Consider the following 57,671-nt stretch of genomic DNA (forward strand, 5'->3'; position numbering starts at 1 on the left):
AGATCAAACCGACGATTTAAGGTGGTTATAGCAACGAGGCTCACCTCTTCCCATTCCGAACAGAGAAGTTAAGCTCGTTAGCGCAGATGGTACTGCTAACTGTGGGAGAGTATGTCGCCGCCTTCTTTATAAAAGCCCTTTATCATAAGATAAAGGGCTTTTTTTATAACCAAAAATCAAGAAACTGACCCCAACGTTAGGGATAGCGCTTTTCGACTACGCTCAAAACAAGCTATCTGTTTAAGCCCTTTTATTTTTAATCAAAACATAAAAAGTGAGTTGCGATAGCACGACCCAAAGAGTAACGCTATAGAAATAAATTATCTTATAATTTTGGAATCTTCATAAAATAAATATTTATTTATTCTTAAATATAAACTGGCTAAGCTATTACTTCGAAAATTCTTATAGTTTTCTTAAAATTCTTATTTCAATTTTTCATTCTGAGAATTTAACTAACTTTAAAATCTTTTAAAATTCATTTATTAGGTTGTATTTAAAGTTTTTTAAACCCCTTTTTGATTTTTTTGTAGCGTTAGTAATGTTACTTCTAATTTCACCATTATTATTGATATTGGGTATAATTCTATCTATACATTTAACTGAGCATCCTATTTTTTTACAAGAACGTATTGGTAAAAATGGAAAATCTTTTATCATTTTTAAGTTCAAAACGATCTCTCACTTGGGATATAAAACTAAGCTTACCGAAATATTTAGAAAATTTAAATTAGATGAACTTCCGCAATTGTTCAATATATTGAGAGGAGAAATGTCTGTAGTTGGTCCGAGACCAGATATTCCCGGTTACTATGATTGTTTAGAAGGAGATAGTAGAAAGATATTAAAATTAAAACCTGGCCTCACCGGATGTGCATCTTTAGCATATTACAATGAAGAAGAAGTTTTAGCGAATGTGGATGATCCTAAACGCTATAATGATGAAGTTATTTTTCCGAAGAAAATAGAATTAAACTTATGGTATTTAAATCATATTTCTTTTCAGTTAGATTTAAAGTTAATTTTTAAAACTATATTTTTACCTTTTTCGAGATAAATATGATTTATGAAAAACAATAAAATCTGGTTATCGTCTCCTCATATGGGAGGTACAGAACTGAATTATATTAATTCAGCATTTGAGAATAATTGGATCGCTCCTTTAGGTCCGAATGTGGTTGGTTTTGAAAATTCAATCCAACAATATTTAAATAAAGATAAATTTATAGCAGCACTTTCCAGTGGTACTGCAGCACTTCACTTAAGTCTTTTAATGCTAGGTGTAAATCGTGATGATTTTGTGATTTGCCAGAGTATGACCTTTTCAGCGTCTGCTAATCCTATAAAATATGCCGGCGCACAACCAATTTTTACCGATAGTGAACCTCAAACCTGGAATATGTGTCCGGTTGCATTAGAAAAAGCAATTAACTATTCTATTGATCAAGGCAGAAAAGCGAAAGCTGTGATCTGTGTTCATTTATATGGAATGCCCGCTAAATTAGATGAAATAAAAGCAGTTTGTAAAAAGTATGAAGTTCCTTTAATAGAAGATGCCGCTGAAGCTTTAGGATCGACTTATAAAGATCAAAAATGCGGAACTTTTGGAGATTATGGGGTTTTATCTTTCAATGGAAATAAAATAATTACCACAAGCGGAGGTGGAGCTTTAATTTGTCCTTCAGAAGAAGCTCAAAAGAAAGTTGTTTTTTATGCAACACAAGCTAGAGATAATGCTCCGCATTATCAACATTCAGAAATCGGTTATAATTATCGTCTGAGTAACATTTCTGCAGGAATTGGTCGCGGACAAATGGAAGTTTTAGATCAACATATTGCTTTAAGAAGACAAATGAATGCTTTTTATCAAGGTTTATTTAAGGATATTGATGGAATTACCGTTTTTAAAGAACCCAATAGTGATTACTTTTCTAATCATTGGTTAAGTGCAATTTTAGTCGATTCAACCAAAACTAAAAATCAAATTAATCGAGAAGATCTTCGTTTAGCGTTTGAAGAAGAAAATATTGAATCTAGACCGCTTTGGAAACCTATGCATTTGCAACCCGTATTTAAAGATGCACTTTATTTTGGCGGAACTGTTGCAGAAGATCTATTTAAAGATGGATTATGTTTACCTTCGGGATCAAATTTAACCGATGAAGATCGAGAAAGGATTGCTCAAGTGATTCAGAAATTATTTAAATAAAAACTTATGATTGAAGAAATAATAAAAAATAGGAGATCGGTATTTCCTGTTCAATATAATTCAGAAGAAATTAGCAGAGAAACCATTGAAAAAATTCTTGAAACGGCTAATTGGGCGCCAACCCATAAAAAAACAGAACCTTGGCGTTTTAAGGTCATGCAAGGTAAAAAATTAGAACATTTAGGTCAGTTCTTAGCAGATAAATATAAAGAAACTGCTGAAAAACCTTCAGACTTCAAATACAAAAAACTTCAAACCAATCCTTCCAAAGCAAGTTGTGTGATCGCTATTTGTATGCAGCGCGATCCTAAAGAAAATTTACCTGAATGGGAAGAAATTGCTGCAGTAGCAATGGCTGTTCAAAATATGTGGTTAACTGCAAGTCACTACGGCATTGGAGCGTATTGGTCTTCACCTGGATTAATTAAATATATGGATGAATTTTTCAGCCTTAAAGAAGGTGAAAAATGTTTAGGTTTTTTTTATATGGGAAATCATGATGAAACCGAATTACAAGGGGAACGTACTTCAATTGAAGCTAAGGTTGAATGGCTTTAAAATAAAATATCTTGGTGTTGAAAGCATAAATACACAAAAACACCTAAATAAATAACGGCAACAAAAAACTTCATAAAAGTTGAAGCTAAGAAGCCCATAAAAGAACCAAAAGCAGCTCTTAATGCAATTTTAGAGCTGCTTTTGTTAAATATAAACTCTCCGATAAAAGCACCTACAAACGGACCAATTAAAAAGCCTAGCGGAATTGGAATAAAAATTCCTACGATTAACCCTACTGTGGTACCAATGGCTCCGGCTTTACTACCTCCATATTTTTTGGTCCCGGCTGCGGGAATAATATAATCTAAAATAAAAATGAGTATGGCTATAAAAAGTGTACCGCCCAATAGCCAGTAATTCCACTCCATCTCATCCACGAAATAGAGTAGTAATAAACCTAACCAACTTATTGGCGGTCCCGGTAATATGGGTAAAAGGCTTCCAATAATCCCTACGATACACAATAAGAAGCCGATAATAACTAAGAGTAAATCCATTATTCAATTTTATCTCTAAAATACACAAATTTAAATTTTAACAACTAAAATATTAGTTTAAACTAAACTTTTAGTTATATTTGATATAGTAGAACTAAATAATTAGTTGAAAAAATGAAAGAACTTACCAAAGCCGAAGAAGAAATCATGCAATTGCTCTGGCAGCTTAACGAAGCAAATGTAGCGACATTAATAGAAGAAATGCCAGAACCAAAACCTGCTTATAATACGGTTTCAACGATTGTTAGAATTCTAGAAAATAAAGGTTTTGTAGGATTTCGAAAAGAGGGAAGAGGTCATATTTACTATCCGTTAATAGAAAAAGACAGTTACAGTAAATTCTCGATGACCAAACTGCTGAATAATTATTTCGACGGCTCCGTAAAAAGTATGCTTTCTTTCTTTGTGAAGAAAAATGATCTAAGCATTCGAGAATTAGAAGAAGTACTTTCAGAAATTAATAAAAACAAAAAGTAATGGTGACCTATATCCTACAGTTAAGTGTTTTTTTACTTCTATTTTGGGGAGTTTACGAGCTGTTTTTAAAGAAAGAAACCTTTTTTACTTACAACCGTTGGTACTTGTTGCTTACGCCTATCATTTCAGCATTACTGCCATTTTTAAGTTTTAATGTATTAGAAAGTTATGCGGTAGAAGCACAACAACTGGTTCAATTGCCGGCTGTGTTTATTGGTGATCCTGTGATTAAAGAAATTCCTAATAAAACTGTCACCAACTTAACTAATTCTATAGGTTTTTTCGAGAAGTATGCTTGGTGGTTGGCTTATGGTTTAGGAGTGTTGATCAGTCTTTTATTATTGATTAAAAAGATTTTTCAGTTTCAACAAATCAGAAAGCAAGGTAAAGTCTCTTACCTAAACGATTTAAAACTTGTTGAAGTTGAAAACAGCTCGATGGCTTGTACTTTCTTTAAAACTATTTATTTAGGAAGTGATCTAGCGGAAACCGAAAAAGCCCAAATTTTAAAACACGAGCAAGTCCACGCGCAACAATACCATAGTTTAGACTTGTTGTTTTTTGAAATTTTAAAAATCGCTATTTGGTTTAATCCGGTGGTGTATATCTATCAAAAGCAAATCACCAATATACACGAATACATCGCCGATGCAGAAGCGACTAAAAATTCAGACAAAAAATCGTATTACGAAAGTTTACTTAAGGTAGCTTTTGGGAGCGAACAAATATCATTCATCAATCAATTTTTTAATCATTCATTAATCAAAACACGAATTCTTATGTTACAAAAATCAAAATCGGCAAGAGCCGCTAAATTCAAATTTTTAATTCTGATCCCATTAATCTTTGCGATGCTTACGTATGTGTCGTGTTCAGATACTACAAATTTAATAGATGGGGAAAATGAAAATATGGAAGTGCCAACTCCACCGACACCACCGGCGCCACCTGAAGCTTTATCTCAAGAAGATGCTGAACTTGTGAATCAATTAGAAAGTGAACTTAAACAAATGGAGGAAAACGGAAAATCATTTTTTGAAATTTCTGAATCTTTTATGATCGAGAAAGATAAGCATATCATATCTAAAGAAGCATTTTATAGAATGCGTGTATTTTCAGAATGGATGTTTCAAAGTAATAAAGAAAGAAAATTAGCAGAAGGAACTTGGACTGAAGAAAACGAAAGTAATCACCAAGAAATGATGCAAAAGGCTTGGGCTCAATCCTACGAAGACTATGTAGCTTACCGAAAAAGTCAGTCCAAAAAAGAAAATACTTCAACAGAAGGAGTTCCTTTTACAGCGATTGAAACAGTACCTACTTATCCCGGTTGTGAGAATTTAGATAATGCAGCCGCAAAAAAATGTATGAGTGAGCAAATCACAAACTTTGTGAATAAAAATTTCGATACCAATGCAGTAAAACCTTATGCTGAAAAAGGGACAAACAGAATTTATGTGCGTTTTGTGATCACCAAAGACGGGAATATCGATAATATTCAAGCGAGAGCATCTTCACCAGAATTAGTTGAAGAAGGGAAACGTGTGGTAGCGCTATTACCCAAAATGAAACCGGGAAAAAACGACGGAAAGCCTGTTGGCGTTTTATACAGTTTACCCATCATTTTTCAAGTAAGTGAATAAACTATTTTTAAGCATATTAGTTTTATTTTTATGGAAAGCCGAAGCACAAACTTCGGCTTTACCGCTTGCAGATAGTTTATATGCTATCGGGAATTATCAAAATGCGATCGAGCTTTATCAAAATTCTTCTTCAACTTCCGCGGTAACCTATCAGAAAATTGCCCAAGCTTACCAAGCCACCGGAAATATTGGTTTAGCGATTAATAATTATGAAAAGGCAATTCAGCTAGATCAAAAATTAATTATCGCGAAAAGCAATTTAGGTAAATTGTATTATCAAAGTAGAAACTATCAAATTGCCGATAGTGTTTTTAAAAAGCTTGTAGAGGATTACCCTAAAAATCCCGATTTTTATTATCGTTTAGGTTTGGCTAAAGAACAGCTGGATGATACCACGGCGATTCAGGATTTTCAAAAAGTTTTGGAGTTAAATGAAAATCATCAAAAAACCTTATATGAAGTTGCTAAGCATCATTACCGAAAGAAAAATTATCAAAAAGTAGAAGAATTAGGTGAAAAAGCTTTGCTAAGTTATCCTGAAAATACAAGGATGATTAGTCTTCTGGCTCAAAATGCGGTGGCTCTAAAAAATCTAGTTTCCGCTAAAAATAGATTTGAACAGTTAATAGAATTCAATCAAAAATCGGTATTTATTCATTTTAATTTAGGTTCGTGTTATTTCAATTTAAAAAAATATGAAAAAGCTTACGAGCAATTTGTAAAAGTAATTCAGCTAGAAAAAAATCATATACAGGCATTTTTGTTTGCAGGTAAAAGCTTAAATGAATTAGAACGCTACCAGGAAGCCACAGAGTTTTTAAAAGTGGCGGTTTTATTGGCAGATCAACCGGTAGATGAGTTTTATACTACTTATGCGATTAGTTTACAAAAGCAAGAGCAATTTAAAAAAGCGATCGAAAATTTTAAAACTGCGTTAGAAGAAAATTCTCAAAATTACAGGGCGCAATACGAGTTAGCGGTTTGTGCCGATAATTACTATAAAGATTTAGTTACAAGAATTAATTATTACCAGCTTTTTGTGCGCAAATTTCAAAATGAACCTAAAGCGAAGTATTACTTGTATTTAGCTAAAAACCGGTTAAGTGATTTAAAAGAACAGCAGCATCTCGCCAAAAACTAAATGTTTATAAGCTTGTTATTAAAATTAAGGTGAAATACGAAGTTTGCTTTGTAAAGAATACTTAATTTTACTTTTATGAAGTATAGTTACCTTTTGCTGTTACTTTTATGTTTTGGATGCCAAAACTTTGAAACCAAAAAAATCTCTTCTGAAGACTTAGTTGAAGAAGAATTAAAAGAATTGAATTGGCAAGAAGTAGAGGTTTATCCTGCTTTTGAAGCTTGCGAAAATCTTTCTGAAACGCAAGCAAAAAAATCTTGTTTCGAGCAGCAATTTGCCTTACAACTTCACGAATCTCTTCAGCAGAAAAAAGTGATTTTATCAGATTCGATCCAAGAGAAAATGCTATTGTATATTTCAATCAACGCAACCGGAAAGCCAAGTTTAGATTCCTTAGAAACTTCCGCTTTAATTGAAGAAAAAATGCCTCAAATGCAATCTTGGTTGCAAGAATCAATTCAAAAAATGCCAAAAATATACCCCGCTAGAAAGCGAGGTATTCCTGTAAAAACTTCGTTTAAATTACCCTTGGTAATTGCTTCAGAATAAGTTTAGAGATTAAATTTTAATCCGGCGGTAAAATCGATAGGGAATTCACCGTTATTATCTTTTCCTAAAGACACAAAATCATTATAACTTAACGTAAAGAAAGTCTCTTTACCAATTCGAATGGCAACTCCCGCTCCAAGACTTAACGGTAGATCTAAAGAAAAATCGTCTCTTCGCTCAACATCGGTAATCTCATTAGAATCTGCATCGTAAATATAACGTGGCTCTTCAGTATAATAAAGTTCAATCGCTTCAGCTTCAAGATAAAAATGAAACCATTCTGCATTGATCACTTTAAAACGGTAGTTAAAAGTAAGACCAGTGTAGTTGTATTCGTAATCATCTTTTTCAAAAACGTGTCTCACTTGCGTGAAAATAGAATGTCTATCGAACTTTTTACTGCTGTATAATTCTAATTCGATTCCTGCAACTGCGGTAGTTTCGTTAGTTGGGTTGGGTGAATAAACAGCATTAGTTATTCCGCCAAAAATACCAAAACGAGCTTCCGGTTTAACAGCATCGTCTTCAGCCACAAAATCTTGATCGACAGCAGCATTATGTTCGTTAATATATTTTCTTAAACTGCTTAAAGTTAACTTTACTTTATCGGTTGCAATTTCTGTTTCTGGAGTTACTTGCGCTAGAGTTTCTTTATACTGAGCCTGAAAGCGATTTTTTTCTCCAAAACGCGTATTAGTTAACTCGTAGGTTTCGCCATCTTTAACCACAAAATATCGGTATTGGTTATCGATTGTATTCCAAAGCAAAGTCACATCTCCTTCAACGGCGGTGTAAAGTGATAAATTTTCACCATCGATGGTATAATTTTCTTGAGCAAATGTAGATAAGCTCAAAAAAGCAATGCAAATAATCAGTAAATATCGTTTCATGGGTATATTTTTTCTGAAGTAAAAGTAAGCATTTTTTAAAAATCGCCGAGCGATACGTCTTTAAAATCAATAGTTTATTTATGGTATGTTCTTCCTTTCCATTCGTAAGAAGTTAAGAAAGACTGTATAGCGGTACTTGTCACGAATATAGGATGTAAGAAAGCGATGATGACATAGTTTTTTAGCAAATGTAAATTCTGGTAAAATGCCGCTGTATTGTAAAGAATTAAAAAATCGATGTTGAATTTAACAACGAACAAAATTAGAAACGCCTGCCAAGTTATAAGTTTTAAAATCGCTCCTAAGGCGAAGATAATAAAACCCAGATTTGCCAAAAATACGACGATCGCAGTAAGTAAACTTGTAGGATTTTTGTAAGCTGAAGTTTTTGCAGCCCAACGCACTCGTTGTTGAAAAAGTGCTTTTAAGTTTTGCGGCGGAAGCGTTTTTACTTGCGCTTCGTGATGCGATAAATAATCAATTTTCTTTTGAGCAAATTTCATTTTTTCGAGCATAAAAATATCATCGCCACTGGCAATTTTATCGTTCTCAAAACCACTGAGTTCTATAAATGTTTTTTTTCTAAAACAAAGATTAGCGCCATTACATAAAAAAGGTTTTTTATTCCCAAAACCTCCTAAGGTCGCGGCTTGCAGACTTAAAAAATCTAGAGACTGAAATTTATCTAGAAATGATTTTTTTGAAAGATAACTTACCGGACCGGCGATAAAATCTGATTGTTCTTGTATTACCATCGCATTAAAATATTGCAACCATTTTTCAGGAACTATACAATCGGCATCGGTCGTTACAATATATTTTTTAGTAGAAGCTTTAATCGCCTTACTCAGCGCTTCTTTTTTTGGAGAAATTGCTTTTGTTGAATTCTCTAAAAGCTGAATAGAAAATTCTGAATATTGCTGAATAAATTCTTCTACGATCGCTTCTGAATGATCTTCAGAACAGTCATTAATAAAGATGATCTCAAAAAGCTCAGCAGGATATTCAATTTTTTTTAGACTTGCTATAAGTCGCGGTAAATTTTCAGCTTCATTTCTAAACGGTATGCAAATCGTAAAGCTGGTTTTTTGTTCTTCGTCCTGAAGTGGAAAAGGTTTTAATTTGAAAATTCCGTAGAGTAACCACAACATAAGTGTTGCGTAACTAGCCGATACGAACATCGAAAAAATTATTTCCATAGCGTTGAAAATTTCAAATCGAATCGAGGCTGAAATTTAAACCACAGTAAACTGCCAATCACTCCGAGTAATGCGAAATTTAACAACCACATCGTTAAAGAAATTGCCAAGACCGGTAAAGCTTCTACCTGAAAAAAGGAAAAAAGCCAAACTGCAACTCCGCCTTTTATTACCGCATCTAACAAAAATACACTCGGTAAAATCGACGCTAAAAAGTACATGCTAAAAATGCAACTCATCGCATCGAAGTAAGAAATATCGACATTCAGCAAGACCAATAAAAAGTAAAATTGATGACTAAATATCAAATATCTACCTATCGATAACTCTAAAATTTCAATTTGTTGAATAACCGAAAACTGAAGAAAAGCTTTTTTAAGTTTATTGAATTGTTGTTGGAACCAAACCAATTTCCACAGAAAAAAAAGAACAATTAGAATTATTCCTACTGTAATTAATACTTGTTGAAGGGAAATAAAATTGAATTTAAAAGCAGAATTATTTAATAAAAAAGTAATTCCGATGATTCCAAAAATGACCGTTGCGAATAGCTGACTCATATTTCCGAAGAAATTATAAAGCACAATTTTTTTCCAATATTTTTTATGGAAGAACATTGGTTTCGCTCCATATTCCCCAATTCGATTTGGCGTGAGAATAGCAACTGCGTGCGCAATTAATAGTTGAAATGCACTTTCCTGAAAAGAAATTGAACTTATTTTCTGGGTTAATTTTTTCCATTTAAAGATTTCTAAACTCCAATTAAGCACGGTAAAAATGAATAGAACAATAAATTCTTTCCAAGAAATGCTTTGAAGTTGATCTCTGAAATTTATCCAGCTTAGCTCTTGGTTTGCGGTGAGTTTATGATAAATAAAAAAACAAATGGCAGAAAGCAAGGCTACTTTTAAAAGTAGTAAAAACAATTGCTTAGATTTGTAGGGAAGCCAGCGCATACACAAAGAAACAAATATTTAGATTGAAAACAGAAAAAATAATTTTAGGCATCGATCCGGGAACTACCATAATGGGTTTTGGACTTATAAAAGTGGTAGGTAAGCAGATGGAATTTATGCAACTCAACGAATTGATGCTGAAAAAATATGACGACCATTACGTAAAACTCAAGCTGATTTTTGAACGAACGATCGATTTGATCGACGCTTATCATCCCGACGAAATCGCGATCGAAGCTCCGTTTTTTGGTAAAAACGTACAATCGATGCTAAAGTTAGGAAGAGCACAAGGTGTGGCAATGGCTGCCGGTTTGAGTAGAGAAGTTCCGGTGACAGAATATTCACCTAAAAAAATTAAAATGGCGATTACCGGTAACGGGAATGCCAGTAAAGAACAAGTGGCAAGAATGCTGCAAAGCACGTTGAAGTTGAAAAGTTTACCGAAAAACTTAGATTCTACCGATGGTTTGGCAGCGGCAGTTTGCCATTTTTATAATTCGAGTCGAGTAGAAACCGGTAAAAGTTATTCGGGTTGGGCTTCGTTTGTAAAAAAAAACCCGGGGAAAGTAAAATAGAAATGATGAAAAAAGGAATATTGATTTGCTTGATGTTCATAGGATTTTTAACGCAAGCACAAAACCAAAAACAAATGGAAAACACAATTTATCAATTTAAAGTTGAAGATATTGAAGGAAATACTTTCGATCTAGCTTCTTTAAAAGGGAAAAAAGTGATGATTGTGAACACCGCGAGTAAATGCGGTTTAACCCCACAATACGAGCAATTAGAAGCGATTTACAAAGCTTACCAAGATCAAAACTTTGTGATCATTGGTTTTCCTGCCAATAATTTTGCAAGTCAGGAGCCGGGAAGTGATGAAGAGATCGCTCAGTTTTGCGAACGCAATTACGGAGTTACTTTCCCGATGATGAGTAAAATCTCGGTAAAGGGAGAAGATATGCACGAGTTATATGAATTTCTCACTCAAAAATCTAAAAATGGTTTTGCCGATTCTGAAGTAGCTTGGAATTTTCAGAAATATTTAATTAGTGAAGAAGGGAAAGTAGTAAATGTGATCGATCCCAGAACTTTACCAACCGATGAGAAAATCGTTAAATGGATTAAAGAATAATTTATTGATAGATATGATGAGATCCTGAATCAAGTTCAGGATGACGAACAAACAAATAAAAATCCCGAATAGAATTGTTCGGGATTTTTATTTAGTATATAATTTCTATTTCAGTCTTTTTTTAATATCCATTCGTTGATGAAGAATTCTAACAATTTCTATCGTATCATTTTCAACTTTTCGGTAAAATATAAGATGCGATTTAATTTTAGTTACTCGATAATTTTTCCTTGTTTGCTCTACCGATTTACCGGTAAAGAAATTATCAGCTATAAATCTAATTTCATTAATTATTAAATCGTAATAATGGTCTGCTTGTTCTTTTGACCATTTCTTAAAAGTATATAACCAAATATTATTTAAATCTTTTATCGCTTGACGACTTATACGATATTTGGTAGAATTCATAAATGCTCTTGATGAAGTTTTTTTAAGTTTTCTGTAGGGTCAAAATCGTCTACAAATCCGCTTTGTTCTCCAACTACTAATGCTTTTATTAATTCTTTTTCTTTTCTTTCTTCTTGTTCTAAAAGCCTTAGAGCAGATCTTATAACTTCACTAACTGAGTTATACCTTCCAGAATTTACTTCTTCTTTAATAAATTCTTCAAAATAGCTTCCTAACGTAATAGACGTATTCTTTTCCATTGTTAAAATGATAGTTTGTTCTAATATACCAAAACTTGGCAATGATGTCAAATTTATTTAAATCGACTAAATCAATCCTGCGCGTTTCAATAAAGCTTCAGGGTTTGGCTCTTTTCCACGGAAACGTTTATATAAAACCATCGGGTCTTCCGTGCCGCCTTTACTAAGAATGTTATCTTTAAATTTATCAGCTACTGTTTTATTAAAAATTCCTTCTTCCTGAAAATATGCAAACGCATCGGCATCCAATACTTCTGCCCATTTATAAGAATAATAACCTGCCGAATAACCTCCTTGAAAAATATGAGAGAACGAAGTACTCATACAATTTTCAGCAACATCAGGATATAGTTTTGTCGCTTCAAAAGCTTTTAATTCATTTTCTTTTACAGAATTGATTGCTGAAGGATCGACGGCGTGCCAAGCCATATCTAACATCCCAAAACTTAGCTGGCGAACGTTTTGCATCCCTTCGTGAAAGTTGGCCGATTTTTTAATCTTCTCGATCATTTCCATCGGGATCACTTCATCGGTTTCATAATGGCGAGCAAATAGTTCTAAAGCTTCCGGCTCGTAACACCAGTTTTCTAACACCTGGCTTGGTAATTCAACAAAATCCCAATAGACTGAAGCTCCCGATAAACTCGGGTAAGTTGAGTTAGCCAGCATCCCGTGTAAAGCGTGACCAAACTCGTGAAATAACGTGGTTACTTCATTAAATGTAAGTAAGGATGGTTTTTTAGAAGTTGGTCGCGTAAAATTACAAACGTTAGAAACATGCGGACGCTCATTTTTACCGTCTTTCACTTTTTGGTCTTTGTAAATCGTCATCCAAGCGCCATTTCTTTTGCCTTCTCTCGGATGAAAATCGGCATAAAAAAGAGCCATAAAGTTATGATCACCATCATAAACCTCGTAAGTTTTTACTTCTTCGTGGTATTTATCTATGTCAAATACTTCTTTAAAATGAAGATCGTATAATTTTTTGGCTACCGTAAAAACTCCGTGAATTACATTATCGAGTTTAAAATAAGGCTTCAATTGTTCGTCGTCTAGCTGAAAACGCTTTTGCTTCAACTTTTCAGCATAATAAGCGCTGTCCCATTTTTCTAAATGGTCGATATCGTCTAATTCTTTTGCAAATTGTTCTAATTCTTGAAACTCTTTTTCAGCCGCAGGTTTTGCTTTTTCGAGCATTTCATTTAAAAAATCATTTACTTTTTCAGGGCTTTTTGCCATTCGCTCTTCTAAAATGAAATGTGCGTGGGTTTGAAAACCTAATAAATTAGCCCGCTGGTGACGAAGTTTAGCAATCTTCAATACATTTTCTTGATTATCGTATTCATCATTCTGAAAACCTTTCGCTCCAAAAGCAATCGAAAGTTTTTTACGCAGTTCTCGATTTTCTGCATACTTCATAAACGGAATATAACTCGGGTATTGAAGTGTAAAAATATAGCCGTTCTTTCCTTTAGCTTTGGCTAATAAATTAGCGTTTTCTAATTCGCTTTCCGGTAAGCCTTTTAAATCTTTTTCATCTTCAATATGAAGTTCGTAACGATTGGTTTCTGCTAACACATTTTCACCAAACGAAAGTGAAAGTTTAGAAAGATCTTTGTCGATTTCTCGAAGTTGCTCTTTTTTTTCTTCCGGTAAATTAGCCCCGTTTCTCGTGAAACTTTTGTAATGTTTATCGAGCAGTGTTTTTTGTTCTACACTCAGTTCTAAGCTGTCTTTTTGCTCGTAAACGCTTTTTACACGTTTAAATAATTCTTCATTTAAGGTAAGATCATTACTGAATTCACTTAACCAAGGAGAAACTTCTTGTGCGATTTTCTGAATTTCTTCATTGGTTTCTGCCGAATTTAAATTGAAAAATATGCTCGAAACTCGACTTAAGGTTTCACCTGCAAATTCTAACGCTTCTAAAGTATTTTCGAAAGTTGGCGCTTCTTCATTAGAAGTAATGCTATCGATTTCTGCTTTTGCTTTGGCAATGGCTTCTTGAAAAGCCGGTTTAAAATGTTCATTTTTTATTTTAGAAAATGGAGCAGCATCAAAAGGCTCCAATAACGGGTTTTCCTGACTCATAATTTATTTTTCTGTACAAACGTAAAGATACAAAGAGTAGGAGAGTTGAGGTCTTAATTTTTAGTCAAAAAAGAGTTTACAATTCAAACTCTTCCAATTCTCGATCGGGAGAAATAATATTGTAACCTTCCCAAACTGAAGCATCGTATTTGCGAATGTAATCTAGCTTTTTACCTTTATTTTCTTCGATACTATTAAATTGTTCTGAAGTTACCGGCGAAGAGTTCACAAACAAAATCTCGGTATTCATGTTTGATTGATTTTCGACAAGCATATCAAATTTGAATTTGATTCGCTTAGAACGATCTTCAGTATTTTCTTTGAATTTAAAACTACGATTAAAGTAAATATATTGGTTGGTTTTACTTTTAGCATAAACAGGATCGTAGGTGTTATTTTCATTCTTTTTGAAAATGATTAAGCCGGTGTCTTTAGTTTGTTCAGCTTTGATCCCTAATAAGAATTTCATATTAATTCCGGAAGCTTTTTCGCCTTCTTCTAAATGATATTCGGCTTTAATTATCGCAAAACTTTCAGCAGAAACGTAAAGTTTTCCTAGATAATCGGCGCGACCACGATCGGGTTCAAACGATAAAATATAAACCATTTCTCCGTTAAAACCGGTAATGTCTTCAATGGTATAAGCATAATCTTCGTACTCTCTTACAAAATCAAATTTTCCCAAATTTAATTTATCGTTGTACTTAAAATAATCTACATAACTTTCTTTGAGATTCTTGGTGTAAATAGAATCACTTTTTTTGGTTTGAACTTTAAATTTCTTACCGACTTTTAGAGAATCGTCTATCGGTAAAATTCCGCTTTTTACTTTAAAAGTATTTTCACTGTTAAGATTCTGACCTATTTTTTTCATGACTTCTGAAGAAAAACTTTCTACATCACTCGATTGGGTGGTGTCTTTTAAAACGGTAGCTTTTTGAATATCGACTTTTAGACTGTCTATTTTTTCGCCTAACGAAACACGAATAAATTTTTCTGAATACGATTTTGAAGTAACATTCTTGGTCGTTTTTAGTAATTCTTCTAATTCAGTATTAAATTTTTTAGTGACTTTTTTCTCTAAAAAAGTGGCTTTGTTAATTTCGAATTCGGCATCGAGAATTTCATTGTCACTTTCATTTCTAATAAACAGGTCGTATTGGCGCAAGCTGTAGTTATAATTTTTGGCAAGATTTTCATTCACCTTTGCCATAATTTCTTGCGGAGAAAGTTTTTTGTTGATCAAATAAACATCTTCTAATTCACTTACATCTTCTTTTAAATAAATGATCGTGTCTTGTACAAAATCTTTTAAAGCAATTCGCGTCGATTGATAACCTAACGATGAAAAACGAAGCGAATCCTTCTCGGTAAAACGATCGACGTTAATTTGAAATTCACCTTCGTTATTAGTGATGACACCGTAGTTTTTCCCAATTTCTACAGAAGCGTAAGGAATGCTTTCGTTGGTTTCTTTACTAAAAAGTGAACCTGAAAGATCTTGCGCGGTTAACGGGAGAAAAAATATAAAAGTTAGAGCGAGTGGTAAGTAAGTTTTGAGCATAGTAGAGGTTGAGTAAATAACTTCTATAAATATGCAAAAAATCTTTGAATGTTGAACAAATTGAAATAAAAAAACCTTCTCTAATAGAGAAGGTTTTTGGATTTATGAGAAAAACTAACGTTGTTTTTCTGAAATTAATAGAGCGTGATACTTTCTTCATTCCGGACTTGATCCGGAATCTCATGTTAGGTGGAAAAAATAAGATGAGACCCTGAATCAAGTTCAGGGTGACGAAATGTAATTTTTCCTACCTACTTCTTTTTAACTTCCTCAGCGCCTTTAATCACTTTTTGTTTAAGGCCTTCTTTGTACACTAAAATTTTGTCAAGCACACATTTATCTGCTGCGCCAATAATTTGAGCTGCTAAAATTCCGGCATTTTTGGCTCCGTCTAAAGCTACGGTTGCTACCGGAACACCGCCCGGCATTTGTAAAATAGAAAGCACAGAATCCCAACCATCGATCGAGTTTCTCGATTTTACAGGAACACCAATCACAGGTAACGGAGAAAGAGAAGCGATCATCCCAGGAAGGTGAGCTGCACCGCCGGCACCGGCGATAATAACGTTAAAACCACGTTCGTGAGCGTTTTTTCCGTAATCGAATAGTTTTTCCGGAGTTCTGTGTGCCGAGACAATATCGACTTCTACCTCAATATCAAAACCTTTTAAAATATCGATGGCTTCTTGCATCACAGGAAGATCACTCGTGCTTCCCATTATAATTCCTACTTTACTCATATTTTTATTTTTTTGCTTTTGGCTATTTAAAATTTGCCTTCTGCTTTTATTAATTTTTATTTTAAACCCTTCCGCCTTCGGCACCTTCCCTTAAAAAGGGAAGGATTTTTTTTTGAGTTGTTGACAAAGAAATTACTTTTTAGAAAATAAATGAATTAGATTTTTTCAACTTTCTAACCTCTAACCTCTAACCTCTAACCTCTAACCTCTAACCTCTAACCTCTACTTATTACTTTAATTTCTTTCTTCACTTCTTCTGCAATTCTTCGAGCTTCCCCTAAATCTTTATTTACGATGGTCACGTGTCCCATTTTTCTAAAAGGTCTCGTTTGTTTTTTACCATAAATATGTGGTGTTACGCCGGGCATTTGCATAATCTTTCCGATGTTTTGGTAATGTACTTGGCCTTCGTGATTTTCATCACCAACTAAATTTACCATCACGCCACCAACTTTACTTTCTGTTTCTCCTAAAGGCAGATCTAAAATCGCGCGCAGGTGTTGCTCAAACTGATTGGTGAAACTCGCTTCAATACTATAATGACCGCTATTGTGAGGTCTTGGCGCCACTTCGTTCACTAAAATCTCATCATCTTCGGTTTGGAACATTTCTACCGCCAATAAACCTACGTGCTCAAAACTTTCTGAAACTTTTTTAGCAACAGCTCTGGCTTTTTCTGCAACGTGATCTTCTATTCTTGCCGGGCAAATCACATATTCCACTTGGTTGGCTTCAGGATGAAATTCCATCTCGACTACCGGATAAGTTTTTACTTCACCCGAAACATTTCTGGCAACGATCACCGCTAATTCATTTTTAAACGGAATCATTTTTTCGGCTAAGCAAGCACCTTCCGGTAACGGAATTAAATCTTCTTCATCTCTAATCACAGAAACGCCTTTCCCGTCGTAACCACCGGTACAACTTTTCCATACAAACGGGTAATCCCATTCTTTTCGCACCAAAGCTTCGGTTAATTCATCTTTTTCAGTATATACCGTAAAATCGGCTGTTGGGATTCCTTTTTCAGCATAAAATTGTTTTTGCACACCTTTATCCTGAATTTTTCTCAACGTAGCCGAAGAAGGATATACCTTTTTGCCTTCACTTTCTAATTGCTCTAAGGCATCGACATTCACCAATTCGATCTCGAACGTAAGTACATCTACTTTTCGACCAAAATTCACCACGGTATCAAAATCCATTAAATCGCCTTGCTCAAAAACATCGCAAGCAATTTTACATGGCGCTTCGGGGCTGGCGTCAAGCACATATGTCTGGATGTCGTATTTACGCGTGTCGTACAACATCATTTTACCCAACTGGCCGCCGCCAAGAATACCAAGCTTAAAATCTGAAGAAAAATAGTTATGCATTTTTATTATGTTGAAGGTTTCTGGTTTATCATTTAATTTTTTCGACTATCACATGGAGCGGAGTCAAAATGTGGGCGTTTCCCTATCGGGTCGGGCTTTCGGCACTCGCTTTTTGTTTTGTTTTTCAGCTTTGCTAGAACAACAAAACAAAAGAGCTTAAACAAATGCCTCAATCCCTAACGCAACTTGTTTCGGCAAAAATAAATCTTTTTAAGAGATTACACGAAAAAATAGGCTTTCTCTCTGTAATCCTTATCTTTGCACAAAACCGAGTGAAAACTCAACTAAGCATGCTTCAGTTACACGATTTAACTTTTGTCCCTTTTATTACTTCAGCAGAAATTGAAGAACGTATTGCTCAACTAGCGCAACAAATTAGCGCAGATTATCACGAAAAAACACCAGTATTTTTAGGAGTTTTAAATGGAGCTTACCAATTTACAGCAGCTTTAACACAACAATTTAACGGCGATTGCGAGGTAGAATTTACCAAGCTAAAATCTTACGAAGGCACTACGTCTACAGGAACGATTCAAAATTTAATTGGCGTAAATAATCTAAAAGGGAAACACGTGATCGTGGTCGAAGATATTGTCGATACCGGCAATACCATTTCAGAAATTATAAAAATTTTAGAAACAGAAGAAGTCGCAAGTTATCGTATCGCTACACTTTGCTATAAACCTGAAGCTTATAAAAAATCGCATAAAATAGATTATATTGGGTTAGAAATACCAAATAAGTTTATTGTAGGTTATGGCTTAGATTATGACGGTTTAGGAAGAAATTTACCAGAAATATATCAACTAAAATAAATCTAAATGACAAACATCGTATTGTTTGGCCCTCCGGGAGCCGGAAAAGGAACACAGGCAGATATTTTAAAAAAGAAATACGAATTGGTACACATCTCTACCGGAGATGTTTTTCGTTACAATATTAAAAACGAAACAGAACTTGGTAAAACCGCAAAATCGTATATCGATAAAGGTCAGTTAGTGCCCGATGAGGTTACCATTAATATGTTAAACGCAGAGGTTGATAAACATCCGGAAGCTAAAGGAATTATTTTTGATGGTTTCCCACGTACCGAAGCTCAAGCCGGTGCTTTAGATAAATTATTAGAAAGCAAAAACGATGCTGTTAATGCCATGATCGCTTTAGAAGTAGAAGATGAGGTGTTGGTAAAACGTTTATTAGAACGCGGTAAAACTTCTGGTCGTGCCGATGATGCCGATGAAGAGGTGATTAGAAATCGTATCAAAGTTTATTACGATGAAACTGCGATTCTAAAAAATTACTACAAAAAGCAAGACAAATATTTTGGTGTAGATGGTGTTGGGAGTATCGACGAGATCACACAACGTTTAAGCCAAGTGATCGATCAATTATAAGCTGTTTTTAGCAAGAAGAATTTTAAAAATTTCCACAAAAGTGGACCAGGAATATGAAAGAAGGAAATTTTATAGACTACGTAAAACTTCACGTTTCTTCGGGTAAAGGCGGGAGTGGTTCTTCGCATTTGCACCGAGAAAAATATATTGAAAAAGGCGGTCCCGATGGTGGTGATGGTGGTCGTGGTGGTCACGTAATTATTCGTGGAAATGAAAATTTATGGACGCTTATCGAGTTCAGTTTTAAGCGTCACATTAAAGCCGGTCACGGAGGTAATGGTAGTAAACAACGAAGTACGGGAGCCGATGGAGAAGATGTGTATATTGAAGTACCTTTAGGAACCGTGATTCGTGATACCGATACCGAAGAAATTATCGATGAAGTAACCGACCACAACGAAGAAATTATCATCGCTGAAGGCGGAATGGGCGGTCGAGGTAACTGGCATTTTAAATCGTCTACCAATCAAACGCCACGTTATTCGCAACCCGGTATCGATGGGCAAGAACGCAATATTACCTTAGAACTAAAAGTTTTGGCAGACGTTGGTCTGGTAGGTTTCCCAAATGCAGGAAAATCGACTTTACTTTCGGTAATTACCGCGGCAAAACCTAAAATTGCGAATTATGAATTTACTACGCTAAAACCAAATTTGGGAATCGTAAAATACCGCGATTACCAAAGTTTTGTAGTGGCAGATATTCCCGGAATTATTGAAGGAGCTGCAGAAGGTAAAGGTTTAGGTTATCGTTTTTTAAGACATATCGAGCGTAATTCAACTTTATTATTTTTAATTCCGTGTGATGCCGATGATGTAAAGAAACAATACGAAATTTTGTTAGATGAATTACGTCGCTACAATCCGGAATTATTAGATAAAGATCGATTGATCGCTATCTCGAAAACCGATATGCTTGATGAAGAACTAAAAGCAGAGCTCGATGAACAATTACAGGAAGATTTTAAAGAAATTCCTTATGTATTTATTTCATCGGTGGCGCAATTAGGATTACAAGAATTGAAAGATCAACTTTGGAAAATCTTAAATAAAAGTCCTGAAGCATAAATTCAACTTTAATTGAATAAAATATGAAAGCGGAAACTGTTGAGGTTTCCGCTTTTTTGTTAACGCTAGGTTATATTTCGCTGGGAAAGAATAGTTTTTCTTATTTTTAGTAGATTAAATCTAATAATATGAAACGATTTTTACCTGTAATATTTTTATTCTCTATTCTGCTTTTAACTTCTTGTGGCGGACCCAAAGCTTACTTCGATTACGATCAAAAAGCAAATTTTAATCAGTTTGAATCCTATAACTTTTATGATCAAATGGAAACCGAAACCGGTTTAAATGAATTAGACGAAGATCGAATGATCCAAGCCTTAAATACCGGTTTGAGTAAACGCGGATTTATCTCTTCAGCAACACCCGATTTTAAAATAAATTTTTATACCGAAGTTTTTGAAAAGCAAAGTAATTCTAGCATTGGTTTAGGTGTTGGCGGCGGAGGCGGAGTCGTTGGTGGTGGCGTTTCCGGTGGTATTCCTGTTGGTGGTTCACGTCTTTATATGAGCATTACCATAGAATTTACGAATGCTACCGATGATGAATTGTATTGGCAAGCTGTAGTAGAGCATCAGTTTAATCAAGACGCCAGTCCGGAAGAACGTATGTATTTTTTTACTGAAGTTGTAGAAAAAGCTTTAGAAAACTATCCGCCGGAAGAATAGTTTAAGGATGTTTCTAAAACCGAAGCTTGCAACACTTTAGTTTCCTCACAGTCTTTTTTATTAAATGATCATTTTATGAAAAAGCTTTTACTGTTATTTTTAGTCGTATTTCTTGGTTCTTTTTCTTCACAAGCAAAAGAAATCGTAGCTCGTGTAGTTTTTGAAAATAGAACCGATGAGCGACTTACTTCCGGTGAATTTTTTATTATCGAATTGAATAAAACTATTCAAATTAATTCTGAAGAAGATTTCAATATTACTTTACCGGAGAAAGGGAAATATCGCTTCTCGTTTATCTCCACTAAATTTGATGTTTACACGTATTATCCGGCAAAAATCTCTCAAAAAAATAACCAGATAACGATCAGGTTGCAGGAAAAAGGAAAAGCTTTCCAATATTCAAAAGAAAAAAATAGCTATAGTTTTTCAATGAAAAATGTGAAAGCTAAAAGTAATCAGCCTTATTTTATCTTTAACGGAATAAATAACACTCCAATCGATTTTGAAAATTTCAAAGAAAAATATGGAGTAGGAATGCGTACAGAAAATTGTGTGATAGATCCTTTTACGTTGAAGGAAACAATTCAGCATAATAAAGCGATCGTAAAGTATTTAAACGAAAAGTTTGGCGATCAATGGATAGAAGATTTACCTGCGCAGCCTTTCGGAATAAAATAGTTATACTTAAAAAAGTCAGCTTGCATCTAGGTACAAGCTGACTTTTATATTAATTCTTCTTCAACTCTACTCGGCTTCCTTCGGTTTGCACTTTAAACTCCGGGGCGTACATACTTTGCAATTGTGAGATTCCGTTAGAGAAATTGCCGGGATTGTTGACGCGTAAATCATATTCAAAAACATAAGTTCCTTGGCTAATTTCATCAAAGAAAAAGTGCGTTGCAACATCTTTTGTACTTTGATAATAACCTAAACCATCTTGCCATTTGTAGGTAGAAAGTACATCTACCGGTTCTAAACCTGCGGCGCGCATATCTTTTAAATGCATAAAACTAAAATTTTCTTTCGCCTTCATCACCAATCTTACCGTTACCAAATCGCCAATTTTTAAAGAAGTTTTATCTAAACTCACTAACGTTGTTCCTTCGTTACTTTCTACTTTTTTAAACAGTTCTTTTTCAATAGAAAGTTCGGTTTGGTTGTTGGCTTTTACCTGATCAGCTTCTTCAAAATACTGCCAATACATCGCTCCGTATTGTGGCGAATCTGAGTTATTTTTAATTTCAACTTCAGCCATTTCTGGAGTAATTTCTTCCGCAGAAAACCGCGTTTTTACATATCCGGCCTTGTTATTATTGCCTAAAATTAATTTTTGATCACCGATCTTAATTTTTGGAGCTTCCGCATTTACATAGTCTTGATCTCCTTGAATAAGCAATGCATAAACCGCTTCGGTCGTCGCTTTGGTAGAACTCCAAGCTTCGGTTTTTTTGTTCCGAAGTAACCAAGTTTTCAATTGATTGATGCTTTCTTCATCTTTATCTATTTCTGTAAAAGCTTCGATGGCTAAAGCTTGCGTGGCGATCGGTGCGTTATACCAAGCACGACTGTTAACGACCTCTTTCCAATACATTCCGTGTTCAGCATCGATAACGGCATTTTCTTTGAGCGAGGCCAAAATATTTTTCGCTAGTTTTTGTTTCTCGTAACGATGCGCAACCATTGCTAACGTAAGTTTTGACTGAATCGAAAGTGTGATCCATTTTTTATCGAAATCTTCTAATAATAAGGTTTTAAACGCATCAAATTTTTCATCTTTAAAACCTTCGAAAAAACTTCTTGCGTACACATAGTTAAGATCGCTGTGGTAGAAATTAAAATCTTTTCGTTTAAAGTCTTGATTCAGAAACTTTTCATCTAAATAATCGATCAGATCGATCGAAATATCGTCAAACGTATCGTTATCTTCTAATTCTGGTGCGATTTTTAGCAATCTTCCCATTCCTTTTAAAATGTGTAAAGAGATCGCCCTGTTGGCTCGGCCGCCGCTAAACCAAGGGAAAGCTCCGGAACTTAATTGAAGCTCAGACAATTTATTTAATGCCTGTTGAGTTTTGGCTTTTGTTTCTTGAATGTCGAGTAATTGCGCCAAACGTTTTTGTTGCTCTTCTTCAGTTTCTGCATCTTTTAACCAAGGCGTTTCTTGCAACACGATTTGCTTTAATTCTTCATTGGTATTGAAGGGCGAAAGCTCGGTTTTATTGGCCTTCCATTGCTGAAGCGTTTGCTGAATTTCCGGATTTTTCTCTAAAAGAACCGTTGTTAAATAATTGGCGAACATTTTAGAGAAAGTCTGTTCGGCACAATCGTGCGGATATTCAATTAAATACGGAAGCGCTTGCAAGCTTGTCCACGCCGGGTTCGACGTATATTCAAAAACCAGTTGATGATTTTCTAGCGTGGTTGAAGTATTGTTTTTAAGGTTGTTGAAAGTGATACTTTTCTTCTCCTTCGGATTCACCCAGATCGGAAGCGTTTCTGTAATAAAAATGCGGTTCGATAAGACCGGAATAATACTTTCTTCTCCGTCTGAAAAATTTCCGGCTTTAGCGACAATGCGATAACGCGCTGCTGAAAGTCCTTCGGGAATAAAAAGCGTCCAACTCACTTCGGTATTTCCTTTTGGAGGAATTTGAAAGTTTTTGATGGTGTTTTTATCGGTGACCAGTTTTATTTTTTCTTGCGTCACTTCATCGGTAAATTCTAATTGAATCATTCCGTTGAGTACTTTTTTTGATAGATTGTTCACTTTCGCAGAAATCACAAGCGTATCCTTGCTTCTAAAAAATCGCGGAAAGTTTGGAATAATGTTGAGGTCTTTTTGTGTGATCGTTGTCAAATCAAGCTTGGCCTGATGCAGATTTTTATCATGCGCAAAAGCCTGAAAATTCCAACGGGTTAAGGCTTCCGGACTTTCAAACTCAAAGATCACTTCTCCTTTTTTGTTGGTTTTTAACTGTGGAAAGAAAAAAGCGGTTTCTTTTAAATTGGTTCGTGTTTCTACTTGTTGCAATTCTTCTTCCGCAGCTTTGGTGGTAATAATGATCACTCCATTAGCTGCTCGAGAACCGTAAAGAGCAGTTGCGCTTGCGTCTTTGAGCACATTGACAGATGTAATATTTTCAGTTGCTAACTTTTTATATTCATTCTCAGAAACAGGAACACCATCTACTACGAAAAGAGGTTCGGCATTACCGTTAATTGAACCAACTCCTCTTAAAACTATGCTTGAAGAATCGTTAGAATTTTGAACACCTGGAGAGTTATTTTGTACTTGAGTAACACTCCCAGTTAAGCTTTCTTTTCTTTGGTTACCGTAAGCTGTTACTAGGACTTCATCCAGTTCGGTGACTTTTTTTGAGACATTATCATTTTTGGAAGCTCTTTCTTGAATTTCTTTAATTAACTGGTTAAGATAAACTTTATTCGTATTTGTAGTATTCGTAAAATGATAACCAAAATTTTGAAAGAAACTATAACTTAACGAATAGCTGTAATGATTTGGTGTGTAATAATTGCTTTTGTGAAAATTATTGGTGTAATAATTATTTAAATGAATACTTGAATTTGGTAAACCATTTCCTTTGTAAGAATACGGAGTTCTATAAAGTTGTGTATTCCAATTATGAGAAACAAACTCATCTAAACTTGCATCATACATACTGGCTAAAACTTCGGCGTTTGCCGGCTTTTTATGATGATCGAGCACTTTTAATCGCCAAGTTTCTTGACTGCCTGGTTCTAATTTGTTTTTAAAATGGATAACTTCAAACTCAAGGTTTTCTTTAGTATTTACAGGTTGAGGTAAATTGACACTTTTTCTCTCTTTAAAATAATAGCCCAATCGGTTACATACGTATTCTAGATAAATATTCTCGGTTGCTTTTGAAATGGTGTAAGTGAAAGAATTTTCTCCTTTCTTGAGCTGAAATATTTCTTGTTTAACCAAAGTGTCATCAAAAGCTAGATTCACTAAAATAGGAAGGCTATCTAGTAGCGTAGTAAATTTGAAATTCACTTCTTTTTTACCTTTTACTTCCTTTAAATCGTAAGTGTAGTTGATGAAATTTTTATCAAATTGGTCAAGTTTATCTTTCGGGTTTTTGATCGATTTTTTGGTTTCTGCTTCAACTTCGTAACCTAACTTTCCTTTTCCTTTAAATTCAAATACATAATCTCCAGTTCTCCATTCTTCTTTGTAATCATCAATTTGTAAAGTAGCCAAAGAATCTATTTTTAACGGGATGGTATTGATGAGTTTTTTAGGCCAATTTTCTTTAAGGTCTAAACTGTCATAAGGCGTAAACGGGAAATGTTTTATAAATTTTTCTTTCGGAATTTGCTGAATCTCGGGAGCAGCCCAACTTCTTTTTGTTAGAATTCGGTTTGGCTTCACATATTTATAAACTTTAAGTTCACCTTCAGCTTTCGATGCTAAATTATTGAGATCTCGAGCGTATATTTTTAGTTCTTGCTTTTCTCCAATTATAGTTTCGTATGGCGCTTGAATCGAAATTTCTGTAGCGTGATAACCAACGCGAATATTTTGCGATGCCGTATGTGTTTCTCCATTTACATCGGTTACTGTAGCTTCTATAGAATACGTGAAAGTTGGTTGAAAATCACTATCAATAGCTTCATCGGGAATAGCTTTAAAATCGATAGTGAAATTTCCTTTTGCATCGGTGGTGGTTTCTCCGGTAGTTAGACGTTCAGAAGATCTGCTATGATATGAGTAATTATAACGATAATTATAATTCAGTTTTCGCTCAACGGTGTATTTTACTTGTGCATTAGTAATATTGCCTCCAAAAAATGCTTTGGCTTTTCCTTTTAATTGAACAGAATCGTTGAGTACGTAGGTTGAATCGATATCGTTGAATATAACTTCAAATTTTGGACGTTTGTATTCTTCAACTCTAACCTCTGCATACGTATCGTTAAAATAAACATCATAATAAGGAGAGTTTTCCTCGAAATCTTCATCTATAGTAATTTCAAACTCTCCGGTTATTATATTTTTCGGGATCTTAAATTCACCTTGTACAGAGCCAAATTCATTCGTTCTTAAACTAAGACTATCTACCAAATCGTAATTTTCATCGTATAACTTTACATAAACACGCTCATTAGGAACTACTTTTCTTTCGATTTTACTTTGGAAGGAGAGAATTCCTTTAAAATAAATGGTTTGCCCCGGTCGGTAAATGCCGCGATCAGTAAATAAATGACTTCTTATTTCAGGTTTTTGCTCATCGCTACTGCTTTGATAATTTTTTTTACGAAAAGTAACTTCTGAATATAAAGTGTCATTTTTACTAATTAAGATAATAGATTCTTGTTGATAATAGCTTTTAGGTTTCTGATGTATTTTTACCAAACCATCTTGATTGGTAGTGTAGATTTTTTTCTGCTTATTTTTAAGAAAAACTTTTACATTTTCTAGCGGCTGCCCGGTTGTTCGGTTAGTAACGAATAATTGTTGGTCTTCCTGAAAGTCGAAGTTGGTATAAGAAAGATTCGTAATTTGTAATTGCTGAAATTGATAATCAGATTTTTCAAGATCGATCACTTTAGCCTTACTAAAAAGCAATACATAGTTTCCTACAGGCAATTCATCTAGCAAGAGTTCTGTAGAATAAGAAAAATGATTTTCAATTTTCGGAAGCTGAAATTCTTGTTGCTGAAAAATTTTCGTATTTCTATATAAATCTCGCGCTAAAGAATCTTGACTATAATCGTATTGCGTTAAAATTTTATGCGGAATTTGATAAATTCTTAAATATAAACTGTCGGTATTTTTAAAATTAACCAACGCACGAAACTTACGATGGGGTAATGGTTTTTGTTTGGTTTTAATCGTGATTTGCGAAGAAGTAATTGCGCGTTCAATTTTTAAAGCCTGTTTGCCGGGATGTGAGTTGGGGAGCAAGTCTTTAATTTTTTCAACCTGAGAAAGACTTTTGTTGAGGTAATCTGGATTCGTTTTCTTGTTTGCGTTTTGATAGTAAAATTCAGCTAATTTATAATGTATCCAAGCTTTTTCTTTTGGAGTGTTTACCGCGTTTAAATACTTCAGCAGCGCTTCTTTATAATTTTCTTTAGGAGTAGAATACGAGCCTTTTTCCTTTAAATACTCAAGTCGCTCTAAGGTGGTGATCACTACCGAAAGTGTATTTTTCTGTTGAAGATGCAAGCGCGTAAGATCTTGATAGGTTTTTAAAATTTCCATCTTTTGAGAGCCATCTTCGTAAGCTGAAAGATCGATCGAAACAAAATCTTTTGGTAAACCGTAAAACTCAGTTTCGATGAGATAATGCGATTTTTTATTTTCCGGATTATAGCTGTGATGTTTTAAAAAGGTGAGGTAACGATTGGCAAGAACATCGTAAAGTGTACTTCGATAGTTGTTATAATTCTCTCCGTAGTTTAAAATTTCGGTAAAATCTTTTAGCGGAGTTTCGATAAGTTTTTGTTCCGAAGAAAGCGATTTTTGATAGTAACTCATGATCTTCGATTGAAAATCGTCTTTACTCCACGTTAAAAAATCCCTTGCAATCGAGTCTGTGTTTGTACGTTGATTGATGCGGTAACGGTTTTCTTTATAATAATCGTTTAAACTTTCTGCTAAAAACGAATAAAGCACTTGTCGGGTAGGAGCATTTTGATCTTCAATTTCAGTTAAAAAATCTTGGTAAACTTCTTCTTCGCTATCTTTTTTTAAGATCAATTTATACTTGGCAACATAGAGAAAAGCCTTTAGAAACTGTTGCGGGTTCTCTTTTCGGTCGGCTTTGCGTTTAATCTTCTCAGCTCTTTCGAGCGCACTTACCGATTTACCTTGCAGCTCCAATTCTTCAATTTCATCCCACCATTTATCAAATTTTTGTTGCGCATAATGAACTTGTGTGACCAACAGACAACACAGGCTTAGCAGGTAAACTTTTTTCATAAGATTGGTAATTTGTTTAAAGATACAGATTATTATCAATTTTTGCCGAAAACGTATTTTTTGAAATATTCAGCAACTTTGGCAGCACTTTTGTTATTTTTAGCCTGTGAGAAAACAACTTTTATACCTATTCATTTTAATAAGCGTTTCTGTAAACGCGCAAACTTCTTTTGAAAAAGGAGAAAAATTTTTTGAAGCCGAAAAATGGAATTCAGCTAAAAAAGAATTTCAGCAAGTTTCCACTTCATCTCAACAATTTGCAAAGTCACAAGAGTATTTAGGAGATATTGCTGCGCACCAAAAAGAATGGGACGAGGCTTTAGATTTTTATGAAGCTTTAGTTGAAAAATATCCCGATAACGCCAATTATAATTTTAAATACGGCGGCGCTTTAGGGATGAAGGCACTTACGTTATCTAAAATGCAAGCCGCTTTTTATATTTCAGACATCAAACATTATTTAAAACGGGCGGCAATATTAGATGCAACACACATTGAAGCACGTTGGGCTTTGGTCGAATTGTATATGAAACTCCCCGGAATTTTAGGCGGAAGTGCAGAAACTTCTTATAAATATGCGCATCAACTACAGGAAATTAGTGACGTAGACGGTTGGTTGGCAAAAGGTTTTATTGCAAAAGAAGAAGAAGAATTTGAGCTGGCTGAAACCTATTATAAAAATGCGTTGAAAGTAGGAGGTTCTGTAACTTGCTATGAGAAATTGTTAGAATTGTATTTAGACAGAACGAATGAGCATCACAAAGCTAAAGATCTGTTAGAAGAAGCTAAAAAAGTACATCCCAACACCAACTGGTCTTCTTTTGTAAGTAAATTTTCTTAATCTAAATTTTTCTGCTGAATTTTTACTAAAATACGATGATCAATAATCTCAAAGCTTTCTGTTATTGATAATCGGCGATGAATTAATATCTTTACATTTTACAACCAAAAAACTATTCTATGCGCGTACATTTTATTGCGATTGGCGGTAGCGCTATGCATAACCTTGCATTAGCTTTACACGAAAAAGGAGATGAAGTAACCGGAAGCGATGATGCGATTTTTGAACCTTCGAAATCGAGATTAGAAAAAGCTGAATTATTACCGGAAGAAATGGGATGGTTTCCCGAAAAAATTTCTTCAGCTATTGACGCGGTAATTTTAGGAATGCACGCTAAAGAAGACAATCCGGAGCTAAAGAAAGCGCAAGAATTAGGCTTAAAAATTTATTCTTACCCGGAGTTTTTATACGAACAAAGTAAAGATAAAACTCGTGTGGTTATTGGCGGTTCTCACGGTAAAACAACTATTACTTCAATGATTTTGCACGTGTTGCATTACCACGATAAAGAAGTCGATTTTATGGTAGGCGCGCAATTAGAAGGTTTCGATACGATGGTTCATCTCACCGATGAGAATGATTTTATGTTGTTAGAGGGCGATGAGTATTTATCTTCACCGATCGATCGTCGACCAAAATTTCATTTATATCAACCTAACATTGCTCTATTAAGTGGTATCGCTTGGGATCATATTAATGTTTTCCCGACGTTTGAAAATTATGTTGAGCAGTTTAAACTGTTTACAGATTCAATGGTAAATGGTAGTATTTTGGTGTATAATGAAGAAGATCCTTTAGTAAAACAAATTGCTGAAAGTGCTACAAAACCAACCCGAAAACACCCATATGTTACTCCGGAATATTTTGTAGAAGATGGCGAAACTTTTTTAAAGACACCCGAAGGAGATATGCCAATCGAAGTGTTTGGAGAACATAACCTAAACAATCTTGCCGGCGCCAAATGGATTTGCCAGCATATGGGAATCGATGAAGAAGATTTTTATGAGGCAATTGCTACGTTCAAAGGAGCTTCAAAACGTTTAGAGAAAATCTCAGATTTACGCGGTACGCTGGCTTTTAAAGATTTTGCGCATAGTCCTTCAAAAGTAAAAGCAACCACAGAAGCCGTAAAGCAACAATATCCTGAAAAAGATTTAGTAGCTTGTTTAGAATTGCATACCTATAGCAGTCTTAATGCAGAATTTCTTCAGCAATATAAAGACTCGTTAGCTGCGGCCGATAAAGCCATAGTTTTTTATTCACCGGAAGCGGTTCAGCTTAAAAATCTTCAGGAAATAGATGCAAAACAGATAGAAGAGGCTTTTCAGCATAAGAATTTAAAAGTATATACAAATCCGCAACTATTTCAAGAATATTTAAAAACCGAAGCATTTACCAACTCCGTCATTTTATTTATGAGTAGCGGTAATTACGGCGGATTAGATTTTGATCAAGTAAAAGAATGGATTTAATTGCTGAATTGGGTAAAGTGATGAAATAAATCTTTATTGCATTTTGCCCCATTCTTCTTTTGAAAATTTTCTGATTATTTGGAGTAGTTTCTTGGTTTTAAATTTTTGTTCTTATCTTTAAGAATGCAAGAAAATAAACCTTTTTCAATTAAATATTGGGCAGAAGGAGATCGGCCGCGAGAAAAATTACTTCAGAAAGGGAAAATGAGTTTGAGTGATGCAGAGCTGATCGCGATCTTAATAGGTTCCGGTAGTAGAGAAGAAAGCGCAGTACAATTATCTAAACGTATTTTAGCTGCTTCTGAAAATAAACTGAATGAACTCGGTAAACTTTCTGTGCAACAACTCACCAAATTTAAAGGAATAGGAGAGGCGAAGGCAATCACGATCGTCGCTGCGATGGAATTAGGAAGGCGAAGAAGAGGAGAAGAAGCCGTGCAACGAAAACAAATTACATCGGCAGATGCTGTTTTTGAAGTCATGCAACCTATAATCGGCGATTTAGGTCACGAAGAATTCTGGATTCTTTATTTAAATAATTCTAATAAAATTTTACAGAAACTTCAATTAAGTAAAGGCGGAATGACCGGTACTTTAGTCGATGTTCGCCTGGCGTTTAAAAACGCTTTAGAAGTAGGCGCGACGTCTGTAATTTTAGCGCATAACCATCCTTCAGGAACTTTAAAACCAAGCGAAGCCGATAAGCAACTCACTCGAAAATTAAAACTTGCCGGAGAAAGTTTAGATATTAAAGTGCTAGACCATTTAATTGTGACGCAAAAGTCCTATTTTAGCTTTGCAAACGAAGGCATTTTATGAGCGATTCGCCTAAATTATTAATTTATGTAAGTGCAGTTACGCCTAGAATTAATTATACATTCAGGCATATTTGTACGCATATTTTAGGTTTAAAAGTTAAGTTTACTTCTAAAATTGAAGAGTTTATTGCTTACGAAGGCATGAAACTCTCCTATGGAAAACAAAAATTGGGTAACGAATTGTTTATTCAATCTTCCGGATTATTGTCTGAACAAGGTTTTACCGATGTTGAGGTGCGCGTTTCTAAATGGGAAAATACTGTTTGTTTTTTTAGAACTTCAAAAGAAAGCGATTTACCTTTCGATATTTTTGCGGCTTCTTTTTATATGTTGAGTCGCTATGAAGAATATTTGCCGCACGTAAAAGATGAGCACGGTCGATATCCTTCTTCAGAAAGCTTAGCTTATAGAAAAAAATTCTTAGATCAACCTGTAGTCGATATTTGGGCTTTAAAATTTAAATTGAAACTCATTGAGCGTTTCGATTATTTAGAATTTCCTACCAGAACCTATAACACTAAAAATATTTTAGCAGTTGCAGAAGCTTACAAATACAAGAAAAAAGGAATTGTAAGAAGTATTGGTGCGAGCATTCGAGATTTATTCAGTTTTAATATGAATATGTTTCTGGAGCGTTTAGAAGTTTTATTGTATTTAAAAAATGACCCTTACGATATTTACGACGAGCTTATTCATTTTTCTAAACAAGAAAAATTAGACTGGTATTTTATGTTTCAGCTAAGTAATTACAGCGTACACAGTAAAAATATTAGTTATAATAAAATCAATTACCACGCGCTTATTAAATCGATGGGAGATTATGGGAAAATCGGTTTATTACCGGGATTTGAAGCCCTATCTAAAATTAAGACACTTAAATTAGAAAAAAATAGGTGGGAGGCGATTGTAAACCGTCCGTTAGAAATGTGTTTGAGTCATTTTTTCGATATTAATTTACCCGACTTGTATAACAATTTTGATAAGCTAGAGATCAAAGAAGATTTTTCGATGGCATTTGTCGATGTTCCCGGTTTTAGAGCCGGAACTTGCAGTTCGTTTTTATTTTACGATATTAATTTTGAAAGAATCTCACCACTTGTTATTCATCCGCCGGCAGTAAATAGTTATGCGTTTGAAGATTATTCATACTTCGAGATGAAAAAAACGCTTGAAAACTTAAAAAATAACGTAAAACAAGTAAACGGAACACTTTCTGTAGTGTTTAAAAATTCAGATTTTAAAGACTCGCAAAAAGACGGAAAAATATTAGATTTAATAAAAATGATTAATGAAAACGAATAAAGTAGCTCATATTTTTTTCGATTTAGATCACACACTTTGGGATTTTGAAAGAAATTCAGCCTTGGCTTTTACAGAAATTTTTAAGAAGAATGACCTTCAAATCGATATCACAACATTTTTGAAGACTTACATACCCATTAATAATTTTTATTGGGGCAAGTACAGAAATAATTTAGTAACGAAAGCAGACTTGCGTTACGGTAGGCTAAACGATACGTTTACAGAATTGGCAATGCAGGTAAGCCAAGAGCAGATTCATAATTTATCTGAAGATTATATTGCGCATCTACCGAATAATAATTATTTATTTGATGATGCTCAACATACCTTAGAAAAACTACAACAAAAGTACACGTTGCACGTTATTACCAATGGTTTTTCTGAAGTTCAGAATTTAAAACTGAACAATAGCAAGATCGATCATTATTTTAGAACAATTACCACTTCAGAAGAAGTAGGCGTTAAAAAGCCGCATCCGGAAATTTTTGAATATGCGCTACAAAAAGCAAACGCTCATCCGGAGCAAAGTGTGATGATTGGCGATAATATTGAAGCCGATATTTTGGGCGCCGAAAAATTTGGAATGAGTTCTATTTTATTTGATGGTGAAAATGTGAACGATTATTCAGGAAAAAAAGTAAATCAATTAAAACAACTTTTAGAGATATTATAGAAATGAAAAAGATTAGTTTATTACTAATTGGGTTGATCGCGATGGTTTTTTCAACCCAAATAAAAGCTCAAGAAACGCAAGAGCTGGAAGATCTTAATTATTTTAAATATGTAGTGATTCCGATTCAGTTTAAATTTCAAAAAAAGGATAACGAATATTTAATAAATTCACTTGTTAAACATCTTTTAAATGAACAGGGTTTTGAGACATTTATGGATGTTGAGGATAAGCCTAAAGATTTGAAATTTAATAACTGTTTGGCATTATATGTAGATTTGCAAAGTGAATCAGAATCATTTTTTTCCTTACAGACCGAATTGAATTTGATTTTTAGAGATTGTAATAATCAGATTATATTTGAATCAGAAGGACAGAGCAAAGTAAAAGATTTTAAAGAATCTTATCATGATGCTTTGTATAAGGCTTTTGAGATATTTGAAGGATCTAATTTTTATTACGAATACAACGGTAAAAATTCTTATGATTCTTCAAAATTTGAAGAAGGAGAACAAAAATCCCCAATTAAAAAAGAACCAAAAAAGGAAACAAAAAGCTTTGAAGAAACCGTCAAAGAAAAATTGATTGGTACTTATTCACTTTTCAATGAAGAATATAGCATAAGTAAAATTGAAGCCGGTTATATTTTAACCAATACCGCAACGGCCGAGAAAAAAGCTTTTATTAATGTAACGAGTAATAACTCCTTATTGTTTAACTCAGATACCATTAATGGTACGTTAGTGATTAACGACGATGGAGATTTGGAAGTCGAATATTTTAATAATGCTTCAGGTAAAGTTGAAAAGGCTACACTCTACAGAGTCGAATAAATTAATATTCATATTTGCCCTTCCATAAAGCTTTAAGGTATTCCCTTAGAGCTTTTTCTCTTTTATTATTTCCCGGTTCGTATAGTGTTGTATTTTTTATTTCTTCCGGTAAAAATTCAGCTTGCGTAAAGTTGTTTTCATAGTTGTGCGCATACTTGTAATCTTTTCCGTAGCCTAGATCTTTCATAAGTTTGGTTGGCGCATTTCTAATGTCTAACGGTACCGAAAGATCTCCTGTTTGTTTAACCAATTGTTGAGCGTAATTGAGTGCCATATAACTGGCATTACTTTTTGCTGAAGTCGCTAAATAAATAGCACATTGACTTAAAATAATTCGAGCTTCAGGATAACCGATCATTCTCACCGATTGAAAGGTGTTTAACGCAACTTGTAGCGCTGTTGGGTTGGCATTCCCAATATCTTCACTTGCCAAAATAAGCATTCTTCTAGCAATAAATTTTACATCTTCGCCTCCTTCGATCATTCTCGCTAACCAATACACCGCTGCGTTAGGATCACTACCACGAATCGATTTAATAAAAGCTGAAATAATATCGTAGTGTTGCTCTCCGGTTTTATCGTAGCGAACCGTGTTTTTCTGAATTTTGTGTTCGACCATATCATTGGTGATCGTCACTTTTTTAGCGTCTTCTGAAGTGACAATCAATTCAAAAATGTTCAGCAATTTTCGAGCATCGCCGCCGCTCATTTTCAAAAGTGCTTCACTTTCTTTGATATTAATCTCATAACTAGCCATAACTTTATCTTCAGTCATCGCTCTTTCTAAAAGCTGAATTAAGTCTTCTTTAGAAAATTCTTTAAGAATATAAACCTGACATCTGGACAGTAATGCAGGAATCACTTCAAAACTAGGATTCTCTGTTGTAGCGCCAATTAACGTTACCCAGCCTTTTTCTACCGCACCTAATAGCGAATCTTGTTGAGATTTACTGAATCGGTGAATTTCATCAATAAATAAAATCGGGTTTTTGGTAGTGAATAAACCATCTTGTTTTTTTGCTTTTTCAATAACCTCACGAACATCTTTTACTCCGCTGCTAATTGCACTTAGCGTGAAGAAAGGTCGTTCAGTCTCATTGGCAATAATATTGGCAAGTGTAGTTTTACCAACACCCGGCGGTCCCCATAAAATTAACGATGGGATAATGCCTTTTTTTATCTGATTTTTTAGAGAACCATTTTCGCCAATCAAATGAGTTTGACTTAAATATTCTTCTAACTTTTGTGGTCTTAATCGTTCTGCAAGTGGTTTACTCATATTGCAAAAATATAATTTGTATGTGACAATTTTGCCTATTTTTAAAATTGGTTAAGCATTTGCTTGTTTTGAATTAAATGAAGACTGAAAAAAATATACAAGCCTTAGATCCTGTGAATTTAGGAGTTCCTCTATTTTCGGTTTTAATTATTTGGATCGTTTATTGGGCAGAAGTGAAATTTAATTTTTCACTAAATTACTTGGGCGTTTCACCACATAGTTTTGTGGGACTTCGAGGTGTAATTTTCTCTCCTCTAATTCACGGAAGTATTGAGCATCTTTACAGCAATACCATTCCGTTATTTTTGCTCACATTAGCTTTATTTTATTTCTACAGGAAATTAGCTTTCAAGGTTTTTTTGATGGGTTGGTTGCTAAGCGGTTTACTAACCTGGTTAATGGGCGAGGAGGGAAGCCATCATATTGGTGCTAGCGGACTCATTTATGTGTTTGCTAGCTTCTTATTTTTTAAAGGAATTTGGTCGAAACATTACCGCTTAATGTCGCTTTCTTTTATCGTAGTATTTTTATACGGAAGTTTAGTTTGGGGAGTTTTACCAGGAGTTCCCGGGATTAGTTGGGAAGGTCATTTAGCCGGTTTTATTGCAGGTTTATTACTAGCCTTATTTTATCGTAATGTTATTGTTGTTGAAAAGAAAAAATATGAATGGGAAAAAGAATCCTATTTAGAAGAAGAGGATGAGTTTATGAAACATTTCGACGAAAACGGAAATTTTATTCCAACTTCAGAACTTTATCCAGATGTTGAAGAAGAAAACTCAACCCAGTCAGATTCTAGTGATAATGAATTAAAAATTATCTATAGTTTTAAAGCCAAAGAGAATAAAGAATAAGACTTTACTTTAGCTTTGGCGTTGTCTTACCATTTCGTATAAAATAGCACCACAAGCTACTGATACATTTAACGATAAAGTTTCTCCTAACATTGGTAGCTTGGCTTTAACCTTTGCCATTTGTAAGGCGTTTTTAGAAACCCCTCTCCCTTCGCTACCCATAATTAATGCTGTTGGTTTTTTGAAATCTACTTCGTAAACGCTTTGATCGGTTTTCTCGGTAGCTGCTACGGTTTGGACCTGATAGCTATCCATATAAAATAAAACATCTTTAATATGGTCTACTTTGCAAATAGGAATATTAAAAATTGCTCCTGTTGAAGTTTTTACGGTTTGATCGTTTATGGCTGCACCTCCTTGTTTAAGTGTGATAATTCCATCGACATTTGTACATTCTGCCGTTCGAATAATAGCACCAACATTTCTTACATCACTTAATTCATCTAAAATAATGAAGAAAGGATCTTCTTTTTTTGAAAATGAATTTTCTAATAAATCTTCAATATTTACGTAACTAATCGGAGAAATCTTAGCAAAAACACCTTGGTGATTATTATTTTTACTTAGCTTGTTTAGCTTTTCAACAGGCACGTAACTTACTGGAATGTGTTGCTCACTAGCTAAATGTATAATCTCTTTTAGTCCTTCATTTTTTATATTCTTCTGAACAAAAATTTTATCAATAGTTTGATTAGCATGAAGTGCTTCCAACGTAGGCTTTATACCGTAAATTTCAGATGTTTTCATAAAGCAAATGTATAAAAAAAGGCTAGCAAATTTGCTAGCCTTTTTTTGAAATATAGAATTTATATTATTCTTTGATAATTTTCTTCTGGAACGATTGATTTCCATTTCTAAAATCTAAGATATATAATCCTTTGGATAAAGTTGAAATATTAACTGTTTCTGTGTCAATGTTTTTCATTATCATTCTTCCTTGTAAATCATATAAATTAATATCATAATCTGAAATATCTGATTTTTCAGAAGTGATATTGATAAAGTTGTTAGCAGGGTTTGGCCAAACATTAAATAATTTGTTCTTATTCAAGTTTTTAGTTGATAATTCGATTGAGTTAGTCCCACTTATAATTAGAGAAAAGTCTTGAGCATCACCAACTAAATTATCTTTATGTGTAACTTGAATTGTATAAGTTTGAGCAGTTGCTGAAGAATTATTTAAATCTACTTTCTCGATATTATCAACAATGTTATCTCCTTTATTTGCAGCAGAATTTACATTGTTAATATCTAATCTCCAAGGGAAATATTCGTTATTATCTGAATCAATTATTCTTAAATCAAGATCATTAACTAATACAGGTGTAGTTGAATTTAAAGAACCCGACATATCTTGACCAGATGGGTCATTCCAACTTAAACTTGCTTGAAGTGATTGTGGATCATTGGTTGTTACTTGAATAGTAAATGTAGCATTATTGTTTAAAGTTGATTCTATAATTTTTCCTTCAATTCCTGCAACATCATCAGCAATTAAAAGTGCGGCGTCTTCAGAATTTAATAGACCCCAGCCAAATCTTGGATCTGGCCCTACTCTAAAATTGTCATCAGTAGCAGTGTGGCAAACTAAACCTTTAAGTGTAGCAGCTCTCATATAGCTGTCGTTTAATTGTTCGTAGTATTGCTGTAATAATAACAAGCTTCCAGCAACATTAGGAGAGGCCATCGAGGTACCTGTTGAAGTACCATATTCATCATTTGCACTGTTTGATGTAGAGAAAACACCAGTACCTTCTCCTGCAATGTCAGGTTTTATTCTTCCGTCATCACTTGGTCCTTGACTACTTGAATTGTTAATTGAGAAAGTAGTTATTTCTCCTGTAATAGGATTTACAGAAGCGTTAGCATTAGCGACAACTAAGTTGTTTTTTGAATTTTTATTTCCATTCAATTTGTCATATCCTGAGGCAAAACCCCCTTCGTAACTTTGTTGTCCGTCATTACCAGCAGAAAAAACAGCCAAGTAATATGGCATTGAATTAGAAATGTCGTCCCAATCTTTTGCATCAGTATTATAGCAGCCCATGTACCAAACCGGTACATTTAATTCATTATTATCATTATAAATTGGAACCCCATAACTATGATTAGAGATAAGTAATGAGTTTGCGGCTGCAGCAGTAACTTCTGCTTCATCATTATCCCAAGTATAAGAAAGTATATTTGATTGAGGAGCCATACCTTTTGCATTAGGGTTTACACCTTGAGCTCCAATTGTACCGGCAACATGTGTTCCGTGAAATTCTGTAGGAGGGTTACTTGAAAACGCATCTGGATAACTTACTCTAGATTCTGAGTTTCCTGCATTTGTAAACTCAACATGAGAACCTAATACATATCCGCCATCCCAAACGCCGATATTCATATTTTGCCCTTCTAAATTTAAACCTAAAGATCCTCCAGAATGAAGAGTATTTGTTTTAGTAGCTCTAGCACTATTTGCATTATCTGTAGATCTATAAACCGGTTTGTTGTTTATAATATCTACAACTTGAAATTTTTTGTTATTTTTTGAAAAAATAGTCTTTTGAACATTTGGATGTTGAGAAAGGTAGTTTTCTATTTTTTCTTTTTGAACTATGTGTTGCTCCTGAAATTTTTCTTCAAGCTTTTTAACTTCATTTAGGTCATAAGTATCAGAAACTTCTTGAGCAGAGGTTAATCCTGCATAAAATAGGATAGTTAAAATTAATAATATCTTTTTCATATTTATTAAGGAAAAAAAAGCCACCGAAAGGTGGCTTTTAGTAATTAATATTAAATGTTATTCAACAGTAAATTCTAAAGTTGTGTTTTGACCAAATTCTGCATTACCATTAACAACAGTTCCATCTGCTAAAGTAACAGCGAAAGCACCGTCACCATAATCACAGCAAAATCCGTCACCATATTCATCATAAACAGCAAGAATATAATCACCGCTTTCTAGACAAAGTACTTGCTCAAAACTAGTCATATCTTCATAAACACCAGCTTCTACACTATTAACTAGTACAGGAGACCCATTTTCATATCTGTATAACTCCCACGAAGTTTCTTCTGCGTAATCATCAAATGTAAAGCCTAAACTAACTTCATTGAATAGACATAAAGGAGAATACTCAATAACAGTAGTCATTTTTGTATTGTTGATAGTCTGTGGTATCGCTAACGTGTCAACAATCGAAAATACGATCTGTTTAGTTTCACCAACATTTAATTGACTAAAATCAAAGTCTACAGTTGTTGAACCTGTAAGTTCTCCAGCAGGAATAACAATAGTTCCATTTGTGCTAAAGTCCGCTGCATCAGCTGTATGTTCAGCAGAGTCATAGTTATTATTAATTTCGAAATTTAAAGTTAAGTCACTATCCAATGGTGTTGTAGTGGCTGCTTCAAGTTCGTAAGTAGCGTTATCTTCTTCTAAAAGAAGTACAGGATTAGCATACTTAAATCCTACAGCTGTTGCCGGAGGGTCTACAGCAGGGTCATAGTCTTCACAATTTACCATTAGTACCGATAATGCAGTAATGGCTAATATATATTTAATTTTTTTCATTTTATATTAATGTTTGGTAGGGATTAAAATGGATTTTGAAATTCAATTTCAGTATTAGCGTTTAATTCAGCTTGAGGAATTTGAAATTTAAATTTATCAGAATTTGCTGCGTAATCTAACTGCCCAAAAGTTGCGTGATTAGTTCCAGGATATGTTCTGTTTAAAGCAACGTCCCATCTTTTCATATCGTACCAAGCAAATCCTTCACCCCATAGTTCAATTCTTCTATGTAATTTAATCTCATCAAGTAAAGCCTGACCTGAGTTAGCAGATAAGTCATATTCGCTATCTCTAGTAGATATTAAGTCGAACAATACTTGTCTAGCTCCAGATTCGTCTCCTGACTGAGCTCTTGCTTCAGCTTCAATTAGATACATTTCTGCTGCTCTCATAAATACATAGTCACCCACAAAGCTTGTTCCTGATTCATCAAAGAACTTAACGTTTGCATACTGTGGTAAGCCAAAAGAGTTTCCTGAATCTAAAAACCAATCTTTTCTTGCATCAGAATCTGAAATTTCTTCAAATAACCTACTGTCAATAGTTTTGTAAACCTGAAGTAGTCCTGCATAACCTTCATTTAAATTACTCATATGAGAGAAAAATGAAGCGTAAATTGTAGAGGTTGAAGTGTTAATATCTGCTCCCCACATCCATTCTGGGTTGTCGATTCTACTAAACCCGTCTGTTAATCCAGCGTTATCCATTGGAGCATAACCTCCTCTAGCAATTTGTGCGTAAGTAGCGGCTTGTCCATATTGCTCATCCCATAAGTAATACCTAGCTAGGATACCTGCAGCAACATTTTGGTCAACTTCCATTTTAGAAGATCTTTGGTAGCCGGCAACTAGATCGTAAGCTTCTGTTAGATCTTGCTCAATTAATGCTTTAACGTCAGCTACAGGAACTCTATTTAAATTTTGTTCATCTTCTGTATAAATAGGTATTCCTAGATCATCATAAGCATAAATTTGTAATAAGTAAAAATAAGCAAATCCTCTCATTGCAAGCAATCTACCTCTGATTTGCAATACTTCTGGACTAGTACTTGTCGCAGGAGTTAAAGGTAGTGCATCATTCACGTTACTAATTACTCTATAATAAAATTTCCAAACCATATCTGTTCTTGATGAGGTTTGTACTCTCGCTGTGTAGTTGTAGTAGTTCACAAACCAATGAGACTGAGTCATTACAACATCATTACTCATTAAGTCTGTACCTAAATTCACTGCCATATGACCAAAGTCATCATGTAAACCACCATTATCACCGGTATCAAATTGAACTAAATAATTATAATTACCAGTTTCTAAACCTGATGATAATATTAAAGATGCTTCAGGGCTTGATTCTGCTAATTGAGAAAGTTGTTCTGAAGAAACTGTGCTCTTTGGGGAGTTATCTAAATACTCCTCAGAACACGATACAGTCATAAAAGCTATCACTGTAAGTGTTAAATAAAGTACATTAAATCTTTTCATAATTTATTTTTTTTAAAATTTCACGTTTACACCAAATGAAACATTTCTAAGAATAGAATAGTTATTTGATGAGTTACCAGTCACTCCACTATTTCTAGGGTCAAATCCTTGTCTTTTACTCCATAACCCAACATTATCAGCTAAGCCATAAACTCTAAGACTTGATAAGTTAAGTTGGTCAGTAATTTTATCGTTAAATGTATATCCTAAAGATACATTTTGAATACTTAAGTAGTCAGATTCTATTAAACCTAATGTACTTGTACCATAGTAAAGATTAGGATCTTCAGCATCTACTCTTGGTAAAGTTGCAGTAGTATTTTCTGGTGTCCAAGTGTTAGTTATGTCTGAGTGGTAGTTTTCACCTCTTGAAGGTGATATTGCACCCATCCAAACGCTATCATATGAGTAACCACCATATTGATATGCAAATTGTATGCCAGCATCAAAACCTTTATATCTAGCATTGAATCCAAAACCTCCATAAACATCTGGTAAAGCTGTTTTATCCATTTTATAAAGCGTAGCTTCTGCAAAATTTTCAGTTACAATTTTATTACCATTATCATCATCCATATAGAATAGAGAAGCACCTGTATTTGGGTTAACACCAGCAAACTCTCTTAAGTAGTAGTCGTAAGCTCCTCCGCCTTCTTCGTATGCATAAAGACCAGTTACAATTCTGTTATTTGGGTTATCGTTAGCAGGTAGTCTTGTAATCTCATTTTTGTAATGAGTTGCATTTAAGTTAGCAGATAAAGAGAAATCTTTAGTTCTAATGATTTCTGCATTAATACTTACTTCAAAACCTTTGTTTTCCATATCTCCAATATTTTCTGGAAGATCAGAAAAACCTGAAGACGTTGGTAGAGGCTTGAAGAATAACATATCTTCTACTACTCTTTGGAAATATTCTGCTTCAATATCTAAACGATTGTTAAATAAACTAGCGTTAAGACCGAAGTTGGCGTTTTTGTTAGTTTCCCAAGTAATATCTGGGTTTCCGATATAGGTTTTATTGTAAGATAGTGGTAAGCTATTATCAATGGTTGAAGTTACAGTAAATTGCGTTAAGTATGGTAATTCAATACCTAAGTTGTCATTACCTTGCTCACCGTAACTAGCTTTTAACTTTAGTTCGTTAAGCCAAGAAATATCTTCCATAAATGATTCTTGAGAAATTCTCCAAGCACCACCTAAACCGTAAAAAGTACCCCATCTGTTATCTGGGTGGAATCTTGACGATCCATCTCTACGAATACTTGCGTTTACAAAATACTTATCATCAAAATCATAAGTTAATCTACTAAAGAAACCTTCTAAGTCATAATTTACTTGATATCCAGAGTTTCCTTGGATAAGACCGGCATGGTCGATAATTCCAGACTCTGGTAAAAATAAATCAGATCTTGAAGCAGAAACATAATTATTTCTTCTGTTTAAGGTTTCATGACCTAATAATAAGTTGAAATCGTGATCGCCAAATGATTTGTCGTAGGTTAAAAGTTGTTGTTGTGTTAAAGAGAATCTTCTACTATTCACATAATCAACTCGTCCGTTTACGTCTGGATTAGCAGCATCACCGTAAAGAGGTGTATCCATACTTCTGGTAGACCGATTAAATAATTCTCCAGTCGCAGTATATTTAAAGTTTAATCCCTCAAGTAATTCAACAGCAGCAAAACCACTTACAAATAAGTTATCTGTAGTATATTCTTTAATATCGTTTACTGCAGTTGCGTAAGGGTGCTGTAATGATCCAAAAGGTCTTATTGGCACACCTAGTTGTCCTCCGTTTCCGGTACCATCGTCAAATAAATGATTTCCGTTTGGTCCAAATACTGGGTTGCCGTCATTGTCATAAAGTCTTACACCGTAAATAGGAGCAATACTTCTAGTCCATAAAAATGGGTTGCTATATGAACTATCACCTGTGTACCCATCTAAATAATCTTGTTTGAAATGAGTATAACTCATGTTCATTCCAGATGTGATTTTTTCTGTAACTTCTGTGTCTAATTTTAATCTAGTCGATATTTTTTCTAAACCAGAGTTAACAACATATCCTTCATTTTTTTCATAACCTACAGAAAAATAATGATTTGTTTTTTCTGTTGCTCCAGATACACTAAAGTTTGTCTGAGTAAAAAAACCATCATTAAATAAATAATCTTCCCAATCTTCCGGTTGATAAAGTAAAGCTGCATTAGGGTTTAAGCTTCCTGTTGTAGGATCGATTAACTGATCATTCGCTACATTGTAGATGTTGTACCTAAGGCCTAAATCTCCATCGATTAATGCATTAGCTGCACTTATTCCTGCAGCACTAGCAGACTGACCATTGTTAAATTGAAAATTGTTTTTCAACCTTTGGTAGTAAGCTTCGTAAAAGCCTCTTGGGCTATCGATTAAATCATAATCTTCAACAGCTCTTGATGCAAAACCAGCTTTAGAATCGAAAGTGATGGTAGATTTACCTTGTTTTCCTTTTTTTGTTGTAATAATTACAACTCCATTTGCACCTCTGTTACCATAAAGTGCTGCGGCAGCTGCATCTTTTAAGAATGTCATCGATGCAATGTCTTGAGAGTTAATAGAAGCTACATCTCCATTAAAAGGAACACCGTCAACTACGTATAGAGGAGCAGAGGATGCGTTTAAAGATCCGATACCTCTAATTCTAATTGTCGGGCCGTCACCAGGAAGTCCACTACCGTTGAAAACTTGAACACCGGCTACTTTACCTACAGTTCCCTGTAATACGTTACCTGTTGTTATTTTTTCAACTTCTTCGGCTTTAATTTCTCCAACCGATCCAGTAATTGCTTCTTTCTTTTGAACACCATAAGCAACTACTACAATTTCATCCAATTCGTTTCCTGATGCTAATTGGATGTTGAAATCTTGAGTTTCACCTACTACAAAAGATTGAGGTGTAAATCCTACGTAACTAAATACTATAGTTTCGCCTTCAGAAGCTTCAATGGTGTAATTACCATCAAAATCTGTTTGCGTTCCTGTAGAGGTTCCCTCAATTAAAACATTAACCCCCGGTAAGGGTAGGCCCGCATCATCGGTAACCGTACCGGAAATTGTTTGTTCTTGTGCAAAAGTTAATTGCACAACAAACGCTAGAATTAGCGTTAAAATTCCACTAAACTTTGTTCTCATTTTATAATTTATTTGAATTAGCCAGTGCCAAAAATCCTAATTAAAAGTTAATTACACAACTATTTTTCATTAAAATTTACCTTTTATTAAAGTTAAGATTAAGAAAATGGTCATTTTTTTTAGAAAAATGTAGTTAAACTTAAATGAACTTTTGTGTTTCTAAATTCGAAATTTTGTTCATCTGTTTTTCCATTGGCGAAAATTAATTTTAATAATCCGCTGTTTGTTTCCAGTCCAATCCCGAACCCAAAACTATATACGGTATTTTGTAAGTTTTGGTTTTTATTTTCTATTCTTCCGAAGTCAAAAATGCTATTTGCGTATAAATTTTGATCTAGTAGGTATCTATATTCTGTGTTGAAAAAGCTGAATAATTCACCAACTAAACTATTTTCTTGAAATCCTCTAAGTGTTTTGATTCCGCCGGTTCTGAATAATTCATTGTCTATGTAATTGTTTGAATTTATAAAACCGCTATGGTTGGCGATGTAGATGTGGTTCCTGTAATTTAGGCTGAAAATCTTCTCTGCATCAAGTTGAATTCGTTGTTGTTTATTATTGGTTGAAGAGGTTTTTCTGTTTCCGGTTCCTAGGTTTATCGAGGCGTTGGTGTTGTATTGGAAAGTTTTGTATTGGCTTCTTTTTTGGTAACTTAATTCAATATTCAAGAAAGAGGCCTCGTAGTCTTCATTGGTTTCGATTGTAGTGTTGTTGTCTTCTTGAAGGAAATTTGAGTTCTCGTATAAGTAAGATGTTTTGATGTTGATTTTCGGTGATACTTGATAGTTTAGTCCAATAGTTTGCTGGTTTGTAGTGAAAGTGGAGTCTTGGTTGGTGATGCTTATGGATGCTTCTGGACTTATCGGAGTGTTGAATAAAAAGGGGAGTTTGGCTTTAGCGAAAAAATAAGAAAATTCTTCTCCGTTATTTTTGTATTCAATGTTTAGTGATTCTCCGAAATTTAAATTATTGTTCAGGTTTACATTGATATAGCCATTGAGGGTTAGGTTATTGCTGTTTTCTTCATTTGAAAACCCTAAAAATCCGTCAAAGTTATTGCTGTTTCTTTTTTCTAAATATAGATATAGGGTGGTTGAGTCTTTGGTGAAAAGAACTTCTGGTTCTCTAGTAGATCTTGCAAAATCGATTTCAGAAAGTTCATTCAGTTTTTTGTCAATTAGCTTTTTGTTGAAAGTTTTCCCGGTTTTTAAGTTTAAAAAGTTTTTAAGGTAGCTTTTGGGGAATTCTTCATATCCTTTAATAACGATTTTGTCGAGTGTTCGTTGCTGAGTTTTGTTAATTGTTAATATGGCTTTTGCTGTGTTTTGATTTAAAATGTTGATTTTTTTTAGCTGAAGGGAATTAAAAGGTTTTCCTTGATTGGCGATTTCTTCATTTAGTTTATTGAGGAAAGTTTCTATTTGATTGAAGGGGATTTTGAATAATTTTTTGTCTTTTAAGTATTCTGGTAATTCTTTTTGAATGGAGTCGGGAATATGAATTTGTAATCTTTCAATCCTGTTTTTAAAATTCACTATATATATATGTAATTTATCATTTATTTTGTGTTGACTTTGGTAGTTTATAAATCCTAGTTTTTTTATTCTTTTATTGAATTCTGTTATTTCTTCTTGCAGGTCTTTTTGGTTGGTAAAATTTTTCTCGTAACCGATTGAATCAATAATCTTATGGTTCGATTTTTTAAAACTTTCAATTTGAAGCTTGGTTTCCTGACCTTGGCAGAGATGAATTCCTAGTAAGAAAATAAATGTTATGTAGGCTCTAGCTTTAATAATGAAATTAATAATGAATTATGGTTTTGGTGATGAACGAAAATAAATCTTTTGTAGTGTAGTTCCGTAGAAATTTTTAATCCTCTTGAAAATTAATGAATTATAATTTGAATAGTAAAAATATATTTCTACATTTGCAAACCCTAAAAATAGGGTATATTTAAATTTAATTAATTAGTTGTAATAAATTTTATGCCAACAATTTCACAATTAGTACGAAAAGGAAGAGCCAAAATAACTAAGAAGAGTAAATCGGCTGCTTTAGATTCGTGTCCTCAAAGAAGAGGGGTTTGTACGCGTGTTTATACTACTACGCCTAAAAAACCTAACTCTGCTATGCGTAAAGTAGCAAGGGTAAGGTTGACAAATGGTAAGGAAGTGAATGCTTACATCCCTGGCGAAGGTCACAATTTACAAGAGCACTCGATAGTATTAGTTAGAGGTGGAAGGGTAAAAGATTTGCCTGGTGTTAGATATCACATCGTTAGAGGTGCTTTAGATACCGCAGGTGTCGAAGGTAGAACTCAGCGTAGATCTAAGTATGGTGCAAAACGCCCTAAAAAGTAATTAAAGAACTTTTAAAAAGAAGAAATGAGAAAAAGACAGGCTAAAAAAAGACCTCTTTTACCGGATCCAAAATTTAATGATCAGTTAGTGACGCGTTTCGTTAACATGATGATGTGGGACGGTAAGAAATCTATATCATTTAAGATTTTTTATGATGCTATGGATATCGTTGAGGAAAAAAAGCAAGACGAAGAAAAGACTGCGTTAGAAGTATGGAAAGATGCTTTATCTAATGTGATGCCGCACGTTGAAGTGAGAAGTAGAAGAGTGGGTGGTGCTACATTTCAGATTCCTATGCAGATTAGACCAGATAGAAAAGTTTCAACAGCTATGAAATGGTTAATTTCTTTCGCTAGAAAAAGAAATGAAAAATCAATGGCTGCTAAATTAGCTGCAGAAGTATTAGCTGCTGCTAAAGAAGAAGGTGCTGCTGTTAAGAAGAGAGTTGATACTCACAGAATGGCAGAGGCAAACAAAGCATTCTCACATTTTAGATTCTAAAAATAATGGCACAAAGAGATTTAAAATTTACAAGAAATATAGGTATTGCGGCTCATATTGATGCTGGTAAAACAACAACAACGGAGCGTATACTTTATTATACAGGTATTAGTCACAAGATAGGAGAGGTGCACGATGGTGCTGCTACTATGGACTGGATGGAGCAAGAGCAAGAAAGAGGTATTACAATTACTTCAGCTGCTACGCACTGTACTTGGCTTTATAGAGATCAAGAGTATACAGTGAATATTATTGATACTCCTGGTCACGTTGATTTTACTGTAGAAGTTGAGCGTTCTTTACGTGTGCTTGATGGGGTTGTTGCATTATTTAGTGCTGTAGATGGTGTTGAACCACAATCAGAAACAGTTTGGAGACAGGCTGATAAATATAGAGTACCTCGTTTAGGATTCGTTAATAAAATGGACCGTCAAGGTTCAGATTTCTTTAACGTATGTAATCAGGTTAAAGAAATGTTAGGTGGTAATCCTGTTCCTTTGCAAGTTCCAATCGGAGAAGAGATGGACTTTAAGGGTGTGGTTGATTTGATTTCAAAAAAAGCAATTATTTGGAATGATGATGATCATGGGATGACTTACGAGGAAATTGAAATTCCTGCAGAGTTAGCAGATGATGTAGATATGTATAGAGCTCAGTTAGTAGAAGCTGTTGCTGAATATGATGAAGCTTTGATGGAGAAATTCTTCGAAGACGAAAGTTCTATTACTGAAGATGAGATTATCGCTGCGCTTAGAGCTGCAACTATAGATATGTCTATCATCCCTATGATGTGTGGTTCTGCGTTTAAAAATAAAGGTGTTCAGGCAATGTTAGATGCAGTTATGCGTTACTTGCCTTCTCCTGTAGATGTAGATGCAATTGTTGGTACAAATCCAGATACTGGAGAAGAGGAATCTCGTAAGCCAAATGTAGATTCTCCATTCTCTGCATTAGCATTTAAAATTGCTACCGATCCTTTCGTTGGTCGTTTAGCATTCTTCCGTACTTATTCAGGTACACTCGATGCTGGTTCTTACGTATTAAACGTTCGTTCTGGTAAAAAAGAGCGTATATCTAGAATGTATCAGATGCACTCAAATAAACAAGAGCCGATCGATAAGATTGAAGCTGGAGATATTGGGGCTGCTGTTGGTTTTAAAGATATTAAAACCGGAGATACATTAACAGATTTAGATCACCCGATCGTTTTAGAATCTATGACTTTCCCGGCGCCGGTAATTGGTATCGCGGTAGAGCCAAAGACTAAAGCAGATGTTGATAAAATGGGTATGGCTTTAGCTAAATTAGCTGAAGAAGATCCAACTTTCGTAGTGAAAACTGACGAAGTTTCTGGTCAAACTATTATTTCTGGTATGGGAGAATTACATATCGAAATCTTAGTAGATCGTTTAAAGAGAGAATTTAAAGTAGAGGTTAACGAAGGTGAGCCTCAAGTTGAATACAAGGAAACAGTAACCAGAACTGCTCAGCATAGAGAAGTTTACAAAAAGCAATCTGGTGGACGTGGTAAGTTCGCAGATATCGTTTTTGAAATGGGACCTGTAGATGAAGATTTTGAAGGTAAGGGTCTTCAGTTTGTTGATGAGATTAAAGGTGGTAGAATTCCAAAAGAATTTATTCCTTCAGTTCAGAAAGGTTTCGAAGAAGCAATGAAGAACGGTCCATTGGCAGGTTTCCAAGTAGATACTTTAAAGGTAGTTTTAAAAGACGGATCTTTCCACCCGGTAGATTCAGATCAATTATCTTTCGAATTGGCTGCGAAAATGGGATTCAAGGCTGCTGCTAAAGCTGCAGGTGCGGTAATTCTTGAGCCAATTATGAAGAATGAAGTAGTAACTCCTGAGGAAAACATGGGAGATATCGTAGGTGACTTGAATAGAAGAAGAGGTCAAGTAAACAGTATGTCAGACAGATCTGGTGCTAAAGTAATTAAAGCTGAAGTGCCGTTATCTGAAATGTTTGGATACGTTACAACATTAAGAACTTTATCTTCTGGTAGAGCAACATCAACTATGGAATTTTCTCACTATGCTGAAACTCCTTCTAATATTTCAGAAGAAGTAATTAAAGCAGCTAAAGGAGCAAACGATTAAAATTAGGAAAATGAGTCAGAAAATTAGAATAAAATTAAAGTCTTACGATCATAATTTAGTAGATAAATCTGCTGAAAAGATTGTGAAAACTGTAAAGACTACAGGAGCTGTGGTAACTGGTCCAATTCCATTACCAACTCATAAAAAGATTTTTACAGTACTTCGTTCTCCTCACGTAAACAAAAAGTCTAGAGAGCAATTTCAATTAAGTTCTTATAAAAGATTACTTGATATTTATAGCTCTTCATCAAAGACAATTGATGCGTTGATGAAACTTGAATTGCCAAGTGGAGTAGAAGTAGAGATTAAAGTGTAATCTTATTTCTGAGAATATTCTCAGAAAACATGTCCTAAGCTGCGAGCGAAGGAAAAACGGAAAATTATATTCAGGGCTTGAATGTATTTTCTTGCCCTGAAATTTTTTAAATAAATCATTAATTAATAATTATTATGTCTGGGTTAATAGGAAAAAAAATCGGTATGACCAGCATTTTCGACGAGAACGGGAAAAACATCCCTTGTACCGTTATTCAAGCTGGGCCATGCGTAGTTACCCAAGTCAGAACCAAAGAGGTTGACGGGTATGAAGCAATTCAACTTGGTTTCGATGACAAGACAGACAAGAGTACTACAAGTGCAGAAAAAGGTCACTTTAAAAAAGCTGGTACTGTTGCTAAACGTCGCGTTGTTGAATTTCAAGGGTTTAAAGAAGAATTGAAATTAGGTGACGAAGTTACTGCAGAGCATTTTCAAGAAGGAGAATTTGTAGATGTTTCAGGTACTTCTAAAGGTAAAGGTTTTCAAGGGGTTGTTAAAAGACACGGCTTTGGTGGTGTTGGACAACAAACTCACGGTCAACATAACCGTTTAAGAGCGCCTGGTTCGATTGGTGCGGCATCTTATCCTGCAAGAGTATTCAAAGGAATGCGTATGGCAGGTCAAATGGGTGGCGATAAAGTTAAAGTACAAAACCTTAAAGTGTTAAAAGTAGTTGCAGATAAGAATCTACTTGTGGTAAAAGGATGTGTTCCTGGCCATAAAAACGCTTATGTAATCATTCAGAAGTAATGGAAGTAGCAGTATTAGATATTAAAGGAAAAGAAACAGGTAGAAAGGTTACTCTTTCTGATGCTGTTTTTGGTGTAGAGCCTAATGAGCATGCTATTTATTTAGATGTTAAGCAATACTTGGCTAACCAACGTCAAGGTACGCATAAAGCTAAAGAACGTGCAGAGATTACTGGAAGTACCCGTAAGATTAAAAAACAAAAAGGTACAGGTACTGCGCGTGCAGGTAGTATAAAGTCTCCTATCTTCAAAGGTGGAGGTAGAGTATTTGGTCCAAGACCAAGAAACTACGGTTTCAAATTAAACAAGAGTTTAAAGAAACTTGCAAGAAAATCTGCATTAAGTCAGAAAGCAAAAAACAATGAAGTTTTAGTTGTTGAGAATTTAGAATTTGATTCAGCAAAAACAAAAAATTTCATTTCATTATTGCAAGGTCTTGGTATTGAGGGGAAAAAATCATTATTTGTGTTGTCAGAGTCAAATAATAATGTATATTTGTCCTCACGTAATTTGAAGGCTGCTGAAGTCGTAACTGCTTCAGAATTAAATACTTACAAAATATTATATTCAAATAATATTGTGTTTGTTGAAGGGTCTTTAGAAGGAGTAGAGTCGAATTTGAGTAAATAAACGTTATGAGTATCTTAATAAAACCTATTATTACTGAAAAAGCTACGAACGATAGTGAGATGAATAATCGTTTCGCGTTTGTGGTTAATAATAAGGCGAACAAGATTGAAATTAAAGACGCAGTAGAGTCTGCTTATGGCGTTTCAGTAGAAAAAGTTCGCACTATGAATGTTCGTCCAGATCGCAGAACTCGTTACACGAAAACTGGGATCGTAACTGGTAAAACAAATGCTTATAAGAAAGCAATTGTACAGTTGGCGGAAGGTGAAACAATTGATTTATATGCTAATCTTTAAGATTAAAAAATGTCTGTAAGAAAATTAAAACCAATCACACCTGGTCAGCGTTTTAGAGTTGTTAATGGTTATGACGCTATTACAACTGATAAGCCGGAGAAGAGTTTATTGGCTCCGAAAAAAAGATCTGGTGGTAGAAACAGTCAGGGAAAAATGACCATGCGCTATTTAGGTGGTGGTCATAAAAAGCGTTACCGTATTATCGACTTTAAAAGAGATAAGCAGGGAGTTCCTGGAACGGTAGCGACTATTGAGTATGATCCAAACCGTACCGCTTTTATCGCATTATTAAATTACCAAGATGGTGAGAAAAGATATGTGATTGCGCAAAATGGTTTACAAGTAGGTCAAAATTTAGTTTCTGGAAAGTCAGATGTGGCTACAGAAATTGGTAACGCAATGCCTTTGTCGCAGATACCTTTAGGTACTGTTATTTCTTGTATTGAATTACGTCCTGGTCAAGGAGCTGTAATGGCTCGTAGTGCTGGTGCTTTTGCTCAGTTAATGGCGAGAGAAGGTAAGTATGCTACAATTAAACTTCCTTCTGGTGAAGTTAGAATGATTTTAGCAGATTGTATGGCTACTATTGGAGCAGTTTCTAATAGTGATCATCAGTTGTTAGTTTCTGGTAAAGCTGGTAGAAAACGTTGGTTAGGTAGAAGACCTAGAACTAGACCAGTTGTAATGAACCCAGTAGATCACCCAATGGGTGGTGGTGAAGGTCGTGCTTCTGGAGGTCATCCAAGATCTAGAAAAGGTCTTCCGGCTAAAGGATTTAGAACACGTTCTAAAACCAAATCGAGTAATAAGTATATTGTAGAACGTAGAAAGAAATAATAAGATATGGCACGTTCATTAAAAAAAGGACCTTACGTTCACTATAAATTAGAGAAAAAAGTAGCTCAAAATGTAGAGTCTGGAAAGAAGACTGTGATCAAGACTTGGTCTCGCGCTTCGATGATTACTCCAGATTTTGTTGGGCAAACTATCGGGGTGCATAACGGGAAACAGTTTGTTCCTGTTTATGTAACAGAGAATATGGTAGGTCATAAATTAGGAGAATTTTCACCAACTCGTTCTTTTAGAGGACACGCTGGTGCTAAAAATAAAGGTAAAAGATAATTGAAGCTATGGGAGTTCGTAAAAAAGAAAGAGCAGAGCAAATAAAAGAAGCTAAGAAGCAAGTGGCTTTTGCCAAGCTGAATAACTGCCCTACTTCACCAAGAAAAATGCGCTTAGTTGCAGATTTAGTTCGTGGTGAAGATGTAGAGAAAGCGCTTCAAATTCTTAAGTTTAATAATAAAGAAGCTTCTTTAAGACTAGAGAAATTACTTCTTTCTGCAATTGCTAACTGGCAAATGAAGAATGAAGATGCTAGCGTTGAAGAGGCAGAATTATTTGTTAAGGAAATCCGTGTAGATGGTGGTGCAATGTTGAAGAGACTAAGACCAGCTCCACAAGGAAGAGCACATAGGATAAGAAAAAGATCTAACCATGTTACATTAGTGGTTGGGGCTAAAAATAATACACAAAGCTAAGAAGTAGTATGGGACAGAAAACAAATCCAATCGGTAATAGACTTGGTATCATTAGAGGATGGGAATCTAACTGGTACGGAGGTAACGACTACGGTGATAAATTAGCCGAAGACGATAAGATTAGAAAGTATATCCACGCACGTCTTTCTAAAGCTAGTGTATCGAGAGTAATTATTGAGCGTACGCTTAAACTTGTAACCGTTACTATCACTACTGCAAGACCTGGTATTATTATCGGTAAAGGCGGGCAAGAGGTAGACAAGTTAAAAGAAGAGCTTAAGAAAATTACAGGTAAAGAAGTTCAGGTTAATATTTTTGAAATTAAAAGACCTGAATTGGATGCTCATTTAGTAGGTGCAAGTGTTGCAAGACAGATAGAAAATAGAATTTCTTACCGTCGTGCAATCAAAATGGCAATTGCAGCTGCAATGCGTATGAATGCTGAAGGAATTAAAATCCAGATTTCAGGTCGTTTAAACGGAGCTGAAATGGCGCGTTCAGAAGCTTATAAAGATGGTAGAATCCCCTTATCTACGTTTAGAGCTGATATTGATTATGCTTTAGTTGAGGCACATACTACTTATGGTAGATTAGGTGTTAAAGTATGGATCATGAAAGGTGATGTTTACGGAAAAAGAGAATTATCTCCACTAGTTGGTTTATCTAAAAAGCAAGGAGGGAAATCTGGATCTGGACGAGGTGGTAACAAATCACGTCGTAGAAAGTAATTTTTTAAAGTAAGAGAAATGTTACAGCCTAAAAGAACAAAATATAGAAAACAGCAAAAGGGACGTATGAAAGGTCTTGCTCAAAGAGGGCATAGATTATCAAACGGAACTTTTGGAATCAAATCTTTAGATTCAAGTTTTGTTACAGCGAGACAAATCGAAGCTGCTCGTATTGCTGCTACTCGTTATATGAAAAGGGAAGGATCAATCTGGATCAAAATTTTCCCAGACAAGCCAATTACCAAAAAGCCTCTTGAGGTTCGTATGGGTAAAGGTAAAGGTAACGTAGAGTATTGGGCGGCAGTAGTGAAGCCGGGAAGAATTCTTTTTGAGTTAGGTGGTGTGCCAATGGCAACTGCTAAAGAAGCGTTGCGTTTAGCAGCACAGAAACTTCCGGTGAGAACTAAGTTTATCGTTGCAAGGGATTATCAAGAATAATTTTTGAAAGTTATGAAACAATCAGAAGTAGAAAAATTATCAGTAGCTGAATTACAAGATGAGTTAGCGAATACTAGAAAATCTTATACAGATTTAAGAATGGCTCACGTAATTACGCCTTTAGATAACCCGGCGCAGTTAAGAACTGTAAGAAGGACTATAGCGCGTTTAGCAACAGAATCGAGAAAAAGAGAATTGAATAATTCTGCTGAGTAAGATGGAAAAAAGAAATTTAAGAAAAGAGCGTATAGGTGTAGTTACTAGTAACAAAATGGAGAAATCTATTGTTGTTTCAGAAGTAAAGAAAATGAAGCACCCTATGTATGGTAAATTCGTATTAAAAACGAAAAAATACGTAGCACACGACGAGAAAAATGACTGCAACGAAGGTGATACTGTAAAGATCATGGAAACACGACCTTTAAGTAAAACTAAAAGTTGGAGATTAGTAGAAATAATTGAAAGAGCGAAGTAATTATGGTACAACAAGAATCTAGATTAAGAGTAGCTGATAATACTGGTGCTAAAGAAGTTTTAGCAATTAGAGTATTAGGTGGTACAAAGAAGCGTTACGCTTCTGTAGGTGATAAAATTGTTGTGAGTGTAAAAGAAGCAACTCCTAATGGTAACATTAAAAAAGGAGCGGTTTCTACAGCAGTTGTAGTTCGTACCAAAAAAGAAGTTCGCAGACCAGATGGTTCTTATATTCGTTTCGACGATAACGCATGTGTTTTATTAAACCCTGCTGGAGAAATGAGAGGAACTCGTGTATTTGGACCTGTAGCTAGAGAACTTCGTGATAGACAATTTATGAAGATTGTATCATTAGCACCAGAGGTGCTTTAATACACAAAAGATGGCAAAGCTTAAAATTAAGTCAGGAGATACTGTAAAGGTAATTGCTGGAGAACACAAAGGTCAGCAAGGAACTGTGAAAACAGTATTAATTGAAAAAAATAAAGCAATCGTTGAAGGGGTTAACATGATTTCGAAACATGAGAAGCCAAGCGCTGCTAACCCTCAAGGCGGAATTGTTAAAAAAGAAGCTCCGATCCATATTTCAAATCTTTCTTTATTAACTAAAGACGGAGAAACTACGCGAGTAGGTTTTAAAATGGAAGGAGATAAAAAAGTGAGATTTTCTAAAAAATCTAATGAAGTAATTTAGTTATGAGTTACGTACCAAGACTTAGACAAGAGTATAAAGACAAGGTCATTTCTGCTCTTACCGAAGAATTTAGTTACGAAAATGTAATGCAAGTGCCAAAACTTACTAAAATTGTAGTAAGTAGAGGTGTTGGTGCAGCTGTAGCAGATAAAAAGTTAATTGATCATGCTGTTGATGAATTATCTACTATTACTGGTCAAAAAGCTGTAGCGACAATATCTAAAAAAGATGTTGCTTCATTCAAGTTACGTAAAGGTATGCCTATCGGAGCTAAAGTAACACTTAGAGGAGATCGCATGTACGAATTTTTAGATCGTTTGATCACAGCTTCACTTCCACGTGTACGTGATTTTGACGGTATAAAAGCTACTGGTTTTGACGGTAGAGGGAATTATAACTTAGGTATTACTGAGCAAATTATTTTCCCAGAAATTAATATCGATAGAGTAAATAAAATTGCTGGTATGGATATTACTTTCGTGACTACTGCAAATACAGATAAGGAAGCAAAATCATTGTTAACAGAACTAGGATTACCTTTTAAAAAGAATTAATTATGGCTAAAGAATCAATGAAAGCCCGTGAGGTAAAAAGACAAGAGTTGGTAAAAAAGTATGCTGAAAAGAGAGAGGCTTTAAAAGAAGCTGGAGACTACGAAGCATTACAGAAATTACCTAAAAACTCTTCTCCGGTTCGTTTACATAACAGATGTAAGCTAACAGGAAGACCAAAGGGTTATATGAGACAATTTGGAATATCTCGTGTTATGTTCAGAGAAATGGCTAACAAAGGGTTAATTCCGGGAGTTAAAAAAGCTAGTTGGTAAAAATTTAATCGGTTGAAGGTTCTAAACTAAAGAAAACCACAACCACAAATCAAAATAGATGAATACAGATCCTATTGCAGATTATTTAACTAGAATTAGAAATGCTGTGGCAGCAAGTCACCGTGTGGTAGAGATACCAGCTTCTAATTTAAAGAAACAAATTACTAAAATATTATTCGATCAAGGGTATATTCTTAGTTATAAGTTTGAGGAAGAGGGTTCAAGAGGGACAATTAAAATCGCTCTTAAGTATGATAAAGATACTAAAGACTCTGTAATCAAAAAGATACAAAGAATTAGTAAGCCTGGTCTTCGAAAGTATGCTGGTGCGGGTGAATTACCACGTATTTTAAACGGACTTGGAATTGCAATCGTTTCTACTTCTCACGGAGTAATGACAGATAAGCAAGCGAGAAAAGAGAATGTAGGTGGTGAAGTTCTTTGCTACGTTTACTAATATTTAAAAGACGAAAACATGTCAAGAATAGGTAAAAGTCCAGTATCGATTCCAGAAGGCGTAACTGTAAGCGTAAAAGACGGAGTAGTTACTGTAAAAGGAAAATTAGGAGAGTTAACTCAAGAATTTTCAGATATCGATATTAAAGTTGAAGAGAACGAAGTAGTGTTAGAGAGACCTTCTGAAAAGAAGATTTTTAAATCAAAGCACGGTCTTTACAGAGCTTTAATTCAGAATATGGTTGAAGGTGTATCTAACGGATTTACAAAACAACTAGAATTAGTTGGTGTAGGTTACCGTGCATCTAACCAAGGTCAAAAGTTAGATTTAGCGATTGGATTTTCTCATAATATTGTATTAGATTTGGCGCCTGAAGTTAAGGTTGAAACCATTTCTGAAAAAGGTAAGAATCCTATCGTAAAATTAACTTCTTACGATAAGCAATTAGTAGGTCAAGTAGCTGCTAAGATCAGATCTTTCCGTAAGCCTGAACCATACAAAGGAAAAGGTATCAAGTTCGTAGGTGAGCATATTAGAAGAAAAGCAGGTAAATCTGCTTAATAAAGTATAATTATGGCATTTTCAAAAGTAAAAAGAAGAAATAAAATTAGAAGAAGGATCCGTCAATCAATTTCGGGTACTGAGAGTAAACCACGTCTATCTGTTTTTAGAAGTAATAAAGAGATTTATGCTCAATTAATAGATGATGTAAGTGGTAAAACTATTGCAGCAGCTTCTTCTAGAGACAAAGGAGTTTCTGATAAAGGAACCAAAAGCGAGGTAGCGACTGCCGTAGGTAAAGCTATCGCTGAAAAAGCAAAAGAAGCCGGAGTAGAAGTTATTTCGTTCGATAGAAGCGGATATTTATATCACGGAAGAGTTAAATCATTAGCAGAAGGTGCTCGCGAAGGCGGACTAAAATTCTAAAAGATTATGTATCAAGATTATAAAAATGTAGAGCTTGTTAAGCCAAGTGGCTTAGATTTAAAAGATCGTTTAGTTGGTGTACAACGTGTAACTAAAGTTACTAAAGGTGGTAGAGCATTTGGTTTTTCTGCTATCGTAGTTGTAGGAGACGAAAACGGAGTTGTAGGTCACGGTTTAGGTAAGTCTAAAGAGGTAGCTGAAGCAATTGCTAAAGCTGTAGAAGATGCAAAAAAGAATTTAGTTCGTATTCCTTTAAATAAGGGTACTTTACCACACGAGCAAAAAGGTAAATACGGTGGAGCAAGAGTTTTATTACTTCCTGCTGCAACGGGTACCGGAGTTATTGCTGGTGGTGCCATTCGTGCGGTATTAGAAGCAGTTGGTGTTCATGATGTATTATCAAAGAACCAAGGATCTTCTAACCCTCACAATGTGGTAAAAGCTACTTTCGACGCATTATTGCAATTAAGAAGTGCTGAGACTGTTGCAAAACAACGTGGTATTTCATTAGACAAGGTATTTAACGGATAATATTCAAGGAAAATGGGAAAGATTAAAGTAACTAAAGTGAAAAGT

62 protein-coding genes and 1 rRNA gene (1 of these 63 running past the window's edge) are annotated in these 57,671 nt (G+C 34.6%); 45 read left to right on the forward strand and 18 right to left on the reverse strand.

From position 1 onward, the window contains the following. Positions 1-17: 17 nt before the first annotated feature. From rrf to G551_RS0109085, 4 genes are all read left to right on the forward strand, one after another. Positions 18-126, forward strand: a 5S ribosomal RNA gene (gene rrf / locus G551_RS0109070). 364 nt (positions 127-490) lie between these two features. Continuing rightward, the gene (locus G551_RS0109075) at positions 491-1,057 is read left to right on the forward strand and encodes a sugar transferase (RefSeq protein WP_027885282.1); all 567 of its coding nucleotides are present in this window, start codon (positions 491-493) and stop codon (positions 1,055-1,057) included. A gap of 9 nt (positions 1,058-1,066) precedes the next feature. Next, the gene (locus tag G551_RS0109080) at positions 1,067-2,209 is read left to right on the forward strand and encodes a DegT/DnrJ/EryC1/StrS family aminotransferase (protein ID WP_027885283.1); all 1,143 of its coding nucleotides are present in this window, start codon (positions 1,067-1,069) and stop codon (positions 2,207-2,209) included. 6 nt (positions 2,210-2,215) lie between these two features. Next, positions 2,216-2,767 (forward strand): nitroreductase family protein, encoded by a 552-nt coding sequence (locus G551_RS0109085; RefSeq protein WP_027885284.1) that lies wholly within the window; start codon positions 2,216-2,218, stop codon positions 2,765-2,767. On the opposite strand, the gene G551_RS0109090 is transcribed toward G551_RS0109085, so the two are convergent. After that, a complete protein-coding gene (locus G551_RS0109090; RefSeq protein ID WP_027885285.1) occupies positions 2,764-3,264 on the reverse strand; it encodes a DUF456 domain-containing protein in 501 nt (166 codons plus the stop codon). The two genes, G551_RS0109085 and G551_RS0109090, sit on opposite strands and share 4 nt — an antisense overlap. A gap of 114 nt (positions 3,265-3,378) precedes the next feature. Between G551_RS0109090 and G551_RS0109095 the strand changes: the two genes are divergently transcribed. The 4 genes from G551_RS0109095 (at position 3,379) to G551_RS0109110 (ending at position 7,074) form a co-directional block, all read left to right on the forward strand. After that, entirely contained in the window at positions 3,379-3,741 is a 363-nt protein-coding gene (locus G551_RS0109095) for a BlaI/MecI/CopY family transcriptional regulator (protein ID WP_027885286.1), read from the forward strand. After that, on the forward strand, positions 3,741-5,384 hold the full coding sequence (locus tag G551_RS0109100; protein ID WP_027885287.1) for a M56 family metallopeptidase: 1,644 nt from the start codon (positions 3,741-3,743) through the stop codon (positions 5,382-5,384). Before G551_RS0109095 ends, G551_RS0109100 begins: the two co-directional genes overlap by 1 nt. Next, positions 5,377-6,525, forward strand: a complete 1,149-nt coding sequence (locus tag G551_RS0109105; RefSeq protein WP_027885288.1) for a tetratricopeptide repeat protein — start codon at positions 5,377-5,379, stop codon at positions 6,523-6,525. The genes G551_RS0109100 and G551_RS0109105 overlap by 8 nt, the downstream gene beginning before the upstream one ends. A 75-nt stretch (positions 6,526-6,600) precedes the next feature. After that, entirely contained in the window at positions 6,601-7,074 is a 474-nt protein-coding gene (locus G551_RS0109110) for a hypothetical protein (protein ID WP_027885289.1), read from the forward strand. Positions 7,075-7,076: 2 nt separating this feature from the next. Here G551_RS0109110 and G551_RS0109115 read toward each other — a convergent pair whose 3' ends face one another. From G551_RS0109115 to G551_RS15630, 3 genes are all read right to left on the reverse strand, one after another. After that, positions 7,077-7,964 carry a hypothetical protein gene (locus G551_RS0109115; protein WP_027885290.1) on the reverse strand — a complete coding sequence of 296 codons (888 nt, stop codon included), beginning with the start codon at positions 7,962-7,964 and terminating at the stop codon, positions 7,077-7,079. A gap of 74 nt (positions 7,965-8,038) precedes the next feature. Then, positions 8,039-9,163 (reverse strand): glycosyltransferase family 2 protein, encoded by a 1,125-nt coding sequence (locus tag G551_RS0109120; RefSeq protein ID WP_027885291.1) that lies wholly within the window; start codon positions 9,161-9,163, stop codon positions 8,039-8,041. Further along, positions 9,154-10,119, reverse strand: a complete 966-nt coding sequence (locus G551_RS15630) for a hypothetical protein (protein WP_051191348.1) — start codon at positions 10,117-10,119, stop codon at positions 9,154-9,156. The genes G551_RS0109120 and G551_RS15630 overlap by 10 nt, the downstream gene beginning before the upstream one ends. A gap of 23 nt (positions 10,120-10,142) precedes the next feature. Here G551_RS15630 and ruvC point away from each other — a divergent pair, with 23 nt between their 5' ends. After that, positions 10,143-10,694: a crossover junction endodeoxyribonuclease RuvC gene (gene ruvC, locus G551_RS0109130; protein ID WP_027885292.1), complete on the forward strand. Its 552-nt coding sequence runs from the start codon at positions 10,143-10,145 to the stop codon at positions 10,692-10,694. 5 nt (positions 10,695-10,699) lie between these two features. Then, positions 10,700-11,251: a glutathione peroxidase gene (locus G551_RS0109135; RefSeq protein WP_027885293.1), complete on the forward strand. Its 552-nt coding sequence runs from the start codon at positions 10,700-10,702 to the stop codon at positions 11,249-11,251. A 105-nt stretch (positions 11,252-11,356) separates the two neighbouring features. Here G551_RS0109135 and G551_RS0109140 read toward each other — a convergent pair whose 3' ends face one another. The 6 genes from G551_RS0109140 to G551_RS0109170 form a co-directional block, all read right to left on the reverse strand. Continuing rightward, positions 11,357-11,659 (reverse strand): type II toxin-antitoxin system RelE/ParE family toxin, encoded by a 303-nt coding sequence (locus tag G551_RS0109140; RefSeq protein WP_027885294.1) that lies wholly within the window; start codon positions 11,657-11,659, stop codon positions 11,357-11,359. Further along, positions 11,656-11,898 carry a type II toxin-antitoxin system ParD family antitoxin gene (locus tag G551_RS0109145; RefSeq protein ID WP_027885295.1) on the reverse strand — a complete coding sequence of 81 codons (243 nt, stop codon included), beginning with the start codon at positions 11,896-11,898 and terminating at the stop codon, positions 11,656-11,658. The genes G551_RS0109140 and G551_RS0109145 overlap by 4 nt, the downstream gene beginning before the upstream one ends. A 66-nt stretch (positions 11,899-11,964) precedes the next feature. Next, positions 11,965-13,989: a M3 family metallopeptidase gene (locus G551_RS0109150; protein WP_027885296.1), complete on the reverse strand. Its 2,025-nt coding sequence runs from the start codon at positions 13,987-13,989 to the stop codon at positions 11,965-11,967. A gap of 76 nt (positions 13,990-14,065) precedes the next feature. Further along, entirely contained in the window at positions 14,066-15,553 is a 1,488-nt protein-coding gene (locus G551_RS0109155; RefSeq protein ID WP_027885297.1) for a carboxypeptidase-like regulatory domain-containing protein, read from the reverse strand. A gap of 251 nt (positions 15,554-15,804) precedes the next feature. Continuing rightward, positions 15,805-16,293: a 5-(carboxyamino)imidazole ribonucleotide mutase gene (purE, locus tag G551_RS0109165; RefSeq protein WP_027885298.1), complete on the reverse strand. Its 489-nt coding sequence runs from the start codon at positions 16,291-16,293 to the stop codon at positions 15,805-15,807. 215 nt (positions 16,294-16,508) lie between these two features. Further along, positions 16,509-17,669 carry a 5-(carboxyamino)imidazole ribonucleotide synthase gene (locus tag G551_RS0109170; protein WP_027885299.1) on the reverse strand — a complete coding sequence of 387 codons (1,161 nt, stop codon included), beginning with the start codon at positions 17,667-17,669 and terminating at the stop codon, positions 16,509-16,511. Between the two features lie 272 nt (positions 17,670-17,941). Between G551_RS0109170 and hpt the strand changes: the two genes are divergently transcribed. The 5 genes from hpt to G551_RS0109195 all read left to right on the forward strand — a co-directional run bounded on the left by hpt (position 17,942) and on the right by G551_RS0109195 (position 21,473). Further along, entirely contained in the window at positions 17,942-18,484 is a 543-nt protein-coding gene (gene hpt, locus G551_RS16900; protein WP_308426758.1) for a hypoxanthine phosphoribosyltransferase, read from the forward strand. 6 nt (positions 18,485-18,490) lie between these two features. Next, positions 18,491-19,063: an adenylate kinase gene (locus G551_RS16905; protein ID WP_027885301.1), complete on the forward strand. Its 573-nt coding sequence runs from the start codon at positions 18,491-18,493 to the stop codon at positions 19,061-19,063. Positions 19,064-19,116: 53 nt separating this feature from the next. Then, positions 19,117-20,130: a GTPase ObgE gene (gene obgE / locus G551_RS0109185; RefSeq protein WP_027885302.1), complete on the forward strand. Its 1,014-nt coding sequence runs from the start codon at positions 19,117-19,119 to the stop codon at positions 20,128-20,130. 128 nt (positions 20,131-20,258) lie between these two features. Continuing rightward, positions 20,259-20,795, forward strand: a complete 537-nt coding sequence (locus tag G551_RS0109190) for a DUF4136 domain-containing protein (RefSeq protein WP_036243612.1) — start codon at positions 20,259-20,261, stop codon at positions 20,793-20,795. A gap of 75 nt (positions 20,796-20,870) precedes the next feature. Continuing rightward, the gene (locus tag G551_RS0109195) at positions 20,871-21,473 is read left to right on the forward strand and encodes an FEKKY domain-containing protein (protein ID WP_027885304.1); all 603 of its coding nucleotides are present in this window, start codon (positions 20,871-20,873) and stop codon (positions 21,471-21,473) included. Between the two features lie 49 nt (positions 21,474-21,522). On the opposite strand, the gene G551_RS0109200 is transcribed toward G551_RS0109195, so the two are convergent. After that, positions 21,523-27,765, reverse strand: coding sequence for an alpha-2-macroglobulin family protein (locus tag G551_RS0109200; RefSeq protein WP_084626393.1), 6,243 nt, complete (start codon positions 27,763-27,765; stop codon positions 21,523-21,525). Positions 27,766-27,871: 106 nt separating this feature from the next. Between G551_RS0109200 and G551_RS0109205 the strand changes: the two genes are divergently transcribed. The 6 genes from G551_RS0109205 (at position 27,872) to G551_RS0109230 (ending at position 33,701) form a co-directional block, all read left to right on the forward strand. Further along, positions 27,872-28,606 (forward strand): tetratricopeptide repeat protein, encoded by a 735-nt coding sequence (locus G551_RS0109205; RefSeq protein WP_027885306.1) that lies wholly within the window; start codon positions 27,872-27,874, stop codon positions 28,604-28,606. Between the two features lie 119 nt (positions 28,607-28,725). Continuing rightward, complete coding sequence (locus G551_RS0109210; protein WP_027885307.1) at positions 28,726-30,078, forward strand: UDP-N-acetylmuramate--L-alanine ligase; 1,353 nt, start codon at positions 28,726-28,728, stop codon at positions 30,076-30,078. A 123-nt stretch (positions 30,079-30,201) separates the two neighbouring features. Beyond that, the gene (gene radC / locus G551_RS0109215) at positions 30,202-30,897 is read left to right on the forward strand and encodes a RadC family protein (RefSeq protein WP_027885308.1); all 696 of its coding nucleotides are present in this window, start codon (positions 30,202-30,204) and stop codon (positions 30,895-30,897) included. After that, positions 30,894-32,198: a polysaccharide deacetylase family protein gene (locus G551_RS0109220; protein WP_036243614.1), complete on the forward strand. Its 1,305-nt coding sequence runs from the start codon at positions 30,894-30,896 to the stop codon at positions 32,196-32,198. Before radC ends, G551_RS0109220 begins: the two co-directional genes overlap by 4 nt. Further along, entirely contained in the window at positions 32,185-32,871 is a 687-nt protein-coding gene (locus G551_RS0109225) for a YjjG family noncanonical pyrimidine nucleotidase (RefSeq protein WP_027885310.1), read from the forward strand. The genes G551_RS0109220 and G551_RS0109225 overlap by 14 nt, the downstream gene beginning before the upstream one ends. Before the next feature lie 41 nt (positions 32,872-32,912). After that, positions 32,913-33,701, forward strand: coding sequence for a hypothetical protein (locus tag G551_RS0109230; protein ID WP_156876774.1), 789 nt, complete (start codon positions 32,913-32,915; stop codon positions 33,699-33,701). 1 nt (position 33,702) lies between these two features. On the opposite strand, the gene G551_RS0109235 is transcribed toward G551_RS0109230, so the two are convergent. Further along, positions 33,703-34,980 (reverse strand): replication-associated recombination protein A, encoded by a 1,278-nt coding sequence (locus G551_RS0109235; protein ID WP_027885312.1) that lies wholly within the window; start codon positions 34,978-34,980, stop codon positions 33,703-33,705. Positions 34,981-35,057: 77 nt separating this feature from the next. Between G551_RS0109235 and G551_RS0109240 the strand changes: the two genes are divergently transcribed. Next, complete coding sequence (locus G551_RS0109240; protein ID WP_027885313.1) at positions 35,058-35,834, forward strand: rhomboid family intramembrane serine protease; 777 nt, start codon at positions 35,058-35,060, stop codon at positions 35,832-35,834. A gap of 9 nt (positions 35,835-35,843) precedes the next feature. On the opposite strand, the gene rlmB is transcribed toward G551_RS0109240, so the two are convergent. From rlmB to G551_RS0109270, 6 genes are all read right to left on the reverse strand, one after another. Further along, positions 35,844-36,581 (reverse strand): 23S rRNA (guanosine(2251)-2'-O)-methyltransferase RlmB, encoded by a 738-nt coding sequence (gene rlmB / locus G551_RS0109245; RefSeq protein ID WP_027885314.1) that lies wholly within the window; start codon positions 36,579-36,581, stop codon positions 35,844-35,846. A 64-nt stretch (positions 36,582-36,645) separates the two neighbouring features. Beyond that, positions 36,646-38,562, reverse strand: a complete 1,917-nt coding sequence (locus G551_RS0109250) for a S8 family serine peptidase (protein WP_027885315.1) — start codon at positions 38,560-38,562, stop codon at positions 36,646-36,648. A gap of 57 nt (positions 38,563-38,619) precedes the next feature. Next, a complete protein-coding gene (locus G551_RS0109255) occupies positions 38,620-39,393 on the reverse strand; it encodes a hypothetical protein (RefSeq protein ID WP_027885316.1) in 774 nt (257 codons plus the stop codon). Between the two features lie 23 nt (positions 39,394-39,416). After that, positions 39,417-40,874: a RagB/SusD family nutrient uptake outer membrane protein gene (locus G551_RS0109260; protein WP_027885317.1), complete on the reverse strand. Its 1,458-nt coding sequence runs from the start codon at positions 40,872-40,874 to the stop codon at positions 39,417-39,419. A gap of 12 nt (positions 40,875-40,886) precedes the next feature. Further along, positions 40,887-44,045 (reverse strand): SusC/RagA family TonB-linked outer membrane protein, encoded by a 3,159-nt coding sequence (locus G551_RS0109265; RefSeq protein ID WP_027885318.1) that lies wholly within the window; start codon positions 44,043-44,045, stop codon positions 40,887-40,889. A gap of 119 nt (positions 44,046-44,164) precedes the next feature. Further along, positions 44,165-45,580 (reverse strand): POTRA domain-containing protein, encoded by a 1,416-nt coding sequence (locus G551_RS0109270; RefSeq protein WP_051191349.1) that lies wholly within the window; start codon positions 45,578-45,580, stop codon positions 44,165-44,167. A 450-nt stretch (positions 45,581-46,030) separates the two neighbouring features. On the opposite strand from G551_RS0109270, the gene rpsL reads away from it, so the two are divergent. The 23 genes from rpsL to rpmD form a co-directional block, all read left to right on the forward strand. Continuing rightward, positions 46,031-46,405, forward strand: a complete 375-nt coding sequence (gene rpsL, locus G551_RS0109275) for a 30S ribosomal protein S12 (RefSeq protein WP_010230128.1) — start codon at positions 46,031-46,033, stop codon at positions 46,403-46,405. A gap of 24 nt (positions 46,406-46,429) precedes the next feature. Further along, positions 46,430-46,906: a 30S ribosomal protein S7 gene (gene rpsG, locus G551_RS0109280; protein ID WP_027885320.1), complete on the forward strand. Its 477-nt coding sequence runs from the start codon at positions 46,430-46,432 to the stop codon at positions 46,904-46,906. Positions 46,907-46,911: 5 nt separating this feature from the next. Then, the gene (gene fusA, locus G551_RS0109285; protein ID WP_027885321.1) at positions 46,912-49,020 is read left to right on the forward strand and encodes an elongation factor G; all 2,109 of its coding nucleotides are present in this window, start codon (positions 46,912-46,914) and stop codon (positions 49,018-49,020) included. Positions 49,021-49,030: 10 nt separating this feature from the next. Beyond that, positions 49,031-49,336 carry a 30S ribosomal protein S10 gene (gene rpsJ, locus G551_RS0109290; RefSeq protein ID WP_007094989.1) on the forward strand — a complete coding sequence of 102 codons (306 nt, stop codon included), beginning with the start codon at positions 49,031-49,033 and terminating at the stop codon, positions 49,334-49,336. A gap of 134 nt (positions 49,337-49,470) precedes the next feature. Beyond that, positions 49,471-50,088 carry a 50S ribosomal protein L3 gene (rplC, locus tag G551_RS0109295; RefSeq protein WP_027885322.1) on the forward strand — a complete coding sequence of 206 codons (618 nt, stop codon included), beginning with the start codon at positions 49,471-49,473 and terminating at the stop codon, positions 50,086-50,088. Beyond that, positions 50,088-50,717, forward strand: coding sequence for a 50S ribosomal protein L4 (gene rplD / locus G551_RS0109300; RefSeq protein ID WP_027885323.1), 630 nt, complete (start codon positions 50,088-50,090; stop codon positions 50,715-50,717). The genes rplC and rplD overlap by 1 nt, the downstream gene beginning before the upstream one ends. 5 nt (positions 50,718-50,722) lie before the next feature. Continuing rightward, complete coding sequence (gene rplW, locus G551_RS0109305) at positions 50,723-51,013, forward strand: 50S ribosomal protein L23 (RefSeq protein WP_027885324.1); 291 nt, start codon at positions 50,723-50,725, stop codon at positions 51,011-51,013. Positions 51,014-51,022: 9 nt separating this feature from the next. Next, positions 51,023-51,850 (forward strand): 50S ribosomal protein L2, encoded by an 828-nt coding sequence (gene rplB / locus G551_RS0109310; RefSeq protein WP_027885325.1) that lies wholly within the window; start codon positions 51,023-51,025, stop codon positions 51,848-51,850. Between the two features lie 6 nt (positions 51,851-51,856). Then, positions 51,857-52,135 carry a 30S ribosomal protein S19 gene (rpsS, locus tag G551_RS0109315; RefSeq protein ID WP_027885326.1) on the forward strand — a complete coding sequence of 93 codons (279 nt, stop codon included), beginning with the start codon at positions 51,857-51,859 and terminating at the stop codon, positions 52,133-52,135. 8 nt (positions 52,136-52,143) lie between these two features. After that, a complete protein-coding gene (gene rplV / locus G551_RS0109320; protein ID WP_027885327.1) occupies positions 52,144-52,551 on the forward strand; it encodes a 50S ribosomal protein L22 in 408 nt (135 codons plus the stop codon). An 8-nt stretch (positions 52,552-52,559) separates the two neighbouring features. Continuing rightward, a complete protein-coding gene (rpsC, locus tag G551_RS0109325; RefSeq protein ID WP_027885328.1) occupies positions 52,560-53,279 on the forward strand; it encodes a 30S ribosomal protein S3 in 720 nt (239 codons plus the stop codon). Between the two features lie 18 nt (positions 53,280-53,297). Continuing rightward, positions 53,298-53,717, forward strand: a complete 420-nt coding sequence (rplP, locus tag G551_RS0109330; RefSeq protein ID WP_027885329.1) for a 50S ribosomal protein L16 — start codon at positions 53,298-53,300, stop codon at positions 53,715-53,717. Positions 53,718-53,729: 12 nt separating this feature from the next. Beyond that, a complete protein-coding gene (rpmC, locus tag G551_RS0109335; protein WP_027885330.1) occupies positions 53,730-53,933 on the forward strand; it encodes a 50S ribosomal protein L29 in 204 nt (67 codons plus the stop codon). Position 53,934: 1 nt separating this feature from the next. Next, complete coding sequence (gene rpsQ / locus G551_RS0109340) at positions 53,935-54,192, forward strand: 30S ribosomal protein S17 (protein WP_027885331.1); 258 nt, start codon at positions 53,935-53,937, stop codon at positions 54,190-54,192. Positions 54,193-54,194: 2 nt separating this feature from the next. Then, positions 54,195-54,563 carry a 50S ribosomal protein L14 gene (gene rplN, locus G551_RS0109345; RefSeq protein WP_027885332.1) on the forward strand — a complete coding sequence of 123 codons (369 nt, stop codon included), beginning with the start codon at positions 54,195-54,197 and terminating at the stop codon, positions 54,561-54,563. A 10-nt stretch (positions 54,564-54,573) separates the two neighbouring features. Further along, positions 54,574-54,885 (forward strand): 50S ribosomal protein L24, encoded by a 312-nt coding sequence (gene rplX, locus G551_RS0109350; protein ID WP_027885333.1) that lies wholly within the window; start codon positions 54,574-54,576, stop codon positions 54,883-54,885. Between the two features lie 2 nt (positions 54,886-54,887). Continuing rightward, positions 54,888-55,439 (forward strand): 50S ribosomal protein L5, encoded by a 552-nt coding sequence (rplE, locus tag G551_RS0109355; RefSeq protein ID WP_027885334.1) that lies wholly within the window; start codon positions 54,888-54,890, stop codon positions 55,437-55,439. A gap of 2 nt (positions 55,440-55,441) precedes the next feature. After that, positions 55,442-55,711 carry a 30S ribosomal protein S14 gene (rpsN, locus tag G551_RS0109360; RefSeq protein WP_027885335.1) on the forward strand — a complete coding sequence of 90 codons (270 nt, stop codon included), beginning with the start codon at positions 55,442-55,444 and terminating at the stop codon, positions 55,709-55,711. 58 nt (positions 55,712-55,769) lie between these two features. Continuing rightward, positions 55,770-56,168: a 30S ribosomal protein S8 gene (gene rpsH, locus G551_RS0109365; protein ID WP_027885336.1), complete on the forward strand. Its 399-nt coding sequence runs from the start codon at positions 55,770-55,772 to the stop codon at positions 56,166-56,168. A gap of 18 nt (positions 56,169-56,186) precedes the next feature. Continuing rightward, positions 56,187-56,729 (forward strand): 50S ribosomal protein L6, encoded by a 543-nt coding sequence (rplF, locus tag G551_RS0109370; RefSeq protein WP_027885337.1) that lies wholly within the window; start codon positions 56,187-56,189, stop codon positions 56,727-56,729. A 12-nt stretch (positions 56,730-56,741) separates the two neighbouring features. Continuing rightward, positions 56,742-57,095, forward strand: coding sequence for a 50S ribosomal protein L18 (gene rplR / locus G551_RS0109375; protein ID WP_027885338.1), 354 nt, complete (start codon positions 56,742-56,744; stop codon positions 57,093-57,095). Positions 57,096-57,101: 6 nt separating this feature from the next. Then, positions 57,102-57,626 carry a 30S ribosomal protein S5 gene (rpsE, locus tag G551_RS0109380; protein WP_027885339.1) on the forward strand — a complete coding sequence of 175 codons (525 nt, stop codon included), beginning with the start codon at positions 57,102-57,104 and terminating at the stop codon, positions 57,624-57,626. 12 nt (positions 57,627-57,638) lie between these two features. Continuing rightward, positions 57,639-57,671 carry the 5' end (the start) of a 50S ribosomal protein L30 gene (gene rpmD, locus G551_RS0109385; RefSeq protein ID WP_027885340.1) on the forward strand. The gene runs 150 nt beyond the window's last position, so the window shows 33 of its 183 coding nt (coding positions 1-33); it begins with the start codon at positions 57,639-57,641; its stop codon lies off the right edge, out of view.

It is taken from the genome of Mesonia mobilis DSM 19841, assembly GCF_000423405.1.
GTDB lineage: Bacteria > Bacteroidota > Bacteroidia > Flavobacteriales > Flavobacteriaceae > Mesonia > Mesonia mobilis.

Coding starts and splice junctions, on each gene's coding strand:
- G551_RS0109080 (WP_027885283.1), top strand. CDS start 1,067: ATGAAAAACAATAAAATCTGGTTATCGTCTCCTCATATGGGAGGTACA.
- G551_RS0109085 (WP_027885284.1), top strand. CDS start 2,216: ATGATTGAAGAAATAATAAAAAATAGGAGATCGGTATTTCCTGTTCAA.
- G551_RS0109090 (WP_027885285.1), bottom strand. CDS start 3,264: ATGGATTTACTCTTAGTTATTATCGGCTTCTTATTGTGTATCGTAGGG.
- G551_RS0109095 (WP_027885286.1), top strand. CDS start 3,379: ATGAAAGAACTTACCAAAGCCGAAGAAGAAATCATGCAATTGCTCTGG.
- G551_RS0109100 (WP_027885287.1), top strand. CDS start 3,741: ATGGTGACCTATATCCTACAGTTAAGTGTTTTTTTACTTCTATTTTGG.
- G551_RS0109110 (WP_027885289.1), top strand. CDS start 6,601: ATGAAGTATAGTTACCTTTTGCTGTTACTTTTATGTTTTGGATGCCAA.
- G551_RS0109115 (WP_027885290.1), bottom strand. CDS start 7,964: ATGAAACGATATTTACTGATTATTTGCATTGCTTTTTTGAGCTTATCT.
- G551_RS0109120 (WP_027885291.1), bottom strand. CDS start 9,163: ATGGAAATAATTTTTTCGATGTTCGTATCGGCTAGTTACGCAACACTT.
- G551_RS15630 (WP_051191348.1), bottom strand. CDS start 10,119: ATGCGCTGGCTTCCCTACAAATCTAAGCAATTGTTTTTACTACTTTTA.
- G551_RS0109135 (WP_027885293.1), top strand. CDS start 10,700: ATGAAAAAAGGAATATTGATTTGCTTGATGTTCATAGGATTTTTAACG.
- G551_RS0109140 (WP_027885294.1), bottom strand. CDS start 11,659: ATGAATTCTACCAAATATCGTATAAGTCGTCAAGCGATAAAAGATTTA.
- G551_RS0109145 (WP_027885295.1), bottom strand. CDS start 11,898: ATGGAAAAGAATACGTCTATTACGTTAGGAAGCTATTTTGAAGAATTT.
- G551_RS0109150 (WP_027885296.1), bottom strand. CDS start 13,989: ATGAGTCAGGAAAACCCGTTATTGGAGCCTTTTGATGCTGCTCCATTT.
- G551_RS0109155 (WP_027885297.1), bottom strand. CDS start 15,553: ATGCTCAAAACTTACTTACCACTCGCTCTAACTTTTATATTTTTTCTC.
- purE (WP_027885298.1), bottom strand. CDS start 16,293: ATGAGTAAAGTAGGAATTATAATGGGAAGCACGAGTGATCTTCCTGTG.
- G551_RS0109170 (WP_027885299.1), bottom strand. CDS start 17,669: ATGCATAACTATTTTTCTTCAGATTTTAAGCTTGGTATTCTTGGCGGC.
- G551_RS16905 (WP_027885301.1), top strand. CDS start 18,491: ATGACAAACATCGTATTGTTTGGCCCTCCGGGAGCCGGAAAAGGAACA.
- obgE (WP_027885302.1), top strand. CDS start 19,117: ATGAAAGAAGGAAATTTTATAGACTACGTAAAACTTCACGTTTCTTCG.
- G551_RS0109190 (WP_036243612.1), top strand. CDS start 20,259: ATGAAACGATTTTTACCTGTAATATTTTTATTCTCTATTCTGCTTTTA.
- G551_RS0109195 (WP_027885304.1), top strand. CDS start 20,871: ATGAAAAAGCTTTTACTGTTATTTTTAGTCGTATTTCTTGGTTCTTTT.
- G551_RS0109200 (WP_084626393.1), bottom strand. CDS start 27,765: ATGAAAAAAGTTTACCTGCTAAGCCTGTGTTGTCTGTTGGTCACACAA.
- G551_RS0109210 (WP_027885307.1), top strand. CDS start 28,726: ATGCGCGTACATTTTATTGCGATTGGCGGTAGCGCTATGCATAACCTT.
- radC (WP_027885308.1), top strand. CDS start 30,202: ATGCAAGAAAATAAACCTTTTTCAATTAAATATTGGGCAGAAGGAGAT.
- G551_RS0109220 (WP_036243614.1), top strand. CDS start 30,894: ATGAGCGATTCGCCTAAATTATTAATTTATGTAAGTGCAGTTACGCCT.
- G551_RS0109225 (WP_027885310.1), top strand. CDS start 32,185: ATGAAAACGAATAAAGTAGCTCATATTTTTTTCGATTTAGATCACACA.
- G551_RS0109230 (WP_156876774.1), top strand. CDS start 32,913: ATGGTTTTTTCAACCCAAATAAAAGCTCAAGAAACGCAAGAGCTGGAA.
- G551_RS0109235 (WP_027885312.1), bottom strand. CDS start 34,980: ATGAGTAAACCACTTGCAGAACGATTAAGACCACAAAAGTTAGAAGAA.
- G551_RS0109240 (WP_027885313.1), top strand. CDS start 35,058: ATGAAGACTGAAAAAAATATACAAGCCTTAGATCCTGTGAATTTAGGA.
- rlmB (WP_027885314.1), bottom strand. CDS start 36,581: ATGAAAACATCTGAAATTTACGGTATAAAGCCTACGTTGGAAGCACTT.
- G551_RS0109250 (WP_027885315.1), bottom strand. CDS start 38,562: ATGAAAAAGATATTATTAATTTTAACTATCCTATTTTATGCAGGATTA.
- G551_RS0109255 (WP_027885316.1), bottom strand. CDS start 39,393: ATGAAAAAAATTAAATATATATTAGCCATTACTGCATTATCGGTACTA.
- G551_RS0109260 (WP_027885317.1), bottom strand. CDS start 40,874: ATGAAAAGATTTAATGTACTTTATTTAACACTTACAGTGATAGCTTTT.
- G551_RS0109265 (WP_027885318.1), bottom strand. CDS start 44,045: ATGAGAACAAAGTTTAGTGGAATTTTAACGCTAATTCTAGCGTTTGTT.
- rpsL (WP_010230128.1), top strand. CDS start 46,031: ATGCCAACAATTTCACAATTAGTACGAAAAGGAAGAGCCAAAATAACT.
- rpsG (WP_027885320.1), top strand. CDS start 46,430: ATGAGAAAAAGACAGGCTAAAAAAAGACCTCTTTTACCGGATCCAAAA.
- fusA (WP_027885321.1), top strand. CDS start 46,912: ATGGCACAAAGAGATTTAAAATTTACAAGAAATATAGGTATTGCGGCT.
- rpsJ (WP_007094989.1), top strand. CDS start 49,031: ATGAGTCAGAAAATTAGAATAAAATTAAAGTCTTACGATCATAATTTA.
- rplC (WP_027885322.1), top strand. CDS start 49,471: ATGTCTGGGTTAATAGGAAAAAAAATCGGTATGACCAGCATTTTCGAC.
- rplD (WP_027885323.1), top strand. CDS start 50,088: ATGGAAGTAGCAGTATTAGATATTAAAGGAAAAGAAACAGGTAGAAAG.
- rplW (WP_027885324.1), top strand. CDS start 50,723: ATGAGTATCTTAATAAAACCTATTATTACTGAAAAAGCTACGAACGAT.
- rplB (WP_027885325.1), top strand. CDS start 51,023: ATGTCTGTAAGAAAATTAAAACCAATCACACCTGGTCAGCGTTTTAGA.
- rpsS (WP_027885326.1), top strand. CDS start 51,857: ATGGCACGTTCATTAAAAAAAGGACCTTACGTTCACTATAAATTAGAG.
- rplV (WP_027885327.1), top strand. CDS start 52,144: ATGGGAGTTCGTAAAAAAGAAAGAGCAGAGCAAATAAAAGAAGCTAAG.
- rpsC (WP_027885328.1), top strand. CDS start 52,560: ATGGGACAGAAAACAAATCCAATCGGTAATAGACTTGGTATCATTAGA.
- rplP (WP_027885329.1), top strand. CDS start 53,298: ATGTTACAGCCTAAAAGAACAAAATATAGAAAACAGCAAAAGGGACGT.
- rpmC (WP_027885330.1), top strand. CDS start 53,730: ATGAAACAATCAGAAGTAGAAAAATTATCAGTAGCTGAATTACAAGAT.
- rpsQ (WP_027885331.1), top strand. CDS start 53,935: ATGGAAAAAAGAAATTTAAGAAAAGAGCGTATAGGTGTAGTTACTAGT.
- rplN (WP_027885332.1), top strand. CDS start 54,195: ATGGTACAACAAGAATCTAGATTAAGAGTAGCTGATAATACTGGTGCT.
- rplX (WP_027885333.1), top strand. CDS start 54,574: ATGGCAAAGCTTAAAATTAAGTCAGGAGATACTGTAAAGGTAATTGCT.
- rplE (WP_027885334.1), top strand. CDS start 54,888: ATGAGTTACGTACCAAGACTTAGACAAGAGTATAAAGACAAGGTCATT.
- rpsN (WP_027885335.1), top strand. CDS start 55,442: ATGGCTAAAGAATCAATGAAAGCCCGTGAGGTAAAAAGACAAGAGTTG.
- rpsH (WP_027885336.1), top strand. CDS start 55,770: ATGAATACAGATCCTATTGCAGATTATTTAACTAGAATTAGAAATGCT.
- rplF (WP_027885337.1), top strand. CDS start 56,187: ATGTCAAGAATAGGTAAAAGTCCAGTATCGATTCCAGAAGGCGTAACT.
- rplR (WP_027885338.1), top strand. CDS start 56,742: ATGGCATTTTCAAAAGTAAAAAGAAGAAATAAAATTAGAAGAAGGATC.
- rpsE (WP_027885339.1), top strand. CDS start 57,102: ATGTATCAAGATTATAAAAATGTAGAGCTTGTTAAGCCAAGTGGCTTA.